Genomic DNA, 56438 nt, shown 5'->3' with positions numbered 1-56438 from the left:
AAGCTTAACGGCGGAGCGCCCTTTGCCATCGAGGAACAGCGACGGCGGGCGCCGCCAAATCACATGGCTCCGATCCAGATCGCCATGGAAACAAGGAAGGCACTCATGCAAACCAGCGAGACGACATCCTGAACCAGATCGGTCATAGCTCTCTCCTGTTATTGATATGTTCGCAATTTGTTCTAATTTTGTTTCGATGTCAACGCACCTCAAAGCCCCGGATGCGAATTCGTGAGGAGTCGGTTTCGCAGGGTTAAGAAAAGGTTGATGGAGATTTCTTGGCGCGATTCGAGGCGCGTCGAGATTCGGATCAGGCCGAACCGAGGATGGTAGGTTCCGAGAACCGGAACAGAGCGTACTTAACGTACGTGAGTACCGGAAGCGCAGGAACCTGCCGTCCGCAGGCCGGCCTCGTCCGAATATCGGCGTGCCTTAAAGCGGCACCACCTTGCCGTCGGCCAGCGTAACCCGCCGGTCCATGCGCGATGCCAGTTCATGATTGTGGGTGGCGATCAGTGCGGCGAGCCCCGATTGCCTCACCAGCGCCTCCAGCGCCTCGAAGACGTAGGAGGCGGTGACCGGGTCGAGGTTTCCGGTCGGCTCGTCGGCGAGCAGCACCAGCGGCGCGTTGGCGACCGCGCGCGCGATGGCGACGCGCTGCTGTTCGCCGCCGGACAGCTCGGATGGCCGGTGGGACGCCCGCTTGCCGATCTGCATGTAGTCGAGCAGCTGCGCCGCGCGTTCGGCCGCTTCCTTACGCGACAGCCCCTTGATGAGCTGCGGCATCATGATGTTTTCAAGCGCCGAAAACTCCGGCAGCAAATGGTGGAACTGATAGACGAAGCCGACGTCGTTGCGGCGGATCGAGGTGCGCTCGTCGTCGGACAGCCGGCCGCAGGCCCGGCCGGACAGGATCACGTCGCCGGCGTCGGGGCGTTCCAGCAGGCCAGCGGTGTGCAGCAGCGTCGACTTGCCGGTGCCGGACGGCGCCACCAGCGCCACCATCTCGCCGCGCCGCAGCGAGAAATCGGCGCCGTTCAGGATGGTGAGCTTGCGCGGCCCCTGGACATAGTGCCGCTCGACGCTCTTCAGCTCGATAATGACCTCGGCCACTACTCGTACCTCAAGGCTTCGACCGGATCGAGGCGGGCGGCCCGCCATGCGGGAAACACGGTTGCCAGGAAGGACAGCGCCAGCGCCATGATGATGACATAGGTCGTCTCGCGCGGATCCATCTTGGCCGGCAACTGGCTGAGGAAATAGAGCTCCGGATTGAACAGCACCTTGCCGGTCATCCAGGAGAAGAACTGGCGGATCGATTCGATGTTGGTGCAGATGACGACGCCGAGCAGCACGCCGGCGAGCGTGCCGGTGACGCCGATCGCGGCTCCCGTCATCAGGAAGATGCGCAGGATGGCGCCGCGTGAGGCGCCCATGGTGCGCAGGATGGCGATGTCGTGCCCCTTGTCCTTCACCAACATGATCAGCCCGGAAATGATGTTGAGCGCCGCCACCAGCACGATCAGCGTCAGGATCATGAACATGACGTTGCGCTCGACCTGAAGCGCGGAAAAGAAGGTTTCGTTGCGCTGGCGCCAGTCGACCATGTCGATCGGCCGCTGCGCCGCCGCCTCCACCTTCGGCTTCAGCGCGTCGACATCGTCGGGATTGTCGACATAGATCTCGATCGTCTGCGCCCGGCCGTCCATGTTGAAATAGAGCTGCGCTTCGGAGAACGGCATATAGACGATGGAGGTGTCATATTCCGACATGCCGACTTCGAAGATCGCCGATATCTTGTAGCCCTTCATGCGCGGCGTCGTGCCGATCGGCGTCACGTCGCCATCCGGCGAGATGAGCGTGATGGTATCGCCCAGCGTCAGGCCGAGATTCTCGGCCATGCGCTTGCCGATGGCCACGCCCTCGCCGGTATCGAAATCGGCGAGCGAACCTTGCTTGATGTTGCTGGCCACGATGGCGATCTTGCCGAGATCTTCGCGCCGGATGCCGCGCACCAGCGCGCCGGTGCCGCCACCGACATTGCCTTGCGCCAGCACCTGGCCATCGATCAGTGGAATGGCGTATTTGACGCCCGGTACACCGTTGATGCGGGCGGCAACCTGGGCATAGTCCTCGAGTGGCGAATCCAGTGGCTGCACGATCAGATGGCCGTTGACGCCAAGGATGCGCGTCAAGAGCTCGGCGCGAAACCCGTTCATCACGGCCATGACAACGATCAGCGTCGCCACCCCCAGCATGATGCCGAGGAAGGAGATCGAGGCGATCACCGAGATCACCGTCTCCTTGCGTCGCGAACGCAAATAGCGCCACGCGACCGTGCGTTCGAAGATGGAAAACGGGCCGGCGCCCGCCGATCTCGCAGCCGCCGCCTCACTCATGCGGCGGCACCGAAGCGTTTCGCCGCGTCGGCGATCGGCAGCGTCACGCGCTCGCCGGTTTTGCGGTTCTTGATCTCGACGTCGCCGGCGGCCACGCCGCGCGGGCCGACGATCACCTGCCAGGGCAGGCCGATCAGGTCGGCGGTGGCGAACTTGCCGCCCGGCCGCTGGTCGGTGTCGTCGTAGAGCACGTCCTTGCCGGCGGCGGTGAAGGCGGCGTTGAGCTCGTCGCAGACGCGGTCGCAGTCGGCGTCGCCCGCCTTCATGTTGATCAGGCCGATATCGAACGGCGCCACGGCATCGGGCCAGATGATGCCGTTCTCGTCGTGGCTGGCCTCGATGATCGCCGCCACCAGCCGCGACGGGCCGATGCCGTAGGAGCCGCCCGAGGCGAAATGATCCTTGCCGTCGGGCCCGGTCACCTTGGCGCCCATGGGCTTGGAATATTTTTCGCCGAAGTGGAAGATGTGTCCGACCTCGATGCCGCGCGCCGACACCTGGTCGGCTGACGGAACCTTCTCCCAGGCCGCTTCGTCATGCATCTCGTCGGTGGCGGCGTAAGGCGTCGTCCAAATCTTGACGATATCGGCGATCTCCCCGTCATCGGCGAAATCGGTGTTGGCGCCGGGCACGGCGAGCGACAGGTAATCGCGATGGCAGAAGACCTGGCTTTCGCCGGTGTCGGCCAGGATGATGAATTCGTGGCTGAGATCGCCGCCGATCGGCCCGGTGTCGGCCCGCATCGGGATGGCCTGCAGCCCCATGCGCGTGAAGGTCCTGAGGTAGGAGACGAACATCCTGTTATAGGCGGCCCGCGCTCCCTCGAAGTCGAGATCGAAGGAATAGGCGTCCTTCATCAGGAATTCGCGCGAACGCATGACGCCGAAGCGCGGACGCACCTCGTCACGGAACTTCCACTGGATATGGTAGAGGTTGAGCGGCAGGTCCTTGTAGGACTTGACGTAGGCGCGAAAAATCTCGGTGACCATTTCCTCGTTGGTCGGACCGTAGAGCATGTCGCGGTCCTGCCGGTCCTTGATGCGCAGCATCTCCTTGCCGTAGTCGTTGTAACGACCGCTCTCGCGCCAAAGATCGGCCGACTGGATGGTCGGCATCAGGATCTCCAGCGCGCCGGCGCGGTTCTGCTCCTCGCGGATGATCTTGCAGACCTTGTCCAGCACCCGCTTGCCCAATGGCAGCCAGGAAAAACTGCCCTGCCCCTGCTGGCGAATCATGCCGGCGCGCAGCATCAGCCGATGCGAAACGATTTCGGCCTCGCGCGGATTTTCTTTGAGAATAGGCAGGAAATAGCGCGACAAACGCATGGACTGGTCCGTGAATGAGAATGGCCACGCCAGAATCGACGCGGCGCAGGCTTGCTTGCCCCGGCTTCATAGCGATTTCATGACGGAATGGAAACCCGGACATGCCGGCACATCGGCCGCTTCCGGCCCGGAATCCCTCGCTTCGGATATGCCGGCGCCGACAATGGAACCCACCGAACCTCTTAGGGTTGAGGCGCCAATTCTTTGCGCGCGTCAATCGTGAACATGGCGCGAAGGCTTGCTGTTCGTTTCAAAAGCAAAGCCTGCCGCACTATTGTGCAGTGCAGCACGAGAATGCCCGTTTCAAGGCAAAATTCTTCGTGACATTTTCATTTCGGTTGGGCTAATGTGCCCCGATAACCGAGAGGGCAGAAAAAAATCTGCCTTCCTACGCGGTCAAAGTCTTGGGAGGATGCGATCTAGGCGCGGTTACTCGCTGCCGCCGGAAACCGGAAACAGATCGGACGCGTTTAATTGCAAGGCCTCGTGCCTTGCATTTTTTTTGTGCAATCATCTGGTTAGCACCGTGATTTGCCGGGCTACATGACCTTGCGTCAGCAGCTCATGGCCGCCAGACCGGGCGGCGTCCCGATGCCCATCCGCGGCTTCGATCTCGTCGAAGCACCTTTGCCGGGCTACCTACTTGGCCGGGGTCTGGCCAAAATCCGGCACGATGTGCGGGATGTCATTGAGGCTGTATCCCAGCCCATGCGTCAGGCCATAGAAAATGCCCATCAGAACAGCCGTCGCGATGGTGGTGCGGATCACGGCGCGCAACATATGTGGCCCGCGCGGCGCGCTCGGAACCGTGCCCAGCGTCACCTCGTGATCGTCGTCCTGCGTCCTGACGCTGAACGGCAGGACGGCAAACAGCACCACCCACCAGGTCGCGAAAAACAGCGCCGTGAACGAGACCCAGCTCATGATTGCTCCAGTTCGATCAGCGTGCCGAAGAAATCCTTCGGATGCAGGAACAGTACCGGCTTGCCATGCGCCCCTGGCTTTGGATTGCCGTCGCCCAGCACGCGGGCACCGGCGGCCTTGAGTTGGTCGCGCGCTGCCAGGATGTCGTCGACCTCGTAGCAGAGATGATGCATGCCGCCGGACGGGTTCTTCGCCAGGAACGCCGCGATCGGCGAGTTCTCGCCCAGCGGCTCCAGCAATTCGATCTTGGTGTTGCCGACATTGACGAACACCACGGTGACGCCATGCTCCGGCAACGCCTGCGGCTCGGTCACTTCGGCGCCGAGCGTGTCGCGGTAAGCGGCAATGGCTGCAGCCAGATCCGGCACCGCAAGCGCGACATGGTTCAGCCGTCCGAGCATTGGTTCACTCCGGGGGGTAGTGAGTAGTGAGTGGTACCAAACAGCGGACATGACTATTCATTATTCACTACTCACTACCTGGTCACAAACACCGTCACCAGCGGCTTCTTGCCCCAGGCTTCGTTGGCCGCGCCACGCACCGCGCGCCGTACAGCCTCCTGCACCAGGTCGAGGTCCTTGCGGCGCTGGCGCGGGATCGAATCGACCGCGCCGACGGCCGCGTCGATCATCAAATCCTCGAGCGTCTCGCCGCTGGCATCCGCCTCGGCGACGCCGATGGCGACCAGGTCGGGATCGCCGGCCAGCTCATACTTGTCGTCGAGCACGACATTGACCGCGACATGACCGGCAAAGGACAGTTTGCGCCGGTCGCGAATGCCCATCGCCTGATCGGTGCCGATCAGGTTGCCGTCCTTGTAGACGCGGCCGAACGGCACCTGGTCGATGATGGTGGCGGGACCAGGCGCGAGCCGCAGCATGTCGCCGTCGCGCACCTGCGCCACCTGGCCGATGCCGGAGGTCGACATCAGCGAGCCCTGCGCCACCAGATGCGCCGCCTCGCCATGCACGGGAACGCCGATTTGCGGGCGCACCCATTCGTACATTTTGCGCAATTCGCTGCGCCGGGGGTGGCCGGAGACGTGCACCAGCGCATCGCCGTCCTCGATGATCTTGATGCCGAGATCGATGAGGCGGTTCTTGATTTCGAGGATCGCCTTCTCGTTGCCGGGAATGGTGCGCGAGGAAAACACCACCGTGTCGCCCGCCGTCAGCGACACCGATTTCATCTCGTCGCGCGACAGCTTGGCAAGGGCCGCCAGCGGCTCCCCCTGGCTGCCGGTGCAGATAATGACCAGGTTTTCGCGCGGGATGAAGCCGAAATCCTCCTCGGCGATGAACTCCGGCAGCCCGTCCATGTAGCCAAGCTCGTCGGCCACATCGATGACCCGCTTCAGCGACCGACCGAGCACGAGACACTGGCGGCCGGCATCGCGCGCCGCCCGGGCGATCGAAACGATGCGCCCGACATTGGAGGAGAATGTGGTGACGGCGACGCGGCCCTTGGCGGCCTGGATGACGCCTTTCAGGCCCTCGCCCACCGCCACTTCCGAAGGCGATTCGCCTTCGCGCAGCGCATTGGTCGAATCGCAGATCAGCGCCAGCACGCCCTTGTCGCCATAGGCGCGAAACCGCGCTTCGTCGGTCTTGGGTCCGATCGTCGGTTCCGGATCGATCTTCCAGTCGCCGGTGTGGATGACGGTGCCCGCCGGCGACGTGATTGCCAGCGACATCGGTTCTGGAATCGAGTGTGCCACCGGAATGGCTTCGATCTCGAAGGGACCGACGGTGAACTTTTCGCCGGCCCGGTAGATCGTCACCGGGATTTTCGGCGCGCCCTGCTCGCCTTGCCGCTTGGCGTCCAGCAGGCCAGCGCTGAACGGCGTCATCCAGACTGGCGCCTTCAGCTTCGGCCAGATGTCGAGCAGCGCGCCGTAATGGTCCTCATGCGCGTGGGTGATGATGATGCCGCGCAAATTGGCGAGGTTCTCCTCGATGAAGCGCGTGTCGGGCAGGATCAGGTCGACGCCCGGATGCGCCGCGTCGGGAAAGGTGACGCCGACATCGATGACGATCCACTCGCGCGCGCTCGGTGGGCCGTAGCCGTAGAGGGCGAAGTTCATGCCGATCTCGCCGACGCCGCCGAGCGGCACGAAGACGAGTTCGGCGTTGTCCGCTTTCGCCATTATTTTTCCCTTCCTGGCCCTCGGGCCAAGCCGTTAAAGCAATTCCAGCAAACGTATCTAACGGCTTTCAGGCCGGAATTGCTCAAAAACAAAACTATATCCGCGCGGACGCGACCGCGCCGAAATGCACATCGCCGGCGGCGACCGTCAGGACAGAACCCTCATCGTCGCGGATCACGAAACAGCAGTCCTCGTCAATGGTCTCGAACACGCCACGCACCACATTACCGTCAATTCTGACAGCAACCTCGCCGCCAAGGCCCGCGGCACGGGCCAGCCAGCGCTTCCTGATGGCGGCAAGGCCACGCCCTTCATCCCAAAGACGGGCATTCTCGCTCCAGGCGTCGGATAGCGCCAGGAACAGCGTTTCGGCATCGCAAGCCGCGCCCAGCGCGTGGAGCGATGTCGCGGGATAGGGCAGATCTTGCGGGTGCGCCACGACATTGACGCCGATGCCGACCGCCACCGCGAAGCGGCCACCGTCGAGCATGGCCGACTCCAGCAGGATACCAGCGAGTTTCGCCCCTGACGCCAGCACATCGTTCGGCCATTTCAGCTCGAAGCGGTTCTGTCCCTGGCTCGCGCCGTCCAGTCCTATCGCGATGCGGCCCTTCGGCACCACCGCGTCGAGCGCGTCGGCCAGCGCCAGTCCAGCGACGAAACCGAGCGTCGCGGCGAGGCGCAGCTCGCCGCCGGTGAGCACGAGCAGCGTCGCCGCCAGATTGCCTTGCGGCGTTGCCCAGGCTCGGCCGCGCCGGCCTCGCCCGCTTTCCTGCTTCTTGGAAACGACCCAGAGCTTGCCGGGATCGCCGGCGCGGGCATGGTCCAGCGCCAGCGCGTTGGTGGAGCCGACACTGTCATGCGCCTCGAGCCGGAACCCTTCCGACGCCGAGGTTGGAGCCAGCCGAAATTCCATCCCGTCAGAAAAATGTCTTGGCGGCGGCTTCGGCATAGGTGCCGATCGGCCCGCCGATCAGCACGTAGAACAGCACGAAGGCGCCGCTGACGCCGAGCACGAGGCGCAATTCGCTGGCCATCGGCACGAAACCGCCGACCGGCTCGTCGAACCACATGATCTTGATGATGCGCAGATAATAGTAGGCGCCCACCACCGAGGCCAGCACGCCGATGATCGCCAGCGCGTAGAGATGGGCGTTGATGGCGGCGAGGAAGACGTACCACTTCCCCCAGAAGCCGGCGAGCGGCGGAATGCCGGCCAGCGAGAACATCAGGATGGTCAGGATCGTCGCCATGACCGGGTTGGTCGACGAAAGGCCGGCGAGATCGCTGATCTGCTCGACATTGCCTTCCTTGCGCCGCATGGCGAGGATGAAGGCGAAGGTGCCGAGCGTCATCACCAGGTAGATCAGCATGTAGATGGCAACACCGCGCACGCCGGCCTGGCTGTTGGCGGCAAGGCCGACCAGGGCATAGCCCATATGGCCGATCGAGGAATAGGCCATCAGCCGCTTGATGTTGGTCTGGCCGATCGCGGCGAAGGCGCCGAGCGCCATCGAGGCGATCGAGATGAAGACGATGATCTGCTGCCAGTCGGAAGCGATCGGCTTGAACGCACCCATGGTGACGCGCACGATCAGCGCCATCGCCGCCATCTTCGGTGCCGCGGCCAGGAAAGCCGTCACCGGGGTTGGCGCGCCCTCATAGACGTCTGGCGTCCACATGTGGAACGGCACCGCCGAGATCTTGAAGGCAAGCCCGGCCAGCACGAAGACGAGGCCGAAGACGAGGCCAAGCTGGCGTTCGCCGCTGCCGAGCGCCGTGGCGATCTCCTGGAAGCCGGTGTTGCCGGTGTAACCATAGACCAGGCTGATGCCGTAGAGCAGCATGCCCGACGACAGCGCGCCGAGGACGAAATATTTCAGACCGGCTTCGGTCGAACGCAGATTGTCGCGGTTGATCGCGGCCAGCACATAGATCGCCAGCGACTGCAGTTCGAGGCCGAGATAGAGCCCGATCATGCCGTTGGCCGAGATCATCAGCATCATGCCCAGCGTGCAGAGCAGGATCAGCACCGGATATTCGAACTTGTCGAAACGCTCCGCCTTGGCAAAGCGCATCGACATCACCAGCGTCACCGCCGAGCCGACCAGCGCCAGCACCTTCATGAAGCGGGCGAAGGAATCCTGGACGAAGGCGTTGCCATAGGCGCTGCCCTGCCCCGTCGAAAAGATCAGCCAGGCGCCCGCTATCACCAGCACGGCGACGGCAAGGCCGGTCACCGTATTGGCGGTGTTGGAACGCGAATAGGCCCCGACCATCAGCAGCGCGAGCGCGCCGATGGCAAGGATCAGCTCGGGCGTCGAGAGCGACAGGCTGGAGAGAAGGTCCGGCGTCATGATTCGCAAAACCCCTGGGTCAGTTCGCCGCCGCGGTCTGCGCGGCGCCGATGGATGCGGTGACATTGGTGACGAGCGACTTGACCGACTGGGCCGTCGCGTCGAAGACGGGGGCGGGATAGACGCCGAAGAAGATGACCAGGATGACCAGCGGATAGATGATCGCCTTCTCGCGGGTCGAGAGGTCGAGCAGCCCCTTCAGGCTGTCCTTGGTCAGCGCGCCGAAGATCACCCGGCGGTAGAGCCAGAGCGCGTAGGCGGCCGACAGGATGACGCCGGTGGCGGCGAAGAACGCCACCCAGGTGTTGACCCGGAAGACGCCCAGCATGGTCAGGAATTCGCCGACGAAGCCCGACGTGCCCGGCAGGCCGACATTGGCCATGGTGAAGATCAGGAACACGGTGGCGTATTTCGGCATGTTGTTGACGAGGCCGCCATAGGCCGCGATCTCACGCGTGTGCATGCGGTCATAGATGACGCCGACGCACAGGAACAGCGCGCCCGAGACCAGGCCGTGGCTGAGCATCTGGAAGATCGCGCCCTGCACGCCTTCCTGGTTCATGGCGAAGATGCCCATGGTGACGAAGCCCATATGGGCGACCGACGAATAGGCGATCAGCTTCTTCATGTCCTCCTGCATCAGCGCCACCAGCGAAGTGTAGATGATGGCGACGACCGAGAGCGTGAACACCAGCGGCGCGAACATTTCGGAGGCCAGCGGGAACATCGGCAGGGAGAAGCGCAGGAAGCCGTACCCGCCCATCTTCAAAAGGATGCCGGCCAGGATGACGGAACCGGCCGTCGGCGCCTCGACGTGCGCGTCGGGCAGCCAGGTGTGCACCGGCCACATCGGCATCTTCACCGCGAAGGAAGCGAAGAAGGCAAGCCATAGCCAGGTCTGCATGTTGGCCGGGAAATTGTGCGTCAGAAGCGTCGGGATGTCGGTCGTGCCTGCCTGGAAGAACATCGCCATGATGGCGAGCAGCATCAGCACCGAACCGGCGAGCGTATAGAGGAAGAACTTGAACGAGGCGTAGACTCGCCGCTTGCCGCCCCAGACGCCGATGATGATGAACATCGGGATCAGGCCGGCTTCGAAGAAGACGTAGAACAGCACGATGTCGAGCGCGCAGAACACGCCGATCATCAGCGTTTCCAAGAGCAGGAAGGCGATCATATAGGCCTTGACGCGCTTCTCGATCGCTTCCCACGAGGCCAGGATGCAGAGCGGCATCAGGAAGGTCGTCAGGATGACGAACAGCATGGAAATGCCGTCGACGCCCATATGGTAGGAAATGCCGGAGTCGAGCCAGGCGGTCTTCTCGACGAACTGGAAGCCTGCCTGCGAATTGTCGAAGCCGGTCCAGATGAACAGCGATACCACGAAGGTGAAAGCCGTGGTTATGAACGCGATCGCGCGGATGTTGCGGCGCGCGTTTTCGCTGTCATCCCTGATGAACAGGATCAACAGCGCACCAACCAGCGGCAGGAAGGTGACCAGCGAGAGGATTGGCCAGGCGGTCATCAGAGCATCATCCAGGTGACGAGTGCGGCAACGCCGATCAGCATGGCGAAGGCGTAGTGGTAGAGATAGCCGGTCTGCAGCTTGACGACGCGGTTGGTGACATCGACGACGCGTGCCGAAATGCCGTCAGGTCCGAGCCCGTCGATGATGGTCCCGTCGCCGGTCTTCCACAGGAAGTGGCCGAGTGCCTTTGCCGGGCGCACGAACAAGAAGTCGTAGAGCTCGTCGAAATACCACTTGTTGAGCAGGAAGGCGTAGAGCCCGCGATGCTGCGCGGCGAGATTGGCCGGCATTTCCGGCGAGCGGATATAGAACTTCCATGCCAGCGCCAGGCCGATCAGCATGGCGATGAAGGGCGACAACTCCACCCACAGCGGCAGTTCATGGATTTCATGCAGGATATGGTTGTCCGGAAGCGTGAACAGCGACGCCTTCCAGAACTCGGCATAGCCTTCGCCGATGAAGGAATTGTGGAAGATGATGCCGGCAAACAGCGCACCGGCCGCCAGAATGAACAGCGGCACCAGCATCACCGGCGGAGATTCATGGACGTGATGCATCACCTCGTGGCTCGCACGCGGCTTGCCATGGAAGGTCATGAAGATCAGCCGCCAGGAATAGAAGGAGGTGAAGCCGGCGGCGATGACCAACAGCACGAAGGCCAGGCCCGCGACGGAATTGTGCCCGGCAAAGGCCGTCTCGATGATGGCGTCCTTGGAGAAGAATCCGGCGGTACCGATGACGGTCACCGGAATGCCGACGCCGGTCAGCGCCAGCGTGCCGATCACCATCATCCAGTAGGTGGTCGGGATCAGCTTCCTCAGACCGCCCATCTTGCGCATGTCCTGCTCGTCGGAGACGGCATGGATGACCGAGCCCGAGCCGAGGAACAGCAGCGCCTTGAAGAAGGCATGCGTGAACAGGTGGAAGATCGCCGCGCCATAGGCGCCGACGCCGAGCGCCACGAACATGTAGCCGAGCTGCGAACAGGTCGAATAGGCGATGACGCGCTTGATGTCGTTCTGGACGAGACCGACGGTCGCGGCGAAGAAAGCGGTGAAGGCGCCGATGAAGGTCACCACCGTCAGCGCCGAATGCGACAGCTCGAACAGCGGCGACAGCCGCGCCAGCATGAACACGCCGGCCGTCACCATGGTGGCGGCATGGATGAGCGCCGACACCGGTGTCGGGCCTTCCATGGCGTCGGGCAGCCAGGTGTGTAGCGGCACCTGCGCCGACTTGCCCATGGCGCCCATGAACAGCAGCAGGCACACGACGGTCATCGCCGCCTGTTTGTCCAGCGCATGGCCGAGGAAGGTGAGCACGGCGGCACCCTGCGGCGCGCCTTCAGCCGGAATGAACGTCGCCGCATTGGCGAAGATGGTGCCGAGATTGACCGAGCCGAACAGCACGAAGACGCCGAAAATGCCAAGCGCGAAGCCGAAATCGCCGACGCGGTTGACGACGAAGGCCTTGATGGCCGCGGCATTGGCCGAGGGCTTCTTGTACCAGAAACCGATCAGCAGGTAGGACGCGAGGCCCACCCCTTCCCAGCCGAAGAACATCTGCACCAGGTTGTCGGCCGTCACCAGCATCAGCATGGCGAAGGTGAACAGCGACAGATAGGCGAAGAAGCGCGGCCGGTTCGGATCGTGGTGCATGTAGCCGATCGAATAGATATGCACCAGCGCCGACACGGTGTTGACCACCACCAGCATCACCACCGTCAGCGTGTCGATCCTGAGCGCCCAGGAGACGTCCAGCCCGCCGGACTGAATCCAGTGCAGCACCGGCACGGTGAACACTTCGCCATGGCCGAAGCCGACGCTGAAGAAGGCGACCCAAGACAGCACCGCCGAGATCACCAGGAAGCCCGAGGTGATGTATTCGGATGCCTTGGCGCCGAGCGCGTTGCCGAACAGGCCTACGATCAGGAAGCCGAGCAGCGGAAGGAAGACGATCGCTTGATACATAGTCGCCCCGTCAACCCTTCATCATGTTCACGTCTTCGACCGCGATCGAGCCGCGGTTGCGGAAGAAGACGACGAGAATGGCAAGTCCGATCGCGGCTTCAGCCGCAGCGACCGTCAGCACGAACAGCGCGAACACCTGGCCGACCAGATCGCCGAGCGCCGCCGAGAAGGCGACGAAATTGATGTTGACCGCCAGCAGGATCAGCTCGACCGACATCAGGATGACGATGACGTTCTTGCGGTTCAGGAAGATGCCGAACACGCCGAGCGTGAACAGGATCGCCGATACGGTCAGATAATGTGCGATGCCGACGACCATCTCAGACTCCTTCGCCCGACTTGACCTTGCGGATTTCCATGCCGGTCGCCGGCGTGCGGCCGACCTGGGCTGCGATCGACTGCCGCTTGACCCCTTCCTTGTGGCGCAGCGTCAAGACGATGGCGCCGATCATGGCGACCAGCAGGATGAGGCCCGAAATCTGGAAGTAGTAGAGGTAGTCGGTATAGAGGATGTCGCCGAGCGCGGCCGTGTTAGAACGCGCGGCGAGGTCCGGAATTGGCTTTGCGACCGTCGAGGCGAGTTTTGGCGCGAAGGTGTAGCCGCCGAGCACGATGATCAGCTCCGCCGCCAGGATCAGCCCGACCAGCGCGCCGATCGGCGCGTATTGCAGGGCGCCGCTCTTCAGCTCGGCGAAATCGACGTCGAGCATCATGACGACGAACAGGAACAGCACCATCACCGCGCCGACATAGACGACGAGCAGGATCATCGCCAGGAACTCGGCGCCGGTCAGCATGAACAGGCCGGCGGCGTTGAAGAAGGTCAGGATCAGGAACAGCACCGAATGCACGGGGTTGCGCGACGAAATGACCATGAACGCCGATGCCACCGCGACAAAGGCGAAGAGGTAGAAAAAGGCCGCCTCTAGTCCACTCAGCATTGGGGATCCCCCGGGTTCCTGTCCAAACAGGACGCTCGTCCTGTTTGTTGTCTTTGGCTTCGTCCCGCCTCCGGTAGCGAAGCCGCGTTGTCCTTAGACGTGCGACGTCGCGCCGTCCACTTTCTTGTTCCTTCTCCCCGTTCACGGGGAGAAGGTGGCCCGAAGGGCCGGATGAGGGGCAGCGCGGAGATTTGCAGCCTTGGCGCCGCCCTCATCTGCCTGCCGGCATCTTCTCCCCGTGAATGGGGAGAAGCACGCTAATCACCGATAAGGCGAGTCCAGCGAGATGTTGCGCGCCAGTTCGCGCTCCCACCGGTCGCCATTCGCCAACAGCTTGTCCTTGTCGTAGTAGAGTTCCTCGCGCGTCTCCGTCGCGAACTCGAAATTCGGCCCCTCGACAATGGCGTCGACCGGGCAGGCTTCCTGGCAGAAGCCGCAATAGATGCACTTCACCATGTCGATGTCGTAGCGCACCGTGCGGCGCGTGCCGTCATTGCGGCGCGGCCCGGCCTCGATGGTGATGGCCTGCGCCGGGCAGATCGCCTCGCACAATTTGCAGGCAATGCAGCGTTCCTCGCCATTGGGATAGCGGCGCAGCGCATGCTCGCCCCGGAAGCGCGGGCTGGTCGGCCCCTTCTCATGCGGATAGTTGATCGTCTCCTTCGGCGCGAAGAACTGGCGCATCGACAGGAAGAAGGCGCTGACGAAATCCTGCAGCAGCAGCGATTTTGCGGCCTGGGACAGAGCGGACATCACGCAAACCCCGTGATCTTGAGGAAGGCCGCGGTGGCGACGACCATGAACAGCGAGATCGGCAGGAACACTTTCCAGCCCAGCCGCATCAGCTGGTCGTAGCGGTAGCGCGGCACGAAGGCCTTCACCATCGAGATGCCGAAGAACACGAAGCAGACCTTCAGCACGAACCAGATGACGCCCGGCACCCAAGTGAAGGGCGCGAAGTCGAAGGGCGGCAGCCAGCCGCCGAGGAACAGGATGGTGGCCAGCGCGCACATCAGGACGATGGCGACATACTCGCCCAGGAAGAACAGCAGGAACGGCGTCGAGGAATATTCGACCATGTGGCCGGCGACCAGCTCCGATTCGGCTTCCACCAGATCGAAGGGCGGCCGGTTCGTCTCGGCCAGCGCCGAGATGAAGAAGATGATGAACATCGGGAACAGCGCCAGCCAGTTCCAGTCGAGGAAGGTGTTGGGCAGGCCAAGCCGTGTGCCAATTCCGTCATGCTGCGACAGCACGATATCGCTGAGGTTGAGCGAGCCGGCGGTCAGCAGAACGGTGACGATGACGAAGCCGATCGAGACCTCGTAGGACACCATCTGCGCTGCCGAACGCAGCGCGCCGAGGAACGGATATTTCGAATTGGACGCCCAGCCGCCCATGATCACGCCATAGACCTCGAGCGAGGAGATCGCGAAGACATAGAGGATGCCGACATTGACGTTGGCGATCGCCCAGCCCTCATTGACCGGAATGACCGCCCAGGCCGAGATCGCCAGCACCGCCGAAACCAGCGGCGCCAGGAGGAACACGCCCTTGTTGGCGCCGGACGGGATGACCGGTTCCTTGAAGACGAATTTCAGCAGGTCGGCAAAGGCCTGCAGCGTACCCCAGGGGCCGACGACATTCGGGCCGCGGCGCAGCTGCACCGCCGCCCAGATCTTGCGGTCGGCGTAGAGAATGTAGGCGACGAAGACCAAAAGGATAACGATCAGCACGACCGATTTCAGGAGGATCAACAGCGCCGGCAGCACGTAGAAGGCAAAGAAGGTGTCCATGCTTATTCCGCCGCCTGCTTGAAGCCGCTCTTGGCCAATGCCGAGCATTCAGCCATCACGGCCGACGCGCGCGCGATCGGATTGGTCAGGTAGAAATCCGTGACCGGCGAGGTGAACGTGCCCTTGTTCAGCCGCCCGCCGAGCTTCGCCACATTGGCGATGTCCTCGGCATTGCCGGCCGCGACCTGGTCGATGCGGGCCAGATGCGGGTATTCGCCATAAAGCTTGGCACGCAGCTGCGGCAGCGAGTCGAACGGCAGCTTCTTGCCCAGCACATCCGATAGGGCTCTCAAGATCGCCCAATCCTCGCGCGCATCGCCCGGCGCGAAGCCGGCGCGGTTGGTCTGCTGCACACGCCCCTCGGTGTTGACGTAGGTGCCGGACTTCTCCGTATAGGCGGCCGCCGGCAGGATGACATTGGCGCGGTGCGCGCCGGCGTCGCCATGCGTGCCGACATAGACGACGAAGGCGCCGCCGGTCTTCGACATATCGATCTCGTCGGCGCCGAGCAGGAACAGCACATCCGTCTCGCCAAGCATGCCGGCTACGGCCTTGCCGCCCTCGCCCGGCACGAAGCCGAGGTCGAGGCCGCCGACGCGCGCCGCCGCATTGTGCAGCACGGCAAAGCCGTTCCAGTCGGCGCGGGCAGCATTCACGGCAGCGGCGAGCCTGGCCGCCTGGCCGAGCACCGCCGCGCCATCGGCGCGCGCCAGCGCACCCTGGCCGACGATGATCAGGGGATGCGTCGCCTTCTTCAGCGTCTGGAAGAACTTGCCGTTGCCGTCCGCCAGATCCTTCAGCGAATCCGGTCCGGCGCCCAGCTGTTCATAGTCATAGCGTGTGTCGCCGATATCGCCGACGACGCCGACCGGGAGATTGCCGAGACGCCAGCGCTTGCGGATGCGGGCATTGAGCACCGAGGCCTCGTAGCGCGGATTGGCACCGATGATCAGCACCGCGTCGGCCTGTTCGATGCCTTCGATGGTCGGGTTGAAGATATAGCTGGCGCGTCCGAGCGCCGGATCGAGTGCGGCGCCATCCTGGCGGCAATCGGTGTTCTTCGAGCCCAGCGAAGCCATAAGGAGCTTCAGAGCGTAGATTTCCTCGACCGCCGCCAGATCGCCTGATATCGCGCCAATCTTGTCGGGAGCTGCCGCCGAAACCGCGCCCTTGATCGCCGCGAAGGCCTCGGCCCAGCTTGCCGGAACCAGCTTGCCGTCCTTGCGTACATAGGGGCGGTCGAGGCGCTGCGTGCGCAGGCCGTCCCAGATGAAGCGGGTCTTGTCGGAAATCCACTCCTCGTTCACCTGCTCGTTGACGCGCGGCAGGATGCGCATCACTTCGCGGCCACGGCTGTCGACGCGGATCGCCGAGCCGACGGCGTCCATGACGTCGATGGATTCGGTCTTGGTCAGTTCCCACGGCCGCGCCTGGAAGGCGAAAGGCTTGGAGGTCAGCGCGCCGACCGGGCAGAGATCGATGACATTGCCCTGCAGCTCCGAGGTCATCGCCTGTTCGAGATAGGTGGTGATCTCCGCATCCTCGCCACGGCCGATCAGGCCAAGTTCGGAAATGCCGGCAACCTCGGTGGTGAAGCGGACGCAGCGCGTGCAGTGGATGCAGCGGTTCATCACCGTCTTGACCAGCGGGCCGATATACTTGTCTTCGACCGCGCGCTTGTTCTCGTGATAGCGCGAGGAATCGACGCCGAAGGCCATCGCCTGGTCCTGCAGGTCGCACTCGCCGCCCTGGTCGCATATCGGGCAATCCAGCGGATGGTTGATCAGCAGGAATTCCATCACGCCTTCCCGGGCCTTCTTGACCATCGGCGTGTTGGTGAAGATTTCCGGCGGCTCGCCATTGGGGCCGGGGCGCAGGTCGCGCACGCCCATGGCGCAGGAGGCCTGAGGCTTGGGCGGCCCGCCCTTCACCTCGATCAGGCACATGCGGCAATTGCCGGCGATCGACAGCCGCTCATGGAAGCAGAAGCGCGGCACTTCCGCGCCAGCGTCCTCCGCCGCCTGCAGCAGCGTGTAGTGGTCGGGTACAGTGATTTCTTTCCCGTCGACCTTGAGCTTTGCCATTCGTCTCAAACCCCTGCGGATTTCCCGCAATCTCATTTTCCGGGCGCGGCAGACGCAGCGCCCGACATTTCATTCACTTCTTCGCGGCCAGCGCCGTGGCCTGGCCTGTCCAGTCGTCGCGGCCGATGCGGCCGTTGAACGACAGATAATCGTCGACCCAGGCGATCTCCTGCGGCGACCATGCGGCGATCTGGGCGTAAGTCCAGACACCCAGGCCGTTCAGCACCTTCTCCAGCTTCGGGCCGATGCCCGATATCGCCTTCAGGTCCGAAGGCTTCGCCGGCCTGTCCATGGCCTTGGGCTGGCGGAAATCCTCGGGCATCAGCACGTCGGGCACATCGCCCGTCGCCGGACGCGCGGCGGCCGCTGGCGCCGTGGTGGCGGCTTCCCTGGCGGCAATGTCGGTGACTTCCTGGGCAAAGGACTGCGCCTCGGCGATCAGGGTCTTGGCCGTCGCCCGCGCCCGGGTGGACGAAGAGTTCGCATCCTCGAATTGCTCGATCCTGGCCTCGAAATCCTCGATCAGCGGCTGCATGAGGCGCTGCGACGCCTCGGCGGCTCCCGAAAGCGCGCCCATCCAGACGCCGAACGCATGATTGGCGAGCCCGATGCCAAGCGCCGACATCGCCGCCGCACCCGCGACAGGATGCACGAAAAGGTTGACGGCGCTGGCCATCTCCTTCGGCATCATCCTGGTCAGGTCCTGGTTCATCTTCTCGATCTGGTCCAAATTAGGCATCAATGGGTAGGGTGTCGAATACGGCGCCATAGGGTTCTCCTGGTCGTTTCTTCGTTCGCCCCGCCCCGTTTTCTTCCCGCCTTCAAAGTTTCTTCTTATTCAGCCGCCACCATCACCGGTTCGGCCCGGTGCGCGTTGCGCGAAAACTCGTCGATGCGCCGCTCCACCTCGCCGCGGAAATGCCGCATCAGGCCCTGGATCGGCCAGGCGGCCGCGTCGCCCAGCGCGCAGATCGTATGGCCCTCGACCTGCTTGGTGACGTCGAGCAGCATGTCGATCTCGCGCTTCTGCGCCTCGCCGCGCACCAACCGCTCCATCACCCGCCACATCCAGCCTGTGCCCTCGCGGCACGGCGTGCACTGGCCGCAGCTCTCGTGCTTGTAGAAGTAGGACAACCGCGCGATCGCCTTTACGACGTCGGTCGACTTGTCCATGACGATGACCGCCGCCGTGCCGAGGCCGGACTTGAGGTCGCGCAGCGCGTCGAAGTCCATCGGCGTGTCGATGATCTGCTCGGCCGGCACCAGCGGCACCGAGGCGCCGCCCGGAATGACCGCCAGAAGATTGTCCCAGCCGCCGCGAATGCCGCCGCAATGCGTCTCGATCAGTTCACGGAACGGGATCGACATCGCCTCTTCTACGGTGCACGGATTGTTGACGTGGCCGGAGATGCAGAACAGCTTGGTGCCGACATTGTTGGGCCGGCCGAAGGACGAGAACCAGGCAGCCCCCCGTCGCAGAATGGTCGGCGCCACGGCGATCGATTCGACATTGTTGACCGTGGTCGGGCAGCCATAGAGGCCGACATTGGCCGGGAATGGCGGCTTAAGCCGGGGCTGGCCCTTCTTGCCTTCGAGGCTTTCCAGCAGCGCCGTTTCCTCGCCGCAGATATAGGCGCCGGCGCCGTGATGCATGTAGATTTCGAAATCGTAGCCCGATGTGTTGTTCTTGCCGATCAGCTTGGCCTCGTAAGCCTCCTCGATCGCCCGCTGCAACGCCTCGCGCTCGCGGATGAACTCGCCGCGCACATAGATGTAGGCGGCAATCGCGCCCATGGCGAAGCCGGCCAGAAACGCGCCTTCGACCAGCGTGTGCGGATCGTTGCGCAGGATATCGCGGTCCTTGCAGGTGCCGGGCTCGGATTCGTCGGCGTTGATGACGAGATAGCTCGGCCGGCCGTCGCTCTGCTTGGGCATGAACGACCATTTGAGGCCGGTCGGGAAGCCGGCGCCGCCGCGTCCGCGCAAGCCGGACGCCTTCATCTCGTTGACGATCCAGTCACGGCCCTTGGCAATGAGCCCCGGCGTGTTGTCCCAGGCGCCGCGCGCCATGGCGCCGGCCAGCGACTTGTCGAAGAGGCCGTAGATGTTGGTGAAGATGCGGTCTTTGTCCTGAAGCATTTTTCGTCCCTCAGACCGGCTTCTTGGTCGGCTTGGCGGCAGGCTGCTTGGTCTCCGGCGCCTTGAAGGCGCTGCCCGGTTCGGCCCGGTTCTTCGGTCCACTGCGTTGCTTTGGAGTCGCCTCGACCTCAGGAGCGGCCTTGTTGGCGTTGGCGGCCGAGTGGAGTGGTGCCGCAACGCTGGCAGCGCTCTCGGTGACCGGCGCGACCTTGGCCGGCGACGGCGTCTTCAACGTCGGGTTGGTCTCCGGCGCTGCGGTCTTTGGCCTGCTGGATTTTGACGGAGCGACCGGACCGGGCGCGGCTGGCGCGGCGGGGGCCGCCGGTGCCGGCACTGGCGCGGCGATGATCGCGTCTGGCGCCGCCTTGGCGGCCCTGGCCGCTTCCCGGGCTTCCCGATCGCGGGTCGATTTGAGGATCGCCTTTTCACTCTTCAGCGTGGTGAGGCCGGAGGCCGGCTCCGAGCCGGTGCGGCCGTTCTGCGGCCCCGGCGCCACCGAAGCGCCCTTGCCGGCATCGTAGAGATCGATGATTTCGGCCAGCCGTTCCGGCGTCAGATCCTCGAACGTATCCTTGAACACCATGACCATCGGCGCGTTGACGCAGGCGCCGAGGCACTCGACCTCCTCCCACGACAAGGTGCCCTTGTCGTTGGTGTGGAACTGGTCGTGGTGGATTTTCGAGCGGCACACATCCATCAGCGCTTCCGAGCCGCGCAGCATGCAGGGCGTGGTGCCGCAGACCTGGATATGCGCGCGGGTGCCGACGGGATTGAGCTGGTACTGCGTGTAGAAGGTCGCGACCTCGAGACCGCGAATACGCGGCATGCCGAGCATGTCCGAAATCGTCTCGATCGCCGCCTTGGTGACCCAGCCTTCCTGCTCCTGCGCTATCATCAGCAGCGGAATGATCGCCGACTGCTCGCGCCCCTTCGGATATTTCTTGATCCACTGCTTGGCCGCCGCCGCATTCGCCTTGTTGAAGGCGAAGGACGCTGGCTGGACGCTGGCTTCTGCGAGACGGCGGACTGACATTTAGCGATCGACCTCACCAAACACGATGTCGAGGGAGCCAAGAACGGCGGTGACGTCGGCCAGCATGTGGCCGCGGCACAGGAAATCCATGGCTTGCAGATGCGCGAAACCCGGCGCGCGCAGCTTGCAGCGGTACGGCTTGTTGGTGCCGTCGGAGACGAGATAGACGCCGAACTCGCCCTTCGGCGCCTCGACCGCCGCATAGACCTCGCCGGCCGGCACGCGATAGCCCTCGGTGTAGAGCTTGAAATGGTGGATCAGCGCTTCCATCGAGCGCTTCATCGCCTGGCGTTTGGGCGGCACCACCTTGCCGTCGAGGTTCGACACCGGGCCGGTGCTTTCCTTGCCGAGCAGGAGATCGACGCACTGGCGCATGATCCTGGCCGACTGGCGCATTTCTTCCATGCGAACGAGGTAACGGTCGTAGCAGTCGCCGTTCTTGCCGATCGGGATGTCGAAATCCATCTCCGAATAGCATTCATAGGGCTGCGACTTGCGCAGGTCCCATGGCGAACCCGAGCCGCGCACCATGACGCCCGAAAAGCCCCAGGCCCAAGCATCTTCCAGCGAAACGATGCCGATATCGACATTGCGCTGCTTGAAGATGCGGTTGCCGGTGAGCAGCTTGTCGAGATCGTCGATCGACTTCAGGAATGGATCGATCCACTTGCCGATATCCTCGACCAGCTGGCGCGGCAGATCCTGGTGGACGCCGCCGGGGCGGAAATAGGCGGCGTGCATGCGCGAGCCGGAGGCGCGCTCATAGAACACCATCAGCTTTTCGCGCTCGACGAAGCCCCACAGCGGCGGCGTCAGCGCGCCGACGTCCATTGCCTGCGTCGTCACATTGAGAATGTGCGACATGATGCGGCCGATCTCGCAATAGAGCACGCGGATCAGCTGGCCGCGCCTCGGCACCTCGATGCCGAGCAGGCGCTCGGCCGCCAAGGCAAAGGCGTGCTCCTGGTTCATCGGCGCGCAATAGTCGAGCCGGTCGAGGTAAGGCACCGCCTGCAGATAGGTTTTTGCCTCGATCAGCTTTTCCGTACCGCGATGCAAGAGCCCGATATGCGGATCGACCCGATCGACCACTTCGCCGTCCAACTCCAGAACCAGCCTCAGAACACCATGCGCGGCAGGGTGCTGAGGTCCGAAATTGATGTTAAAGTTGCGAACGGAGGTTTCAGCCATTACTGCTTTGCCTTCTCATCCCCTGGCAGCACGTAATCCGTGCCTTCCCATGGGGACAGAAAATCGAAATTGCGGAATTCCTGCTTCAGTTCCACAGGCTCGTAGATGACGCGCTTGGCTTCGTCGTCGTAACGCACTTCGACGAAACCGGTGAGCGGGAAATCCTTGCGCAGCGGATGGCCTTCGAAACCGTAGTCGGTCAGCAGGCGGCGCAGGTCCGGATGGCCCGAGAACAGCACGCCATAGAGATCGTAAGTTTCGCGCTCGAACCAATCGGCGCCGGGATAGACGCCGGTGATCGAAGGCACCATCGTCTCCTCGTCGGCCTGCACCTTGATGCGAATGCGAACATTCTGCTTCGGCGAAAGCAGGTGATAGACGACGTCGAAGCGCTTGGCCCGCGACGGATAGTCGGCACCGCAGACATCGATGATCGAGATGAACTGGCAGCGCGCATCGTCGCGCAGGAAGGCCATCACCTCGATCAGGTTTTCCGGCTCGACGTGAACGGTAAGCTCGCCATAAGCGAGCACAGCGTCACTGAAGCGCCCAGGCAGCTTCTCGCCGAGATAGGTCGACAGTTCGCTAAGGGATGCGGCCATGGATTTACCGTTCGATCGTGCCGGTGCGGCGAATCTTCTTCTGCAGGAGAAGAATGCCGTAGAGCAGGGCTTCGGCACTCGGCGGGCAGCCGGGCACGTAGATGTCCACCGGCACGACCCGGTCGCAGCCGCGCACCACCGAATAGGAATAGTGATAGTAGCCGCCGCCATTGGCGCACGAACCCATCGAGATGACGTAGCGCGGCTCCGGCATCTGGTCGTAGACCTTGCGCAGCGCCGGCGCCATCTTGTTGGTCAGCGTGCCGGCGACGATCATGATGTCGGACTGGCGCGGAGACGCGCGCGGCGCGACACCGAACCGCTCTGAATCGTAACGCGGCATCGAGGTGTGGATCATCTCGACCGCGCAGCACGCCAGACCGAAGGTCATGAACATGAGCGAGCCGCTGCGCGCCCAGGTGATCAGCGCCTCGGTCGAGGTGACCAGAAAACCCTTGTCGGCAAGCTCATTGTTGATTTCGAGGAAGAAGGGATCGTCCTCCCCCACCGGCCTGCCGGTGTTGGGATCGATAATACCTTTGGGCTTCGGCGCGACGAGGGTGCCTGAACTGTCGTTCAATCCCATTCCAGCGCTCCTTTTTTCCATTCATAGGCAAAGCCGATGGTCAGCACTGCCAAAAAAACCATCATTGACCAGAAACCGAGCATGCCGATCTTCGAGAAGGACACTGCCCAGGGGAAGAGGAAGGCGACTTCCAGGTCGAATATAATGAACAGGATCGACACCAGGTAGAAGCGGATGTCGAATTTCATGCGGGCGTCGTCGAACGAGTTGAAACCGCACTCGTAGGCGGAAAGCTTTTCGGGATCCGGGTTGCGGTAGGCCACCAGGAACGGCGCGACCAGCAGCGCCAGGCCGACGACCAGTGCCACGCCGATAAACAGGACGATGGGCAGGTACGAACTGAGAAGTGCGTTCATGCAGCGGCTTTCCGTTGGCGCCAATCCACTTTGACTACAGCACCGAACCTTAATGCGGAAGCGTGACAGATTAACCGCTGAACCGTTTTAAGGGGGCCTATGCTGCAACGCGGCGAGGGTTAGCGCAGCACTTCCAGCGAAGCAAGTCAAACCTTGTTCAAAACAACGAGCTGGACGGCATTCCGGGAGAAACTGGTCTCATACGCTCCTGTTTGATTTCCTTCGCTTTTTACTCCACTTTTCTCTCCTGACAGGATTGCCACCAAAACCCTGCTAGCATGGGCTGGAATCACCCCATCACATCTTTGTCAAAGCACCCTCAGAGTGACGCCTGCATGAAGGAAAAGATCTCGCTTGCCACCGCCCGGCGCATCGCGCTCGCCGCGCAGGGGTTTCTCGACCCCCGCCCCGCCGGCACGCCCGACCGCCGCCATTTCGCCCGCGTTCTGTCCCGCACCGGCCTGCTGCAGATCGATTCCGTCAGTGCGGTGGTGCGCGCACATTACATGCCGCTCTATTCGCGTCTTGGCCCCTATCCCCTCGCCTTGCTCGACAACGCCGCCGTGACGCGCAAGCGCACCGTGTTCGAATACTGGGCGCACGAGGCCTCCTTCCTGCCGGTCGAGACCTACCCACTGATGCGCTGGCGCATGCGGCGCGCCGAGCAAGGCGACGAAATGTATCTGGGGCTGGCCAAATGGGGCCGCGAGCACGCCGCCTATATAGAAGAGATCTACCGCGAGGTCGTCGAGCGCGGGCCGATCGCCGCTTCGGCGCTCGAAGGCCAGAAAGGCTCCGGCGGCTGGTGGGGCTGGAGCCACGCCAAGCACGCCTTCGAATGGCTGTTCTGGGCCGGCCGCATCACCACGGCGCACCGACGCGGTTTCGAGCGCTTCTATGACCTGCCGGAACGCGTGCTGCCGCAGGCGATCCTCGACCTGCCGGTGCCGGCGGCCGAGGACGCGCACCGCGAATTGCTGCGCATCTCCGCCCGCGCCCATGGCGTGGCGACATCGGGCGACCTGCGCGACTATTTCCGCCTGTCGCCGGCCGATATGAAAGGCCGGCTGGAGGAACTGGTCGAACTCGGCGACTTGCTGCCGGTCCGTGTCGAGGGCTGGGACAAGCCGGCTTACCTTCACAAGGACGCCCGTATGCCGCGCAAGATCGAGGCCCGCGCCCTGCTGGCGCCGTTCGATCCGGTCGTCTTCGAGCGCTCGCGCTCGGAACGGCTGTTCGATTTCCACTACCGCATCGAAATCTACACGCCGGCTGACAAGCGCCAATATGGCTACTATGTCCTGCCCTTCCTGCTTGGCGACAGGATCGTGGCGCGCGTCGACCTCAAGGCTGACCGGCCGGCCAGTGTCCTGCGCGTCCACGCGGCTTATGCCGAGCCCGGCGCACCGCCAGAGACGGCGGCTCAGCTCTTCGAGGAATTGAAGCAGATGCAGGGCTGGCTAGGCCTCGAACGCATGGAGGTGACGCCTGCCGGCGATCTGGGCCCGGCGCTGGCCGACATCACGGTGTCGTAAGCTCGCGTTGACACCGCTGCCCGCAAGAGCCTAAATCCGATCCAGACGGTCTCCTCTCAGCAAAGGGAGGAGCCAAGAGGGAATGCGGTGCGGGCTGAAAACCCAAATCCGCGGCTGTCCCCGCAACTGTAAGCGAAGAGCCAAGGCCGAAAGCCACTGGGATTGTCCCGGGAAGGCGGCTACCCAAGGCGATGACCCGCGAGCCAGGAGACCTGCCGTCTGGAATGCAAGAATCCGATCGCCCGGCGGGTTTTCCGGGCAAGGAGCCTGATTTGGATCGCGACAGCAGTTTTTCGGCTGAAACAACAGACGTTTTGTCCGGCGAGGGTGATTCCCTGGCCGGCGTGACCGTCATCGTCTGCGCCTCGTGCCGCGACGAGACCGGCTCCGACGCCAATCCCCGGGCCGGCGAAATTTTGGCGGAAGACACGCGCCAGGCCGCCTCGGGCGAGAACATCCGCATCCGCACGGTCGAATGCCTCGGCAATTGCAAGCGCCGGCTGAGCGCCGCGATCCTGCGCGACGGCTGCTGGAGCTATGTGTTCGGCGACCTGACCACAACCAGCGGCGCCGATCTCGTCACCGGCGCCAAGCTCTTCGCCACCTCGACCGACGGCCTCATTCCCTGGCGGGGCCGGCCCGATAGCCTCAAGCGTGGCCTCGTTGCCCGCATCCCTCCTCTCGACATGCTGAAGGACTTGACATGACCGCTCCAAATTCGGCCGGCAATCTCTCCCGCGTTCCCTGCACCGTCGTTACCGGCTTCCTCGGCGCCGGCAAGACGACACTGGTTCGCCATCTCCTGGAAAATGCCGGCGGCAAGCGCATTGCCATCATCGTCAACGAGTTCGGCGACATCGGCATCGATGGCGAAATCCTCAAAGGGTGCGGCATCGACACCTGCCCCGAGGAAAACATCGTCGAACTGGCCAATGGCTGCATCTGCTGCACCGTCGCCGACGATTTCGTGCCGGCGCTCGACCAGATCCTGTCGCTGACGCCGAAGGTCGACCACATCCTGATCGAAACCTCCGGTCTCGCTCTCCCCAAGCCTCTGGTTCAGGCTTTCCAGTGGCCTACGGTGAAGAGCCGGGTGACCGTCGACGGCGTCATCGCCGTGGTCGACGGTCCCGCACTTGCCGAGGGCCGCGTCGCCAACGACATGGACGCCCTGCAGGCGCAGCGCGCCGGGGATGACAGCCTCGACCATGACGATCCGGTCGAGGAAGTGTTCGAGGACCAGATCGCCTGCGCCGACCTGATCATCCTGTCGAAGAGCGACCTGATGGATGCCGCCGGTTCGGCCCGCGCCAACGCCATCGTCAACGAGCATTCCGCCCGCGCCGTGAAGATCGTGCCGACGTCTCATGGCAAGGTCGATCCCTCGGTGCTGCTCGGGCTTGGTCTTGCCGTCGAGGACGACATCGAGAACCGCAAGTCGCATCATGACGGCGCGTTCGATCATGAGCACGATGATTTCGACACCTTCATCGTCGACATCCCCTCGATCGCCAATCCGGACGAACTGGCCAAGCGCGTCACAGAGGCCGCCGAACAGGAAAACGTCCTCCGTGTGAAGGGTTTCGTCGAGGTCGGCGGCAAGCCGATGCGGCTCCTGCTGCAGGCCGTCGGCCCGCGCGTCAATCATTACTATGACCGTGCCTGGACGGCTGATGACGACCGCCGCTCGCGCCTCGTCGTCATCGGCCTCAAGGGGCTGAACCGTCCGGCGATCGAACGTATCCTCGCCGGCTGATTTCAGACACGGACCGCGATGCACATCCTCACCACGACCTCCGCCTCGCTCGACGACCTCGCCGAGCCTGTCGATCTCCGGCAGACGCCGGCGGATATCGTGGCCCTGTCCTTCACCGACAGCGATCTCGCCGGACTGGCGGCGGCATGGAAGGCGCAAGCCGATCGCCTGCCCTCGATGCGGCTCGCGTCACTGCGCGACCTGCGCCATCCCATGTCCGTCGACCTGTGGATCGACAGTGTGGCCCGCCACGCCAGGATCATCCTGGTGCGCATCCTCGGCGGCTACGACTGGTGGCGTTATGGTTGCGACCAGCTCGCCGCGATTGCCCGCGAACGCGGCATCAAACTGGCGCTGCTTCCCGGTGAAAGCCACGACGAGGATCTCAGGTTGATCGAATCCTCGACGCTGCCGCGCGCCGACCTCGACAGCCTTCTCGGCTATTTCCGCGAAGGCGGCCCGGCCAATATGAGCGCGCTGGTGCACAGGCTGGCAGGCCTGGCTGGACAGGACACGTCGGTCGCCAGTCCGGTCAGTGTGCCGAAGGCCGGTTACTATCAGTCTGGATTGGGGGTCGTGGAGAAGCCGGACCTTTCAATGGTCGGCGCTCCCGTCGTCCCAATTCTTTTCTACCGATCGATGCTGCTTGCAGCCGATGTCGCACCCATAGACGCTCTTTTTGAAGCTTTGGAGCAACGCGGCATGCTCCCGATTCCCATCTTCGTCTCCAGCCTGAAAGACCCGGTGTCCCTGGCCTTTGTCGAAAATGCCCTCGCCTCGCTGAAACCCGCCGCCATCATCACCGCGACCGCTTTCGCCTCCGGTGCCGAGCCCGGCGTCGAAACCCTGTTCGACCGCGCTGGCGTGCCCGTCTTCCAGGTCATCGTCGCCACCACGCGCCGCGATGTCTGGGAAAACAACCAGCGCGGCCTGGCGCCCGCCGACCTCGCCATGCATGTCGTGCTGCCCGAACTCGACGGCCGCATCCTTGCCGGTGCCATTTCCTTCAAGGGCGAGAGCGATGTCGATCCCGCACTTGGCCATCGCGCGCTGGCCAACCGGCCGGAGCCGGATCGCGTGGCGCAGGTGGCGGGGCGTGTGGCGGCTTTCATACGCCTTCAGGAGACGCCCCGTGCCGAGCGCAAGCTCGCCATCCTCATTCCCGATTATCCCAGCGCTCCTGGCCGCACCGGCTATGCCGTTGGCCTCGATGTGCCGTCGAGTGTGTTGGCCATGCTGCACGACTTGAGCGAACAGGGCTATGTGGTTGGAGAGATTCCGCAAACGCCGCGTGAATTGCTGGATGCGCTGGAGCGGAGCCAAGGCGGGCTGGGGCTGGAGGATTATTTGGCCTTCTCTACGGAGTTGCCGATAGTGGCAATTGCTCCAGTAGAAGCCGCTTGGGGAAAGGCCGATGACGAGACAGGATTGCGCGAGGCGCCCCCCTCTGTCCTGCCGGACATCTCCCCCTCAAGGGGGGAGATTGAGCTGTCATCGCCGATTTCGCCAATCCCAAACGTTGAAAGTGGAGCGCCGCCAGCGAAGCTGCTGATCTCCCCCCTTGAGGGGGAGATGTCCGGCAGGACAGAGGGGGGCGCCTCGCGCAGACCTTCGCTATCAAGCAAAAAACACTTCCCCTTCCGCGCCGCCACCTTCGGCAACATCACTGTCGCCCTCGCCCCTGATCGCGGCCGTTCCGCCGACCGCCGCGCCGACTATCACGACCCGACGCTCCCTCCACGCCACGCGCTGATCGCCTTTGGCGTGTGGCTGCGCAGATCGCTCGGCGTCCATGCCTTAATCCATGTCGGCGCCCACGGCACGCTGGAATGGCTGCCGGGCAAGACCGTCGCGCTTTCGCAAAACTGCTTCCCCGAAATCGTCACCGGCTCCCTGCCGGTCATCTATCCCTTCATCGTCTCCAACCCCGGCGAGGCAGCACAGGCCAAGCGCCGCATCGCCGCCGTCACCCTTGGCCATCTGCCACCGCCGCTGACAGGCGCGGGGTTGGACGAAAACCAGCACAAGCTCGAACGCCTGGTCGATGAATACGCCCAGGCCGACGGCCTCGACCGCCGCCGCCGCGACCGTCTCGCCAGGCTGATCGTCGACACCGCGCAAAAGACGGGCCTCGCTTCCGAAGCCGGCGTCGCGAAAACCGACGCACCCGACGAAGCGCTGCGCCGCATCGATGCCTGGCTCTGCGATCTCAAGGATTTCGCCATCAAGGATGGACTGCATATCTACGGCCGCGTGCCCGGGGACGAACCCGACGCCATACGCCGCCAAAGCGCGGAAGCCGAGAAGTCGGCACTGCTCGCCGCGCTCGATGGCCGTCACGTCAAGGCCGGCCCGGCCGGCGCTCCCGCACGGGGCCGCTCGGACGTGCTTCCAACCGGCCGCAATCTGTTCACCTCGGACCCGCGCACCATGCCGACGCCGACCGCCTACGACCTGGGCAAAGCGGCGGCGGAAGAAGTGGTGCGGGCCTACCTGCAATCGCATGGCGACTGGCCGCGTTCGCTGGTCATCGATCTCTGGGGCTCGGCCTCGCTGCGCACCGGCGGCGAGGAGATCGCGCAAGGCCTGGCGCTGATGGGCTGCCGGCCGCAATGGGACACTGCCACGGGGCGCATCACTGGCATCGAGGTGTTGCCGCCGGCCACGCTCGGCCGTGCGCGCGTCGATGTCACCTGGCGCATCTCAGGCCTGTTCCGCGACATGTTCCCGACCCAGATCGCCCTGATCGACGCCGCCGCCAACGCCGTCGCCGCACGCGACGAGGACGATTCGGAAAACCCGCTCGCGGCAAAAACCCGTGCCGACGGCAAGGTCAGCCCGCGCATCTTCGGCACCTCGCCCGGCACGTACGGCGCCGGCGTCGAGGATTTGCTGTCGGGCGGCGACTGGGGTGCGCGCGAAGAGATCGGCCGCGCCTATCTCGACGCCACCTCGCATGCCTATGGCGGCGCCGGCGGCGAAGGCGTCTCGGCGCCCGGAGCGTTTGAAGGCCGCATCGCCGAAGCCGACCTTCTCGTCCACACCGGCGACGATCCCGGCCGCGACATTCTCGAGGGCTCGGCCGACGTCGCCTTCATCGGCGGCTTTTCGGCCGCCCTGGCCGCACTCGGCAGGAACGCCGACGTCATCGTGCTCGACACCACCGATCCGCAAAAACCGAAGCCGCGCTCGGTCGGCGAGGCTGTCTCGCGGGTGGTGCGCGCCCGCGCCGTCAACGCCCGCTTCATCTCAGGCCAAATGCGCCACGGCCCGCGCGGCGCCTCCGAATTCGCCGAAACGGTCGACCGGCTGGTCGGCTTCGCCGAAACCACCCATGCCATTCCGGGCGCGCTGATCGAGGCCGTGCACGATGCCTATCTCGGCGATCCTGAGGTCCGCGCCTTCATCTTGCGCGAAAATCCCGCCGCCGCCAAAGTCATCGCCGAGCGTTTTCTCTCGGCGCGCCGGCGTGGCCTCTGGCATCCCTTGCGCAATTCCATCGACGACGATCTCGCCGCGCTGATTGCCGAAGCCAACGCGCTCGGGGTGGCGGCATGAACGCCTTCTCGCGCCGTGGTGCCTGCCCTGCTCTGTCGGCGCCGATGCAGACAGGCGACGGCCTGCTGGTGCGGCTCAATCCGGTGGATGGTGGCCCATCTTCTGGAGGGTTGTCGCCGAAGCTGTTGATCGGGATCGCCGAATCCGCCTTGCGGCACGGCAACGGCATCATGGAAGTGACGGCGCGCGGCAGCCTGCAGATACGCGGGCTGACGACGGAAAGCGCTGCCTTGCTGGCGGCGGAGATCGATGCATTGGGAATCGCGGTGCGCACCGGCGTGCCGGTCGAGACCGGCCCGCTGGCAGGCATTGACCCTCAGGAGATCGCCGACCCGCGACCGCTGGCTGAGCGAATCAGGGTGGCCATCGATGAAGCCGGGTTGACACAGCGGCTGGGGCCGAAGGTTTCGGTGATCGTCGACGGCGGCGGACAACTGACGCTGGACGCGGTGACGGCGGACATGCGGCTTGTTGCGGTGAGCACCGATGCGGGAATCCGGTGGCGGGTGTCGGTTGCCGGTGACGGGCGGAATGCAAGGCTGCTCGCGGTTGCTGATGAAGGTGTGGCTCGTGATATAGCCGTCGCGGCTCTAAGGATGATCGCCGAGAAAGGCCGCGAGGCTCACGCAAGGGATTTGTCGGAGAGGCAGTTGGTGTCCCTGGCGGGTTGGCTATGCCTGACAAATTTGCGCGAGGCGCCCCCCTCTGTCCTGCCGGACATCTCCCCCTCTAGGGGGGAGATCGGCAGCTTCGACGCCGGATTTTCTTTAGCGACACCGGAAATTGGCGAAACCGTCGGCGACCACGTAATCTCCCCCCTTGAGGGGGAGATGTCCGGCAGGACAGAGGGGGGCGCCTCGCGCAAACCTATCGGCCTTTTCCCCTTGGCCGGCGACGTCTCCAATCTCGGCATCGGCCTCCCCTATGGCAGCATGCCAGCGGACAAAATCATCGCCGTCGCAAAAAGCGCCCTCTCCGTAGGCACCACCGAAATCCGCCTCGCCCCGGGCCGCGCCATGCTCTTCCTTGGCCAGCCATCAGCCGCCAACCAACCCCTGCAAGACACAGCCACCGCCCTCGGCTTCGTGACCTCCCCCGCCGATCCGCGCACCCGCATCGCGGCCTGTCCCGGCACGCCGGCCTGCGCCTCCGGCCGCATCGCCACCCGTGACATCGCCGAGACGATCGCCGCTGAAAACACTGATATCCTTCACTTCACCCTGCACATTTCCGGCTGCGCCAAGGGCTGCGCGCATCCCGGTCCGGCGGCGCTGACCATCGTCGGCGGCGAAAACGGAGCCGGACTTGTCGTGAACGCGACGGCGAAGGCCCTTCCTGCCGGCTACAGGCCGGGCTATGACGCCGCGCGCGGCTTCGGTCGCGTCGCGGCAATGATCCGCAGCGCACGACATCAAGGCGAAACCGCCGCCGCTTGCCTGACAAGGCTGGGCACGGCCGGCATCGCCGAGACCTATCAACAGGAATGAGCATGGCCGCCTACGACTACATCCATGACGGCAACGCGATCTACGAGCGCTCCTTCGCCATCATCCGCGCCGAGGCCGATCTCTCGCGCTTCTCGGAGGCCGAGGCCGATGTCGCCATCCGCATGATCCATGCCTGCGGCCAGGTCGAAGCCGCCAGGAATTTTGTCTTCTCCCCCGATTTCGTCGTCGCCGCGCGCAAAGCGCTTGCCGACGGCGCGCCGATCTTCTGCGACGCGGAAATGGTCTCCCATGGCGTCACCCGCGCCCGCCTGCCGGCCGGCAATGAGGTGATCTGCACCTTGCGCGACCAGCGCACGCACGACATCGCGAGCGAGATCGGCAACACCCGCTCCGCCGCCGCGATCGACCTGTGGGGCGAGCGCATGGCCGGTTCGGTCGTCGCGATCGGCAATGCGCCGACCGCGCTCTTCTACCTCCTGGAGAAGCTGCGCGATGGCGCGCCCAAGCCGGCGGCCATCATCGGCATGCCGGTCGGTTTTGTCGGCGCCGCCGAATCCAAGGATGCGCTGGCCGAGAATTCCTACGGCGTGCCCTACGCCATCGTGCGCGGCAGGCTCGGCGGCAGCGCCATGACCGCCGCCGCGCTCAATTCGCTGGCGAGGCCCGGCCTGTGAACGCGCTTCCCAAAGGCCGCCTCGTCGGTGTCGGTACCGGTCCCGGCGATCCAGAATTGTTGACGCTGAAGGCCGCGCGCGTCCTAGCCGAGGCCGATGTCGTGGCCTATTTCGCCAAGCGCGGCAACAACAGCAACGCGCGCGCCATCGTCGAGGCGCGCTTCCGGCCCGACATGCTGGAACTGCCGCTGCTCTATCCCGTGACTACCGAGATCGACAAGGATCACGACGACTACCGCTCGCAGATCGCGGGTTTCTACGAGGAGTCGGCCAAGAGAGTCGCCGAGCACCTCGACGCCGGCAAAATGGTGGCCGTCCTGTCCGAGGGCGATCCACTGTTCTACGGCTCCTACATGCATCTGCATGTGCGCCTCTCCCATCGCTTTCCGACCGAGGTCATCCCCGGTATCACCGCCATGTCCGGCTGCTGGTCGCAGACCGGGGTGCCGATCGTCCAGGGCGACGACGTGCTGACCGTTCTGCCGGGCACGATGAGCGAGTTCGAGCTGACCCGGCGCCTCGCCGACACCGATGCCGCCGTCATCATGAAGGTCGGCCGCAATCTGCCCAAGATCAGGCGCGCGCTGGAGGCGACCGGCAAGCTGACGCGCGCCGTCTATGTCGAACGCGGCACCATGGCCGGCAGCGTTTCGATGCGGCTCGCCGACAAGCCGGATGACAAGGCGCCCTATTTCGCCATCGTGCTGGTCGCCGGCTGGTCCGGCAAGCCGGGAGCGCAGGCATGAGCGGCCGTCTTACCGTCATCGGCCTCGGCCCCGGCAATGCCGACCAGGTCACGCCGCAAGCCAGCCGCGCTGTCGCCGAGGCGAAATTCTTCTACGGCTACAAGCCTTATCTCGACCGGCTTGACCTGCGCCCCGACCAGACCCGCGTCGCCTCCGACAACCGCGAGGAGCTCGCCCGCTCCAAGGACGCCTTGGTCAAGGCCGCCGAGGGCCACGATGTCGCCGTGGTGTCCGGCGGCGATCCCGGCGTCTTCGCCATGGCCGCCGCCGTCTGCGAGGCGATCGAGGCCGGTCCGGCCGAATGGCGCGCGGTCGATGTCACCGTCGTGCCGGGAGTCACCGCCATGCTGGCGGTCGCCGCCCGCATCGGCGCGCCGCTCGGCCACGACTTCTGCGCCATTTCGCTGTCCGACAATCTGAAGCCCTGGGATCTGATCGAGCTGCGTCTGCTGGCGGCGGCCGGCGCCGGCTTCGTTATCGCGCTCTACAACCCGATCAGCAAGGCGCGTCCCTGGCAGCTTGGCCGCGCCTTCGAATGCCTGTCCGCCATCCTGCCCGGCACGACGCCGGTGATCTTTGGCCGCGCCGCCGGCCGCCCGGACGAGCGCATCGAGGTGTTCCTGCTGGCCGACGTCGACGCCGAAAAGGCCGACATGGCGACCTGCATCATCATCGGTTCGCCGGAAACCCGCATCATCAAGCGCGGCGACAAGCCGGCGCTGGTCTACACGCCGCGCTCGGCGTCGGGCTCCACAAAATGACACACCATCGCGGCCAACGCTTCGACGGTTTCAGCCGAAGGCACCTCCGGCAAATCAGGCCTGCGCACCATGACAACCTCGATGCCGAGCGCCCTCGCCGCGGCAATCTTGCCGTATGTCGCCGCGCCGCCGCTGTTCTTCGACACCACGACGTCTATGTGATGCTTTTCGAGCAACATGCGCTCATCGGTCTCACCAAACGGTCCGCGCGCCAGCAGATAGTCGGCGTCGGGCACACCCAGCTTCGGCTCGACCGGATCGACGCTGCGGATGAGATAATGGTGCTGGGGCGCTGCCTCGAAGGCGGCGACCTCCTGGCGGCCAAGCGCCAGAAACACACGGCGCGGCACATCGCCAAGCGCCCGCGCCGCGTCGGCGACACTGTCAACCTCGAGCCAGCCGTCGCCTTCAACGGCGTCCCACCCCGGGCGCCGCAAGGCAAGGATCGGCACGCTGGTTTTGCGCGCGGCAATTGCCGCATTGGCGGAGATTCGCGCCGCGTAGGGATGCGTGGCATCGATCAGCAGCCCCGTGTCCGTTTCACGGAGATAAGCGGCCAGGCCATCGGCGCCGCCAAATCCTCCACTTCGCACGGGCACGCCTTGCGCCACGGGGCTTTCGGTGCGGCCGGCCAGCGAAAGCGTGACGAGGAAGTCCTCCACCAGTTTTCCCGCCAATTGGCGGGCTTCTGTTGTGCCGCCGAGGATCAGAATCTTCTTCATGGGCACCATGTCAAACGTCGTCGGCGCTGCCCCTCACCCTTACCCTCTCCCCGTGAAGAACGGGGAGAGGGAGGCGTCAGCGCCGGAGCTTCTCCCTTCTCCCCGTCACTATACGGGAAGGTGAGGAGTGGTCTGCGTAGCAGACGAAAAGTCAATTGCTTGACTTTACGAACGACGAACGCCTCAGGCGGATGAGGGGCGGCGCGACATGTCAAAAAATCAGCCAACGCCAAAATGGCTCACGATCGTCGGCATCGGCGAGGATGGTTTAGCGGGTCTCGGCGACGAGGCCAAGCGGCGGATCGCCGACGCCGAGTTCATCTTCGGCGGCAAGCGGCATCTGGCGCTGGTTGCTTCCTTCGCCAAGGGCAAGCCGCGCCCCTGGCCGATTCCGTTCGACGCCGGGATGGCCGATGTCCTGGCGCTGGCCGGCAGGAACGTCTGCGTGCTCGCTTCCGGGGATCCGTTCTTCCACGGGGTCGGCGCCACCCTCGCCCGCAAGGTCCAGCCACGGGAAATGCATGTCATGCCGGCGCCGTCGGCCATTTCGCTGGCCGCCGCGCGGCTCGGCTGGGCGCTGCAGGATATCGAGACCATCTCGCTGCATGGCCACCCGATCGACCTGATTCGCCCGCTGCTGCAGCCCAACGCGCGCATTCTGGCGCTAACATCGGATGGCGACGCACCAGCTGCAATTGCCCGCCTGCTCACCGCACTCGACTTCGGCGCGTCGCGACTGACGGTGCTGGAGGCGCTGGGCGGGCCGAAGGAAACATTGCGCGCAGCGCGTGCCGATGCCTTCGATCTGGAAAACATCAACCCGCTCAATGTGCTGGCCATCGAGCTTGATTCAAATCCGCAGGCGCGCATCCTGCCTTTGACGTCAGGGCGCGCCGACCATCTATTCGAACATGACGGTCAGATCACCAAACGCGAAATCCGCGCCGTCACTCTGTCGGCGCTGGCGCCGAGGCGCGGCGAATTGCTGTGGGATATCGGCGCCGGCTCAGGCTCCATCGGCATCGAATGGATGCTCGCCCACTCTTCGCTGCGCACCATCGCCATCGAGGCCGACACGGCCCGCGCCGCCCGCATCGGCCACAACGCCCTTGCCTGCGGTGTTCCTGGACTGGTCGTTATCGAAGGCACCGCCCCCAAGGCATTGGCCGGGCTGGAGACGCCGGATGCGATCTTCATCGGCGGCGGCGGCAGCGACGCCGGCGTCTTGAACGCCGCCATCAAGGCGCTGCGCAGCGGCGGCCGTCTTGTCGCCAATGCGGTGACGCTGGAGATGGAAGCCCTGCTTCTCGCCCAGCACACCAAGCGCGGCGGCGATCTTATCCGGATAAACATCTCCCGCGCCTCGCCGGTCGGCTCGATGCAGGCGTGGCGGCCGGCCATGCCGGTCACGCAATGGAGCTGGGTGAAACCATGATGGTCGCGGGGATCGGCAGCCGAAAGGGCGTGAGCGTCGAGGATGTGCTCGCGGCGATCGAAACCGCGCTCGAAGCGCATGGGCTGGCAATGACGGCTCTTTCTTCCCTGGCCACCGCGGCGCTCAAGAAGGATGAAGACGCGATCGCCGCCGCCGGCCGCGCGCTGAACCTGCCCGTCATCATCGTCGATGACGAAGCTCTCAAGGCAGCCTCGCCACAAACGCTCAGCAGCTCCAGCCTCTCGTGGGACCTGGCCGGCACACCATCGGTTTCCGAAGCCGCCGCCCTTGCCGTTGCCGGCAAAGGCGCCAGCCTGCTTGGTCCGCGCACGGTGCTCGGCGCGGTCACCTGCGCCATCGCCATCAGCGGAGACGCGTCATGACTGTCCATTTCATCGGCGCTGGTCCAGGTGCCGCCGACCTCATCACGCTGCGTGGCGCCAGGCTCCTGGCAAGCTGCCCGGTCTGCCTCCATGCCGGCTCCATCGTCGCGCCCGAATTGCTGCAACACTGCGCCCCGGGCACCAAACTCATCGACACGGCGCCGATGTCGCTCGACGAGATCGAGGCTGCCTATCTCGATGCCCACAAGGCCGGCCATGACGTTGCCCGTCTGCATTCCGGCGACCTGTCGGTGTGGAGCGCTGTCGCCGAGCAGATCCGCCGGCTGGAAAAGCATGGCATCCCCTACACGCTGACGCCGGGCGTGCCTTCCTTCGCCGCCGCAGCCGCCGCGCTTCGCCGCGAGCTGACCATTCCCGAAGTCGCGCAGAGCCTGGTGCTGACCCGCGTCTCCGGCCGCGCTTCGAAAATGCCGCCTGGCGAAACGCTGGCCGGTTTCGGCCGCACCGGCGCCACGCTGGCCATTCATCTGGCAATCCACGCCATCGACCGCGTCGTCGCCGAACTGACGCCGCATTATGGCGGCGATTGCCCGGTCGCCATCGTCTTTCGCGCCTCCTGGCCTGATGAGCGCGTGCTCACCGGCACGTTGGAGACCATCGAGGCACAGCTCGCCGCCGATCCGATGGAGCGTACGGCGCTCATTTTTGTCGGCCGTTCGCTGGCGGCGGAAGGCTTTGGCGAGAGTTCATTGTACGACGCCCATTATCAGCGGCGTTTTCGCGGACGGGACGGATTGTGAGCGGCAGCACTGGAAATAACGGCGAAAACGCCACGCTCGAACAGGCGCTCGCGCGGCTGAACTTCAAGCCGCGTCCGCTTGAGCCGGGCCATGTCTGGCTGGCCGGCGCCGGCCCCGGCGATCCCGGCTGCCTGACCCTGGAGGTGCTGGCGGCACTGGCCGAAGCGGACGCACTGGTCTACGACGCGCTGGTTTCGCCAGATGTGGTCGCGGTTGCCGGAAACGCCGAGCTTTTCTTTGCGGGAAAACGCGGCGGCCAGCCCTCGATGAAGCAGGACGATATCACCGCTCTGCTGGTGCGGCTGGCGCGTGACGGCCGGCGTGTCGTACGCCTGAAAGGCGGCGATCCCTATATTTTCGGCCGTGGCGGCGAAGAGGCGCTGGCGCTGGCGCGCGAAAATATCCCATTTCGTGTGCTGCCCGGCCTGACCTCGGGCCTCAGCGCGCTGGCCGCCACCGGCATCCCGGCCACCATGCGCGGCATCAACAAGGCTGTCATCCTGGCGACCGGCCACGCCGCCGGCACCGATGACGACATCGATTGGGCGGCGATCGCCCGCACCGGCCAGCCGGTCGTCGTCTATATGGGCATGGCCAACCTGCCTGTCATAGCGGCCGCCCTGCTCGATGGCGGCCTCGCGCCATCGACGCCGGCGGCGGTGATCGTCGCCGCGACGACGCCGCGGGAACGGACCGTCGTCGCCACGCTCGCCACCATTGCCGAGGCAGCGGCGGCGGCCGGGCTCGCCTCGCCGGCATTGATCGTCGTCGGCGGCATCGTCGCCATGCGCGCGGCACTGGCGGGCGGAGCATGACGGCGCGCGCGATCATCATCGGTGCGCCACGCTCCGGCTCGGGCAAGACCAGCGTCACCATCGGCATTCTGCGCGCGCTGACCCGGCGCGGCCTGAAGGTGCGCGGCGCCAAATCCGGCCCCGACTATATCGACCCCGGCTTCCACACCGCCGCCACAGGTCTGTCCGGCGTCAACCTCGACAGCTGGGCGATGTCGCCTTCCCTGCTCAACGCGCTGGCCGCGCAAGCCACCGACGATACCGACTTCGTTATCCTCGAAAGCGCCATGGGCCTGTTCGACGGCATCCCGGCCGCGCCGGGGCGAACCGGGTCGGCGGCCGACCTCGCCCGACTCTACGGCCTGCCGGTGCTGCTGGTGCTCGACGTGTCGGGCCAATCGACCACGGCCGCGGCCGTCGCCAAGGGCTTTGCCACTTACGACCCGGATGTGCGCATGGCCGGTGTCGTGCTCAACCGCCTGGGCAGCGAGCGCCACCGTCGGCTCTCCGGCGACGCCATCGAGGCGATCGGACTGCCCGTCGTCGGCGCCATCCTGCGCGACCCGACGCTCAATTTGCCCGAGCGCCATCTCGGCCTCGTCCAGGCCGGCGAATATGATGATCTGATGGCGCATCTCGACCGGCTGGCCGACATGGCGGAGAAGTCGCTCGACCTCGACGCGGTCATGGCGCTGGCAACACCCTTCATCCCGGCAATTGGCGACTTCGACGACGCGCTGCGGCCGCCCGGCCAGCGCATCGCGCTGGCCGAGGATGCAGCCTTCACTTTCCTCTATCCGCATGTTGCGGCGTCCTGGCGCAAGGCCGGCGCGGAAATCGTGCCGTTCTCGCCGCTCGCCGACGAAGCGCCCGACGAGGAGTGCGATGTCTGCTGGCTGCCGGGCGGCTATCCTGAGCTGCATGCCGGCAAACTTGCCGCCGCCACGAATTTCCATGCCGGCATGACGCGGTTCGCCGCGACAAAACCCGTCCATGGCGAGTGCGGTGGCTTCATGGTGCTCGGTGAAGCACTGGAGGACGCCGAAGGCACGACGCACAAAATGCTTGGCCTGCTCGGTCATTCCACCAGCTTCGCCAAACGCAAGATGAATCTCGGCTACCGTGAGGCGCGGCTGCGCGCCGATTGCCCGCTGGGCGCTCAGGGCGCGCTGATCCGGGGCCACGAGTTCCACTATGCGCAGATGACGGCGACCGGCAATGACGAGCCGCTGGCCGACCTCGCCGATGGCCAGGGCAATCCGCTCGGCGCTTCCGGTTACCGGCGCGGCCATGTCAGCGGCACCTTCTTCCACGCGATTGCACGGGCCTAAACCATGAAGCTCCCAAGAATCGCGCTGTCGCCTCGGCAAATCCTCGATGACATCGCCCTCTGCCTGGTCTTCTTCACCCGCCTGCCGCTGCCCGTCTTCGATTTTCGCGGCCGCAACCTCGCCGCCGCGATCTGGGCCGCACCCATTGCCGGCCTCGTCGTCGGCCTGATCGGCGCGATCGTCTTTGCCACGGCGGAGCGGTTTGGCCTTGCCATGGGACCGGCGGCCGCCCTTGCCCTTGTGGCAACCGTGCTCGCCACGGGCTGCCTGCACGAGGATGGACTGTCTGACGTCGCCGATGGCTTCGGCGGCGGCAAGTCGCGCGGACGCAAGCTCGAGATCATGCGCGACAGCCGCATCGGTGCCTATGGCGCCATGGCGCTGTCCCTGTCGCTGCTGCTCCGCTGGAGCGCGCTGTCGCAAGTGGTCGAACCCACGCAGGCTCTGTTTGCTCTCGTGGCCGCGCATGCGGCTTCGCGCGGCGTGCTCGGCGCCTTCATGCATCTTCTGCCCCCGGCGCGATCCGACGGTCTGTCGGCCGGCGCCGGCACGGTATCGCTCGAAACGGCCATAGCCGGCGGCGTGCTCGGCGCGATCCCGCTTCTCTTGCTTGGCCCCGGCGGCGCCATCGCCGCGCTGATCCTGCTCGGCCTGCTGTTTGCCGCCTTCCATGCCCTTTGCCTCAACCAGATCGACGGCCAGACCGGCGATACGGTTGGCGCCTTGCAGCAGGTGAGCGAAATCGCGGTGCTTCTCGTCGCTTCCGTTGCGCTTTCCTGATCCGTTCGCCTTGATTCCTTTTCGGAGACCTTGCCCCCATGCCCTTCAATTCCCTCGATGAACTGCGCGCCGCCTGCCTCGACCTGCCCGCAGGCAGCGATACGGCTGCCAATGCGGTCGCCCGCCGCCAGGACACGCTGACCAAGCCGCAAGGCAGCCTCGGCAAACTCGAATCGATCGCCGCGTGGCTGGCGCGCTGGCAGGGCCGCGACATGCCCAGGCTCGACCGGGTGAAAGTCTTCGTCTTCGCCGGCAATCACGGCGTCACCGCGCAAGGCGTGTCGGCCTACCCTTCGGAAGTCACCGTGCAGATGGTGGCGAATTTTGCTGGCGGCGGTGCCGCCATCAACCAACTCGCCCGCATCGCCGGCGCCGAACTCGACGTCATCCCGCTCGATCTCGACCAACCCACGGGCGACTTCACGCAGACATCGGCGATGGACGAGAAAGTCTTTCTCGCCGCCGTCTCGGCCGGCTATGACGCCGTGACTGATGATCTCGACCTCGTTTGTTTCGGCGAAATGGGCATCGGCAACACCACGCCGGCCGCCGCCATTTCGGCTGCCTTGTTCGGCGGTGGCGCCGAAAAATGGACCGGGCGCGGCACCGGCGTCGATGATGCCGGCCTGAAACGCAAGGTGGTCGCCATCGAGGCCGGCCTCAAGCGCCATGCCGCCGTCCTTGCCGATCCGCTGGCGGTCGCCGCCAGCCTCGGCGGACGCGAACTCGCCGCCATCTTTGGCGCCACGCTCGCCGCACGGCATCTCGGCATACCCGTGCTGCTCGACGGCTTCGTCTGCACCGCAGCCGCCGCCCCCCTGGCGAAACTGCACCCGACCGGCCTTGCCCACACCATCGCCGCGCACGTCTCGGCCGAATCGGGCCATCGCGGCCTGCTCGAAGCGCTCGCCCTGCCGCCGCTGCTCGATCTCGGCATGCGGCTCGGCGAAGGCTCCGGCGCTTGCCTCGCCGTCAACATCGTGCGCTCGGCGCTGGAATGCCATGCGAAGATGGCGAGCTTTGCCGAGGCAGGCGTTTCGGAGAAATAAGCGCTCGCAGGGGCGTGGTGAGCCCCGGGCCATTCACACAACAAAAAAGCCTCGCCGAAGCGAGGCCTTGCAAGAGATACGGTCCGAAATCAGAATTTGTAGCTAAGTCCAACACGGACATCGTTGGTAGAAAGATCAACTCTGGCAGCCTGCGTCGTGAAGATGAACGGCGTAGATTGCGATTGACGGCCATAGTCGGAGTAGCGGTATTCGACGCGCGCAATCAAATTGTCGGTCACGGCATATTCAAGTCCGGCACCTGCCGTCCAACCAACCATGGTATCGCTGATCTCGCTTGGAGGAGAACCTAGAAAAGGGGAAAGACTGGTTCCGGCGGAATATTTACCGATCGCCAGACCGCCGGTTACAAATGGCAAGAAACGATCGAATGCGTAGCCTGCACGCAGGCGTGCCGATCCGAACCATTTCAAATCACTGCTTGCGAAGGCAGGGGGAGGAAACCCAGAAAACGTATTGTCCGCCTTGGCGCTGGCGAAATTGGCATCCGCTTCAACGCCTATGACATAGTTACCATCGAACTGGTAGTTATAGCCAACGTATGCGCCCCCAAAGGCGCCTTTAGGATTGAGTGAGGCGCTAGTGTAGGGGGGGCCAGCCGGAGACCCCGCGCTGTCGTAAGTTGAACTTCCCCAAACGTACCCCGCCTCCGCACCTACATAGACGCCGGTCCAGTCATAAGCCACAGGCTCGGTCGGTTGGGGGGAGAGGTCCGCCGCCAAAGCGGGGGTGGCAATCACCAACGAGGCAAGAAGGGCAAGTTTGAGTGCGCGCATCCTGATCCCCGGGAGCAAAGCGATGAGTCAGGCTTAGCTTGGTTTTCCAACAAACCATGTAACCCGTCTGCCACAAATTGAGAAAATTGTTCTTCTTGGTCCGGCTTGCGCCCCCATGCCCAACGGCAGCGCTGACACGGTCGCGAACCGGTTCCGATTAGCTTGTAGCAGTCGGCGGCCAATCCAGGCTCGTGCCACCATCGACGCATACCAAAGACGCGTCAACGCGTCTCTGGTACCAAGGTCTTCCACCAATTTTCTTGAAAATTTGGTGGGTGCGCACAGGATTGAACTGTGGACCCGCTGATTAAGAGTCAGCTGCTCTACCAACTGAGCTACGCACCCACTCGGCCGGCAAAAACCGGCGTTGGCGGGCATATAGCCGCCGATGCCGGTCCTGTCCAGCCCTGCTGGAATCATTTCCCGACAAATCGCATCAAGCCTTGTCGTGCCGGCAAAAAATGCAGCGGCGATCAGACGAAAAGCTTGCCTTCCGCCACCTTGATCGCATTGCCGCCAATGCGCGCGGAGGCCAGTTTTCCGCCTTGCACGGTCAGTTCGAGGCGGATGCGCGATGGCCGGCCCATCTCCAGCCCCTGCTCTATCCACAATTGCGAAATCCCGTCCGTCGGCGCGTCGAAATGCATGATGGCGCCGGCGAAGGCCGCCGCCGCCGAACCGGTCGCCGGATCTTCATAGGACGGCGTGCCGGGCACGATCATGCGGACATGAAACGCGCTTTCGTGGTTCACCGTATCGCGGCAATAGACGTAAGGGCTGGCGAAGGCCCATTCGCTCTTGCGCGGCGCCAGTTCCGACCACGCCTGGTTGTCCAGCCGGATCCGGGCCGCCGCCTCCAGATTGGCGACCGGAATGGTCACATAGGGCACGCCGGCCGACCAGAACGCGACACGGTGATTCTCGAAGCCGATCTCGTGCGGCGCCAGGCCGAGTGCCGCGCCGATCGACACCGGATCGGCTTGGAGCTCAAGCGGTTCCGGCAATTTCGCCAGGTCGAATTCAGCGAAGGTGGCGCCATCGTGCTGGCTTACGGCGCAGCGCACCGGACCGATGTTTTCTTCCAGCACGAAGATACCGGCGCCGCCCTCGCCGGCCAGTTCCGCCAGCGCGATCGCCGAGCCGACGGTCGGATGCCCGGCGAACGGCATTTCGTAATCCGGCGTGAAGATGCGGATGCGGTTTTTATGCTTGGGATTGTCCGGCGGCAGCACGAAGACCGATTCGGACAGGTTGAACTCGCGTGCGATGGATTGCATCGCGGCGGTGTCCAGACCTTTGCAATCCAACACCACGGCCAGCGGATTGCCGGCCAGTCGCTCGGTCGTAAACACATCGTAAAGCAAGTAATTCCGGGTTTGCATTCCTGCCTCAATCCCAACATGGGCGAAATTTAATTTGATATTCGAACCATCAAGCCTGATCTGTGCACAGATAGGGACATTGCGCATCATAGGGGTCTGGCGTGGACCAGATTGTCAATCCGCCAAAGACGGAATCGGATTCCGCCATCGAGACGGCGCTCGGTCTCGACCAGACCGGCCGGCGCAAGACGCGTCGGCGCGGCTGGCTCTATGCGTTGCTGACCCTCATCGTGCTTGCCGCCGGCCTCGGCCTGTATCAGTGGTATGCGGGCACGCCGGCCAGGATTGAGTACACGACGGTACCGGCCGCCAGGGCCGACCTCACCGTCCAGGTGTCGGCGACGGGCACGCTGCAGCCCCTGACCCAGGTCGACATATCGAGCGAACTGTCCGGCATCATCCGCTCGGTCTCCGCCGAGGAGAACCAGCAGGTCAAGAAGGGCGACGTGCTGGCCACACTCGATACGGTGAAACTCGAGGTCCAGATCGAACGCGCCGAGGCATCCGCCAAGGGCGCCGCTGCCAATGTCGAAGACGCCACGGTGACGCTGGCCGAGAACGAGAGCGCGCTGCTACGCGCGGCGGCCTTGACAAAACGCGGCATGGCCACCGACCAGTCGCTCGAGGCGGCAACCGCCACGCGCGACCGCTCCAAGGCGGCGCTCGACAGTGCGCGGGCCAATCTCGCCATCGCCCAGGCCGACCTCAAGGCGCAGCGGACCGACCTTGCCAAGAGCACGATCTACGCGCCGATCGATGGCATCGTGCTGACGCGCTCCGTCGACCCCGGCCAGACGGTCGCCTCCTCGCTGCAGGCGCCGGTTCTGTTCGTCATTGCCGCCGATCTCAGGAACATGGAGCTGGTGGCGGCGGTCGACGAAGCCGATATCGGCGCGGTCAAGTCGGGCCAGCATGCCCGCTTCACCGTCGACGCTTTCCCTGACCGGCCCTTCGATGCCGAGATCCGCGACATTTCCTATGCCTCGGTCACGACGGATGGCGTCGTCACCTACAATGCGCGGCTCGAGGTCGACAACAACGAGCTTCTGCTGCGGCCCGGCATGACTGCCACCGTTTCGGTGGTCACGCGGGAGGCCAAGGGCGTGCTCACCGTGCCCTCTTCCGCGTTCCGCTATCGCCCGGCGCAGCAGGCGGCGCGCGGCTGGAGTTTCAGCGACCTGTTCACCGGCCGCATGGGGCGCGGCAACCGCCAGCGCCAGCCCGCGAAGGCGCCGACCGATGGTTCCCGCACGCTCTATGTGCTGGAGAACGGGCGGCCGCGTCCCGTCAACGTCAAGATCGGCTCCACCGACGGCGAGCTGACCGAGATCACCTCCGGCCTGGACGAAGGCGCGCAGGTGATCACGGCCTCGCAGTCGCGGAGCTGACGCCATGGCCGCCGGTGCAGCCCTCATCACCTTCGACAAGGTCTGGAAGAGCTACGGCCAGGGCGAAGCCAAGGTGCATGCGCTGGCCGGCGTCGACCTTGCTATCCGGCGCGGCGAATTCGTCGCCATCATGGGTCCGTCGGGCTCCGGCAAGTCGACGGCCATGAACATCATCGGTTGCCTCGACACGCCGACCGCCGGAACCTATTCCTTTATGGGCGTCGATGCCGGCCGGCTCGACCGCAACCGCCGCGCCATGCTGCGCAATCTCTATGTCGGCTTCGTCTTCCAGGGCTACAATCTCCTGGCCCGCACCACGGCGGCCGAAAATGTCGAACTGCCGCTGATCTATCGCGGCGTTCCCGCCCGCGAGCGGCGCGACCTTGCCATGCAGGCGCTGGCCGAGGTCGGCCTCGTCGGCCGCGAGCACCACACGCCGGCTGAACTGTCGGGCGGCCAGCAGCAGCGCGTGGCGATCGCACGCGCCATCGTCACCAGGCCGACCCTGCTCGTCGCCGATGAGCCGACCGGCAATCTCGACACCGCGCGCACGCACGAGATCATGGAGCTGCTGACCCGGCTGAACAGAGAGCTTGGCCTGACCATCACCATGGTCACGCACGAGGCCGATGTCGCCGAATACGCCGAGCGCACCATCCGCTTCCTCGACGGCCATGTCGCCTCCGATTCCATGAACGTGGAAGTGGCATAGACTATGATCTGGGAAACCGTCCGCCTCTCGCTGCGCTCGATCCGCCGCAACGTGCTGCGCTCGTTCCTGACGCTGCTCGGCATCGTCATCGGCGTCGCCGCCGTCATTGCCATGCTCACCATCGGCTCCGGCACCACGCAGAAGGTTAAGGCCGACATCTCCAAGCTCGGCAGCAATCTGCTGGTCGTGCGCGCCGGACGGCCGGCCGGTCCCGGCGGCCCGGGCGGGCTCGACCAGGCGGTGCGGCCGCTCGCCGAAAAGGACCTGGCGGCGCTGGTCGCGCATCTCACCGGCGCGCGCGCCATCTCGCCGGCCGCGCAGAAGCAGGTCCGCGTCATTTTCGGCACCGAGAGCCTGACCTCGGGCGTCACCGGCACCGACAGCGCTTATCTCGACGCGCGCGACTGGAAGCTGGTGTCCGGCCGCCCGTTCAGCGATTCCGAGACCCGCTCGGGCACCGGCGTGTGCCTGATCGGCGAGACGGTGCGCCAGCAGTTCTTCGGCGCCGGCGATCCCGAGGGCGAAATCATCCGCGTCAACCGCACCTCCTGCAGGATCATCGGCCTGCTCGAACCGAAGGGCTATACCGGTTTCGGCCAGGACCAGGACAATGTCGTGCTGATGCCGCTCGCCGCCTATCAGCGCCGCATTGCCGGCAACCGCGACATCGACAACATCTACATCGCCGCCGACGACCGCACGCCGACCACCGAATTGCAGCCGCGTGTCGAAGACATCCTGCGCGATGCCAGGCGCATCACCCCCGATCGCGAGAGCGATTTCGGCATCCGCGACATGACCCAGATCGCCGACGCCATGGCCAGCGCCACCACCACCATGACCGGCATGCTGGGCGCGGTCGCCGGCGTCAGCCTGCTGGTCGGCGGCATCGGCATCATGAACATCATGCTGGTCTCGGTCACCGAGCGCACGCGCGAGATCGGCATCAGGCTCGCCATCGGCGCGCATGAAAAGCACATCCTCATCCAGTTCCTGGTCGAGGCGACCGTGCTGTCGCTGCTCGGCGGCATCATCGGCATCCTGCTCGGCCTGGGGCTGGCCGGCCTCGCCTCGGCGACGCTGACCATACCGTTCGCGCCGAGCCCGGCCGTGATCCTGCTCGCGGTCGGCTTTTCCGCGCTGATCGGCATGGTGTTCGGCTTCTTCCCGGCGCTACGCGGCGCCAGGCTCGACCCGATCGACGCGTTGCGGCACGAATAGAGAGCTGCGCGCAGCGGCTTTCCCCAACCTTGAACGCCTGCCCGCATCGGCAACACTGTCGCCCTGCGACCGGCGATGCTAAGGCAAGACATCTCCGGGCGAGGAACAATGCATGAGCAAGAAGGCGCGAGTGATCCTGGTGATGGTGATCGTCGAGGCCGCGCTCGCCGGCATCTGGCTATGGCTCGCCCGCTACGGCATGGCCAATCCCGATCGTGTCACAGCGGATTTCCAGGCGGTCGTCGGCCAGACCATGGGAATGGCCATGGGCGGCCTGCTGGGCATTGGCCTCATCCTGTTCCTTGCCGCCGCGCGCAATGACCGCAAGGGCAAGATCTCATAGGGGCATGGCAGCTAAAGCGCGGCGTCCCACGGATTGACGGTACTCAACCCGGCGGCCGCGAACGGACTTGTATCGCGGGTGGCGACCGTGAAACCGTGTGCCGCGGCCGTGGCGGCGATGTAGCCGTCCGCGTTGCCGATCGCCTTGCCCGCTGCCCTCGCCCGCACCATGAGCTTGGCGTAAGCCTGCGAAGCGTCGAAGTCGAGAGGCAGGATGCGGTCCGCAAACAGCGGCAGCGCGTCCCGCTCCAGACGGTCATGCAGGATCGTGCGCCGCCTGCCGACGGGCATCGCCGCGATACCGAAACGCAGTTCGGCCAAGGTGACGGTCGAGAGATACAGGGTTTCGAGCGCCTGGGCGTCGAGCCACGCGATGACGCGGGGATCTGGCGCAGGTTTCCACGGTTCGGAAATGACATTGGTATCGATGAGGATCATTCGAACCGCACCGGCTCGCCCGGTGTTTTGTCGCGGAGCTGCTGCAAGTCATCGACATCTTCTTGCGTCAATCCGGCCTCGCGGCCGATGGCTGCAAGCAGCGAGCCGAGTTCGACCCGATTGGCTGGCCGCACGGCCGTCTCCAGGATCTCACGCATCTCGGCTTCAGTGCTGCGGCCGTGCCGCGCTGCCCGCACCTTCAGGGCGCGGAGGGTTTCCTCCGGCAAATTGCGGATAGTGACGGCGCTCAATGATAGCAATCCACTTAAAGTGACATCGGTGATAGCATTTTATCAATTTTGATATCAAACCGCAATCTCTCGGCGCTTCTCCGTAAGGCGCGCGCAAGGGGACTACAATTTAGACCCCGTTCGCGAAATGCCACTCGACCAGCGGCTTCATGTGTGGCGCCAGCCCCTCCGGCAGGTCGCCGGCATGGCGGATGATCACCGGCCCCTCGATCTCCGGGTCGGCTTCGGTGGCGACGAAGGCCGAGATCCGGCGCGCGATCTCGTCGGCCGGCTCGTCGACATGATAGCGGCGGAAGATGACGGTGCCGCTTGCCGTCGACAGGGCGTGCCAGCGCACACCGCGCCTGGCATCCGACAGGTCGAGGCCGGTTTCCTCGCGCACCTCGCGGATCATGTTGAAATCGACATCGACCAGCCCGTCGCGGAAATCGATCGGTTCGAACGAGCCGGCGGCGAAATAGACGCTGCCGGCACCCACTGTGTGTCGTCCCATGCGGATCGCCACCAGAGCGTTGTCCCCGGCCACCAGCATGGCGTGGCCATAGGCGTGCTCGGCGCCGGAATTCTCGCGCCGCTTGCGCCACAGCATGAAGGTCGAGTAGTTGACGGCATGGCAGCGGCCGATGAGGCGGCGGTCGCGATAGGCAAGTTCCGAAAGCAGCACCACAATGCCGTCGAACAGCGCCGGTTTGGCGGCGATCTCGCTCTGCCAGTTCGCGGCAATCGCCTCGGCATTCTCCAGTGCGAACGGGTGCGGGCCGGGGTCGAGACGGACGTCGATAGCGTCGACGGGCAGGATGACATTGCGCGGAAGATCAAAGCTCATGTCGGCTCCGCCCATCAGGCCCCATAATGCCCATCAGGCCATGTCCAGCGTGATCGCCACCGGGCAATGATCCGAGGCCTTGGGCCGGTCCCAGCCGGCGCGCGGGAAGCGCTCGACTTCCTGGCCGGCGGGAAAGATCGTGCGCCAGGGCTGGCCGTTGCGGATGATGTCGGGAACCGCCGTGGTGTTCTTCGCCGCCAGTCCCTTCGAGAGCAGGATGTAGTCGAGCTGGCACAGATGCCGCTCTTCCGGTCCGCGTGTGTGATAGAAGGTCCAGCGGTTCATCTCCGGCCGCCGCTCGACGACGTTTTCGCAAAAACCGCCCGCCGTCAGCACATTGATGCAGGACAGGTTCTCGTCGACCACCTCGAAACGGTAACCGTCGACCTCGTCGCCGGCGATCTTCACGCGCTGGCGGTAATCGTTCATGTCGCCGCAGATCGCCCAGCGCTTGTCGGCCGCGTGCTCGGCACCGAAACGCTCCTCGATGATGCGCCGCACGGCCTGCGCCTCGGCGACGCGCACCGGCATTGTCGCTTCGCGTCCGTCGAGCCCGTTGCGGGGCGAACCCATCGACTTGAAGTGCACGAGATAAAGCGTCATCGGCGCGCCGCCCACCTTAATGTCGACCTCCAGGCAGTCGCGCCGGAAGATGCGTTCATTGGCCTGGTTGCCGAGGGCCGCCAGCTCCGGCGTATGCAAGCCGAACTGCTCGTAGGTGACATAGGCATGGCTGGTCATGCGCACGAATTCGATCGGCTGTCCCTGCGCGGTTTCGTTGCGCATCATCACGGCGACATCGATGCCGCGCGAATCATTGCCCGACGTGGTGTATTTCTGCCGGTAGCCCTGCCCCACCATCTTGAACAGGTAGCCGTACTCGAACGCCTTCAGGGCCTCGATATTGTCGACCTCCTGCATGCAGATGATGTCGGCGCGGGTGGCGGCGATGGCCAGCGCCGTCAGTTGGCGCGTGTCGTCGGACTGGGCGATGGCGCGCGCCTGTTCCAGCATCCTGTATTCGGCCTCGCTCTGGATATCGAACAGCGCCAGCGTCCGGTCCTCGTTGAGTTGGTTGCGATAGCCGGAAAAATCGAACCTGTTCATCAGGTTTTCGACATTGAAGGTGGCAAGGCGCAGCGACATGCGCTGACCTTTGCCTGCAAGAGCGCCAGAAGACAAGATCGCAGAACCACAAGCAGGGATCGATTGGTCCTGGCGGGTTCGCGCCATGGTTGACGGAACCTTTCCGTTCATCCGCCGTTCAGACGCAAAGGTCCACAGTATGCCCATTCCAGGGTAGGCGTGGGGCCTGTAACTCTTGGAGAGTGCAATGAATTCGCTCTTTTCTTCCACTATCAAATCCGGGCTTCTGGCGCTCGGTATCGTCTCCGGCATCACGGCGCCATCCGCCGCTGGTCCGATCCTGCAGCCGGATGTGTCGATCCCGGCCAGTACCGTCGCGCCGACCATAACCCCGGTCCGCGACAGCTGGGCCGGCGGCAACAACAATGGCGGCGATTGGAGATGGCGCCGGTCCGGCAACTGGAACGGCCGCCACTGGAATGGCGGGGACAACTGGAACGGCCGTCGCCACTGGAACGGTGGCGGCAACTGGAGCCGTGGCGATGACTGGCGCTGGCGCCATGGCCGCCATCACTATCGTGGCGGACGCTACTACGATGATGGCGCCGCCGCGGTGCTCGGTCTTGGCCTGGGGCTCGGCCTCGGCAGCATGTACAACAACGGCTACTATAACGACGGCTACTATGCGCCGGCGCCGCGCCGTCACTACCGCGCCGGTCGGCTGTCGAACGCGCACGTGCAATGGTGCTACAACCGCTACCGGTCGTACCGCGCCTACGACAACACGTTCCAGCCCTATAACGGCCCGCGCCAGCAGTGCTATTCGCCCTATAGCTGAGCTGCCCGCGGCTGATGCCGGAAATGAAAACGGCGCCACGTGGCGCCGTTTTCTATTAATCGCGAAACGTGGATCGGCTCAGTTCTTGGCCTTGTCGACCAGCTTGTTCTTGGAGATCCCCCGCGCGCCCACAGGGCGAAGCCCGAGGACGCGCAAAGCAAGAAACGTGGATCGGCTCAGTTCTTGGCCTTGTCGACCAGCTTGTTCTTGGAGATCCACGGCATCATGGCGCGCAGCTTGGCGCCGACTTCCTCGATCTGGTGGCTGTCATTGTTGCGGCGGATGCCCTTGAAGCGCGACATGCCGGCGCGGTATTCCTGCATCCACTCCGAGGTGAATTTTCCCGTCTGGATGTCCTTCAGCACGCGCTTCATCTCGGCCTTGGTCTCGGCGGTGATGATGCGCGGACCCGAGACATACTCGCCCCACTCGGCGGTGTTCGAGATCGAGTAGTTCATGTTGGCGATGCCGCCTTCATAGATCAGGTCGACGATCAGCTTCACTTCATGCAGGCACTCGAAATAGGCCATTTCCGGCGCGTAGCCGGCTTCCACCAGGGTCTCGAAGCCGGCGCGGATCAGTTCGACCAGGCCGCCGCACAGCACGACCTGCTCGCCGAACAGGTCGGTCTCGCATTCCTCGCGGAAATTGGTCTCGATGATGCCCGAACGACCGCCGCCGACGCCGCAGGCGTAGGAGAGAGCGAGGTCGAGCGCATTGCCCGAGGCGTCCTGGTTGACGGCGACCAGGCACGGCACGCCGCCGCCCTTCTGGTATTCGCCGCGAACCGTGTGGCCCGGGCCCTTCGGCGCGATCATGACGACGTCGACGGTCGACTTCGGCTCGATCAGGCCGAAATGAACGTTGAGACCATGCGCGAAGGCAATCGCGGCGCCGTCACGGATGTTCGGCGCGATTTCATTCTTGTAGATGTCGGCCTGCAATTCGTCCGGCGTCGCCATCATCATCAGGTCGGCCCATTTGGCGGCGTCGGCGACGCTCATCACCTTGAGCCCGTCGGCCTCGACCTTCTTGGCGGTCGCCGAGCCGGCCTTGAGGCCGATGGCAATCTCCTTGGCGCCGGAATCCTTGAGGTTGAGCGCATGCGCCCTTCCCTGGCTGCCGTAGCCGATGATGGCGACCTTCTTGCCCTTGATCAGATTGAGATCGGCATCACGATCGTAATAAACGCGCATTTTACTTCCTTCCCGTTTTTTAGATCAGAGGCCTTGCGGCCCGGTTTTTGCTCCGAAAAGAGCGAGAAACTGCTGCGTCGCGCGGGTGGCATCGCCGCCGATCGCCGCCTCAGTCAATTCCAGCCTGTCGCCGAGCAGCAGACGTATCTGCACATCGCGGCCAACCAGCCCGAAAAAGGTACGGAACGCCGTCTCGGCATCCCCGAATTCAAGCAGCCCGGCCTGCCGGCCGGCTTCAAGCACCGGCTTCAGCCGCTTGGCCAGTGCAAAGCGCCCATTCTCCAGCACGACGGCGCCGAGATTGTCCTTGCCTGAACCCGCATGGCTTACCGCCACCCGGTTGAGCGCGATCGAGGTGTCGCTGGAGATCACCTTGAGCCAGTCGGAGGCAAAGCGCTCCAGGCTTGCCGTCAGCGAGGCAAGGTCGAGCCCCCTGCCGTCGACCGAAGCCACCCGCACCTTCGACGCCTGCCACTGCACCGTTGCCGTCAACAGCCCGTCACGGCCGCCGAACCATTTGTAGAGCGTTTCCTTGGAACAGCTCGCCCGGCGCGCCACGGCGGTCATGGTCAGATTGTCGCCCTCCTCGACCAGCAGCCGCAGCGCCGCATCCAGAACGGCCTGCTGCCGCTCCGTCAACGCCTCGCTGTTGTCGATGTCGGCCACGCCGTGCAACACGCTCTTCCCTCGGCAGACAAAAGCAGGTCGGCTAAGTCGCCGGCCGTACCGTACGTTACGGTTCGGCTTATTGCGCAATCCAATGATCGGCGCAAGGGCGGAGAAGAAAAATATCTGCTGGCGTCCCGCGCAGCCGCGCAATGCGAATGCTCAGTCCCCGGCAGGCGGATGACGCAGCCGGCCAAGCAGGGCCGACACCATGCTCAGTTCGTCGGGCGAGAGCTTGGCGCCAATCAGTTCGGCGATTGACCGTCCGTAGACCGCCCACATCCGGCGGCGCGTCTCACGTCCCTTGGCGGTGATGCGGATGGTCTGGCCGCGGCCGTCATCAGCCACCGGGAGTTTCTCGACCAGCCCGTCGGCTTCGAGCCGGGCCAACAGCCGCGAGATGTTGTATTGCGCAAACAAGGTGCGCTCGATCAACTGAAACGGCCGCAAACCGCCCTCGCCGGCCTCGGCGAGTTCGTGCAGCACGTCGTACCAGGCGAGCGGCGGCAGACCGCCCTCTTTCAGCGCCTCCTCGGCACGTTCCACCAGTTGGCGCGACACCCGCATCAGGCGGGCCCAGGCCTTGATGGCATCAGGCGCAGGCATGGCTCTCTCTGTCATGACGGCACCATAAGAGATAGATGCAAATGCATCAAGCTTGACGATCGATGCGCATGCATCTACATAGATGCAACTGCATCAATTTATCGAGGAGCAATCCGATGAACCATACCGACACCCTCATTCTCGTCAGCCACCCTCTCTGCCCCTTCGTCCAGCGTGCGGCGATTTCGCTGACCGAGAAAGGCGTGCCGTTCGAGCGCGTCGACATCGACCTCGCCGACAAACCGAACTGGTTCAAGGCGATCTCGCCGCTGGGCAAGGTGCCGCTGCTGCGCGTCCGGCGAAATGGCGACGAGACGGTGATCTTCGAATCCGCGGTCATCCTCGAATTGCTCGAGGAGACACAGGCCAACCCCCTCCACCCCGCCGATGCCTATGCCAGGGCCCGGCACCGTGCCTGGATCGAGTATGGCTCGGCCATCCTCAACGCCATCGGCCGGTTCTATTCAGCGCCGAGCGAGGCCGGCTTCCTCGCCGAGGCCAGCGCGCTGTCGGCGATGTTCGACCGCCTCGAGGCTGAACTCGCCGACGATGCGCCGCGCAGTGGGCCGTGGTTCGCCGGCGACCGCTTTTCGTTCGTTGATGCGGTCTTCGGACCCGTTTTCAAATATCTCGACGCCTTCGACCGGATCGGCGATTTCGGCATCCTGGACGGCAAGCCGCGCGTCCAGGCCTGGCGCAGAGCGTTAGGCGACCGTCCCTCGATCCGGCAAGCCGTGGCGCCGGACTATCCGCAGCGCCTGCATGCGTTCCTGCGCGCCAAGGGCTCTTTTCTATCGAGCCTCATCCGGCAAGCCGATCCGGCCACCGCGCCTCGGCAAGCCCTGCCCGCCTGAAAGGATCGATCGCGGTGCCCGCCACCATCGAGGCAAGGAATTGCGGCGCCGGCGGGATTTTTGCGATGGTCGCCACCAGCCTGTCGCGAATGAAAGGCAGCGCCACGGAATCCGACTGGTAGAAGGGCGTGAACGCCAGCGACAGCGCCTGGAAGGTCCGCACATGCCAGCGCCGCGCCTTGGCATAGGCTTCCAACGCGGCTTCCACGACGTCCGTTCGCGCCAGCGCATGGCTGAGCGCGGCGGCGTCGAGCAGCGCCATGTTGGCGCCCTGGCCGAGCTGCGGACTGGTGGAGTGCGCGGCATCGCCGATCACGGCCAACCGCCGGCCGACCGGAAGCTTCATCGTGTGGTGGCCATAGCGGGCCAGCGAGAGCTGGTCGAAACTGTCGATCTGGCTGGTAAACGCCTCGGCCCGCGGCCACAGCCGCACCACCCTTGCCTTCCAGGCGTCGAGGCCCTGGCCACGCACCGCGTCGACATCATCAGGCTTCAGGCTCCAGAAGAAGGCCGCCATCTTCTGCGCACCCGGTTCCGGCCGGCCGATCGGCAGCACGCCGATCATCACGCTGGCCTTGTCATAGCGCTGCAAAAGCGCGTGCTCGTCAAAACCCTCGCCGCGCCACTTGAGCGACGCCCAGAACGCGCCATAGGGGAGCGGCCTTGGCTCGCCGGGATTGCCGACGCTCCGCCGCAATTTCGAGCGCGCGCCGCTGGCGTCGACGACCAGATCGAACGGCCCTGCCCTTCGCCCATCGCCACGGATCAGCGTTGCCCGTTCACCAGCCTCCAGCGTCTCGATCTCGACTCCGGTCTCGATGGCGATCGCCTCGCGCTGCGCCGCACGAAAAAGCACACCGAACAGGGCCGCCCGATGCACAGCCAGACCGAACCGGCCGCCGCGCTGAGCGTCGTAGCGGACATCGAGCACGGTGCGGCCGCTCGAAGCATCGGCGCCATGCAGCCGGTCGATCCTGCTGCCCAGCGCCATGATGTCGTCGAGCAGGCCGAGATCGGCGAGCACCGTCAGCCCGGTCGGCTGCAGGATCAGCCCCGATCCGACCGGCTTCGGCTCCGCGAAGCGCTCGAAAATGGTGACGCGGTGACCGGCCCGCTTGAGATAGAGCGCCATGGCCAGTCCCGCCGGGCCGGCGCCTGCAATTGCGATATCGTAGGAAATGCCGTTCCCCCAAGCCGAATTGGCCGGACAATCCTTCAGCCGCCTGACGAAATCAAGTCGCGACGGAGCGCTAGCCGCCTGGGTTCAAGCCTGCGGCGTCGAAACCAGCCCGCGCCTCGCGCACAGCGTCGTGGTTGTTTTCAGCCCACTGCAACAGATGCTGCAAAGCGTCGAACATCGAGCGTCCAAGCTCGGTCAGGCTGTATTCGACGCTGGGCGGCTTGGTCGGGAACACTTCGCGGTGCACATAGCCGTCGCGCTGCAGATCATAGAGCGTCTGGGTCAGCATGCGCTGCGAGATATCGGGAACCAGCCGCCGCAGCTCGCCGAAGCGATAGGGCTGCTCAGCCAGGGCCGCCGTCAGCAGCGAACTCCATTTGCCATTGAGTCCCTGGATGACGTCGCGGACCGGGCAATCGGCAATGTTTCCTCCGTCGGTCATCGCTTTGTAGACTTCGAGTCTGGACCTCAGTTTTACGAGCGAGCTGTCCATGGCTGGTTCCCTGCGTGTGCCTACCTCCCGAAAAACTGCCTTCTTTACGGCAGTGGGTCAATTCCTATTTTAGTGCTGGTCTCTTTTTGAGACTATCACCCGAACCGCCCTTCCGGCGCAATGTCAGGATTCCCATGACCGCAACTCTTCTTGTCACCGGCGCGTCCGGCCAGCTCGGCCGCAGCGTCATCAACCATCTGCTGCACACATTCGAGATACCGGCGGCCCGGATCATCGCCACGACGCGCACGCCCGCCAATCTTGCCGACCTGTCGGCGCGCGGCGTCACTGTTCGCCAGGCCGACTTCGACGATCGGGCCTCGCTTGCCAAAGCCTTCGCCGGGGCCGACCGGGCCCTCATCATTTCGACTAACGAACTGGCGATCCAGGGAAAGCGGCGCGAGCAGCAGCTTGCCGCCGTCGCGGCGGCCAGGGAGGCTGGCGTCGGCCACCTGCTTTACACTTCGCTGCCCAACACCGAGCCCGGCTCCGCCGTGCTTTTTGCTCCCGACCACTACGACACAGAGCAAGCCATCAAGGCCAGCGGCATCCCCTACACGATCTTCCGCAACGGCTGGTACGACGAGAATCTGTTCATGGCCATGCCGCAAATCCTCGCCTCGGGTCATTGGTACACATCGGCGGGCGATGGTGCCATTTCCTACGGCGCGCGTGACGATTACGCCGCAGCCATAGCTGCTGGGCTCGCCTCGGACGCCAGCGAGAGCAAGACTTACACGCTGACTGGGCCCAAGGCCTATACATCGGCCGAGGTCGCGGCACTCGTCACCGAGGTCACCGGCAAGCCGATCCAGGTCGTCCAGCTTTCCGATGAAGCACTGACCGAAGGCATGAAGGCAGCCGGGCTTCCCGAGCCGATCGCCAGGCTTCTGGTGTCCTTCGACGCCGCCACACGCGCTGGCGACCTCGGCATGGTGACGGACTCGGTCGCGACACTTTCAGGTCGGAAGTCGACACCGCTGAAGCAGTTCCTGGAAGCCAACAAAGCCGCCCTGGCTGGTTGAGATCGGCGCGGCGGGGGGGGGGGGGGGGGG

55 protein-coding genes, 1 tRNA gene, 1 pseudogene and 1 riboswitch are annotated in these 56438 nt (G+C 64.6%); of the genes and pseudogenes, 22 read left to right on the top strand and 35 right to left on the bottom strand.

All coding sequences use genetic code 11. The features are described 5' to 3' along the window. Positions 1 to 432: 432 nt before the first annotated feature. From LB569_RS28010 to LB569_RS27905, 22 genes and pseudogenes are all read right to left on the bottom strand, one after another. Positions 433 to 1161, bottom strand: a complete 729-nt coding sequence (locus tag LB569_RS28010; protein WP_224540163.1) for an ABC transporter ATP-binding protein — start codon at positions 1159 to 1161, stop codon at positions 433 to 435. Continuing rightward, a complete protein-coding gene (locus LB569_RS28005; RefSeq protein WP_224694904.1) occupies positions 1113 to 2399 on the bottom strand; it encodes a lipoprotein-releasing ABC transporter permease subunit in 1287 nt (428 codons plus the stop codon). The genes LB569_RS28010 and LB569_RS28005 overlap by 49 nt, the downstream gene beginning before the upstream one ends. Next, the gene (gene proS / locus LB569_RS28000) at positions 2396 to 3724 is read right to left on the bottom strand and encodes a proline--tRNA ligase (RefSeq protein ID WP_224694903.1); all 1329 of its coding nucleotides are present in this window, start codon (positions 3722 to 3724) and stop codon (positions 2396 to 2398) included. Before proS ends, LB569_RS28005 begins: the two co-directional genes overlap by 4 nt. A 639-nt stretch (positions 3725 to 4363) precedes the next feature. Then, positions 4364 to 4648, bottom strand: coding sequence for a DUF1467 family protein (locus tag LB569_RS27995; RefSeq protein WP_224694902.1), 285 nt, complete (start codon positions 4646 to 4648; stop codon positions 4364 to 4366). After that, on the bottom strand, positions 4645 to 5049 hold the full coding sequence (gene mce / locus LB569_RS27990; protein WP_140701768.1) for a methylmalonyl-CoA epimerase: 405 nt from the start codon (positions 5047 to 5049) through the stop codon (positions 4645 to 4647). Before mce ends, LB569_RS27995 begins: the two co-directional genes overlap by 4 nt. 74 nt (positions 5050 to 5123) lie before the next feature. Then, on the bottom strand, positions 5124 to 6794 hold the full coding sequence (locus LB569_RS27985; protein ID WP_224694901.1) for a ribonuclease J: 1671 nt from the start codon (positions 6792 to 6794) through the stop codon (positions 5124 to 5126). 94 nt (positions 6795 to 6888) lie between these two features. Then, positions 6889 to 7710: a biotin--[acetyl-CoA-carboxylase] ligase gene (locus LB569_RS27980; protein WP_224694900.1), complete on the bottom strand. Its 822-nt coding sequence runs from the start codon at positions 7708 to 7710 to the stop codon at positions 6889 to 6891. 4 nt (positions 7711 to 7714) lie between these two features. Then, the gene (gene nuoN / locus LB569_RS27975; protein ID WP_224540152.1) at positions 7715 to 9151 is read right to left on the bottom strand and encodes an NADH-quinone oxidoreductase subunit NuoN; all 1437 of its coding nucleotides are present in this window, start codon (positions 9149 to 9151) and stop codon (positions 7715 to 7717) included. A 19-nt stretch (positions 9152 to 9170) separates the two neighbouring features. Continuing rightward, a complete protein-coding gene (locus LB569_RS27970) occupies positions 9171 to 10676 on the bottom strand; it encodes an NADH-quinone oxidoreductase subunit M (RefSeq protein ID WP_140701772.1) in 1506 nt (501 codons plus the stop codon). Next, positions 10676 to 12649, bottom strand: coding sequence for an NADH-quinone oxidoreductase subunit L (gene nuoL, locus LB569_RS27965; RefSeq protein WP_224694899.1), 1974 nt, complete (start codon positions 12647 to 12649; stop codon positions 10676 to 10678). Before nuoL ends, LB569_RS27970 begins: the two co-directional genes overlap by 1 nt. 10 nt (positions 12650 to 12659) lie before the next feature. Next, a complete protein-coding gene (nuoK, locus tag LB569_RS27960; protein ID WP_019858930.1) occupies positions 12660 to 12968 on the bottom strand; it encodes an NADH-quinone oxidoreductase subunit NuoK in 309 nt (102 codons plus the stop codon). 1 nt (position 12969) lies between these two features. Next, positions 12970 to 13590, bottom strand: a complete 621-nt coding sequence (locus tag LB569_RS27955) for an NADH-quinone oxidoreductase subunit J (protein ID WP_224540148.1) — start codon at positions 13588 to 13590, stop codon at positions 12970 to 12972. Positions 13591 to 13851: 261 nt separating this feature from the next. Then, entirely contained in the window at positions 13852 to 14343 is a 492-nt protein-coding gene (nuoI, locus tag LB569_RS27950; RefSeq protein WP_023812382.1) for an NADH-quinone oxidoreductase subunit NuoI, read from the bottom strand. Continuing rightward, positions 14343 to 15386: an NADH-quinone oxidoreductase subunit NuoH gene (nuoH, locus tag LB569_RS27945; protein ID WP_224694898.1), complete on the bottom strand. Its 1044-nt coding sequence runs from the start codon at positions 15384 to 15386 to the stop codon at positions 14343 to 14345. The genes nuoI and nuoH overlap by 1 nt, the downstream gene beginning before the upstream one ends. A 2-nt stretch (positions 15387 to 15388) precedes the next feature. Then, positions 15389 to 17470: an NADH-quinone oxidoreductase subunit NuoG gene (gene nuoG, locus LB569_RS27940; RefSeq protein ID WP_224694897.1), complete on the bottom strand. Its 2082-nt coding sequence runs from the start codon at positions 17468 to 17470 to the stop codon at positions 15389 to 15391. Between the two features lie 73 nt (positions 17471 to 17543). After that, on the bottom strand, positions 17544 to 18239 hold the full coding sequence (locus LB569_RS27935) for an NADH-ubiquinone dehydrogenase (RefSeq protein WP_224694896.1): 696 nt from the start codon (positions 18237 to 18239) through the stop codon (positions 17544 to 17546). Positions 18240 to 18304: 65 nt separating this feature from the next. Then, on the bottom strand, positions 18305 to 19609 hold the full coding sequence (gene nuoF / locus LB569_RS27930; protein WP_140701779.1) for an NADH-quinone oxidoreductase subunit NuoF: 1305 nt from the start codon (positions 19607 to 19609) through the stop codon (positions 18305 to 18307). 22 nt (positions 19610 to 19631) lie between these two features. After that, a pseudogene (gene nuoE / locus LB569_RS27925) lies at positions 19632 to 20642 on the bottom strand (NADH-quinone oxidoreductase subunit NuoE); the annotation flags it as partial. Beyond that, on the bottom strand, positions 20643 to 21833 hold the full coding sequence (locus tag LB569_RS27920) for an NADH-quinone oxidoreductase subunit D (RefSeq protein ID WP_224540138.1): 1191 nt from the start codon (positions 21831 to 21833) through the stop codon (positions 20643 to 20645). It abuts the pseudogene before it with no gap. After that, a complete protein-coding gene (locus LB569_RS27915; protein WP_224694895.1) occupies positions 21833 to 22435 on the bottom strand; it encodes an NADH-quinone oxidoreductase subunit C in 603 nt (200 codons plus the stop codon). Before LB569_RS27915 ends, LB569_RS27920 begins: the two co-directional genes overlap by 1 nt. Before the next feature lie 4 nt (positions 22436 to 22439). Further along, positions 22440 to 23021 (bottom strand): NuoB/complex I 20 kDa subunit family protein, encoded by a 582-nt coding sequence (locus LB569_RS27910; protein ID WP_015317338.1) that lies wholly within the window; start codon positions 23019 to 23021, stop codon positions 22440 to 22442. After that, positions 23012 to 23377, bottom strand: a complete 366-nt coding sequence (locus LB569_RS27905) for an NADH-quinone oxidoreductase subunit A (RefSeq protein ID WP_006335683.1) — start codon at positions 23375 to 23377, stop codon at positions 23012 to 23014. The genes LB569_RS27910 and LB569_RS27905 overlap by 10 nt, the downstream gene beginning before the upstream one ends. A 335-nt stretch (positions 23378 to 23712) precedes the next feature. Between LB569_RS27905 and LB569_RS27900 the strand changes: the two genes are divergently transcribed. The 8 genes from LB569_RS27900 (at position 23713) to LB569_RS27865 (ending at position 33855) form a co-directional block, all read left to right on the top strand. Next, positions 23713 to 24912 (top strand): winged helix-turn-helix domain-containing protein, encoded by a 1200-nt coding sequence (locus LB569_RS27900; RefSeq protein WP_140701783.1) that lies wholly within the window; start codon positions 23713 to 23715, stop codon positions 24910 to 24912. Positions 24913 to 24941: 29 nt separating this feature from the next. Further along, positions 24942 to 25147: riboswitch (cobalamin riboswitch) on the top strand. Positions 25148 to 25184: 37 nt separating this feature from the next. After that, complete coding sequence (locus LB569_RS27895; RefSeq protein WP_224694894.1) at positions 25185 to 25619, top strand: DUF1636 family protein; 435 nt, start codon at positions 25185 to 25187, stop codon at positions 25617 to 25619. Next, positions 25616 to 26668, top strand: coding sequence for a cobalamin biosynthesis protein CobW (gene cobW, locus LB569_RS27890; protein ID WP_224694893.1), 1053 nt, complete (start codon positions 25616 to 25618; stop codon positions 26666 to 26668). The genes LB569_RS27895 and cobW overlap by 4 nt, the downstream gene beginning before the upstream one ends. A gap of 18 nt (positions 26669 to 26686) precedes the next feature. Further along, entirely contained in the window at positions 26687 to 30226 is a 3540-nt protein-coding gene (locus LB569_RS27885; RefSeq protein WP_224694892.1) for a cobaltochelatase subunit CobN, read from the top strand. After that, positions 30223 to 31713, top strand: a complete 1491-nt coding sequence (cobG, locus tag LB569_RS27880; RefSeq protein ID WP_224694891.1) for a precorrin-3B synthase — start codon at positions 30223 to 30225, stop codon at positions 31711 to 31713. Before LB569_RS27885 ends, cobG begins: the two co-directional genes overlap by 4 nt. Before the next feature lie 2 nt (positions 31714 to 31715). Beyond that, entirely contained in the window at positions 31716 to 32348 is a 633-nt protein-coding gene (locus LB569_RS27875; protein WP_140701788.1) for a precorrin-8X methylmutase, read from the top strand. Continuing rightward, on the top strand, positions 32345 to 33094 hold the full coding sequence (locus LB569_RS27870; RefSeq protein WP_140701789.1) for a precorrin-2 C(20)-methyltransferase: 750 nt from the start codon (positions 32345 to 32347) through the stop codon (positions 33092 to 33094). The genes LB569_RS27875 and LB569_RS27870 overlap by 4 nt, the downstream gene beginning before the upstream one ends. Next, positions 33091 to 33855: a precorrin-3B C(17)-methyltransferase gene (locus LB569_RS27865; protein WP_224694890.1), complete on the top strand. Its 765-nt coding sequence runs from the start codon at positions 33091 to 33093 to the stop codon at positions 33853 to 33855. Before LB569_RS27870 ends, LB569_RS27865 begins: the two co-directional genes overlap by 4 nt. Here LB569_RS27865 and LB569_RS27860 read toward each other — a convergent pair. Next, positions 33819 to 34577: a cobalt-precorrin-6A reductase gene (locus LB569_RS27860; RefSeq protein ID WP_224694889.1), complete on the bottom strand. Its 759-nt coding sequence runs from the start codon at positions 34575 to 34577 to the stop codon at positions 33819 to 33821. The two genes, LB569_RS27865 and LB569_RS27860, sit on opposite strands and share 37 nt — an antisense overlap. Positions 34578 to 34785: 208 nt before the next feature. On the opposite strand from LB569_RS27860, the gene cbiE reads away from it, so the two are divergent. Genes cbiE through cobT form a run of 7 tightly spaced genes read left to right on the top strand, consistent with a single transcriptional unit; the run spans position 34786 to position 41110 of the window. Then, complete coding sequence (cbiE, locus tag LB569_RS27855) at positions 34786 to 36012, top strand: precorrin-6y C5,15-methyltransferase (decarboxylating) subunit CbiE (protein WP_224694888.1); 1227 nt, start codon at positions 34786 to 34788, stop codon at positions 36010 to 36012. Then, positions 36009 to 36395, top strand: a complete 387-nt coding sequence (locus LB569_RS27850) for a cobalamin biosynthesis protein (RefSeq protein WP_224694916.1) — start codon at positions 36009 to 36011, stop codon at positions 36393 to 36395. Before cbiE ends, LB569_RS27850 begins: the two co-directional genes overlap by 4 nt. Next, on the top strand, positions 36392 to 37156 hold the full coding sequence (gene cobM, locus LB569_RS27845; RefSeq protein WP_224694887.1) for a precorrin-4 C(11)-methyltransferase: 765 nt from the start codon (positions 36392 to 36394) through the stop codon (positions 37154 to 37156). Before LB569_RS27850 ends, cobM begins: the two co-directional genes overlap by 4 nt. After that, complete coding sequence (cobA, locus tag LB569_RS27840; protein WP_224694886.1) at positions 37153 to 37971, top strand: uroporphyrinogen-III C-methyltransferase; 819 nt, start codon at positions 37153 to 37155, stop codon at positions 37969 to 37971. The genes cobM and cobA overlap by 4 nt, the downstream gene beginning before the upstream one ends. Next, positions 37968 to 39281 (top strand): cobyrinate a,c-diamide synthase, encoded by a 1314-nt coding sequence (locus LB569_RS27835; RefSeq protein ID WP_224694885.1) that lies wholly within the window; start codon positions 37968 to 37970, stop codon positions 39279 to 39281. The genes cobA and LB569_RS27835 overlap by 4 nt, the downstream gene beginning before the upstream one ends. Positions 39282 to 39284: 3 nt before the next feature. After that, positions 39285 to 40061 (top strand): adenosylcobinamide-GDP ribazoletransferase, encoded by a 777-nt coding sequence (gene cobS, locus LB569_RS27830; RefSeq protein WP_224694884.1) that lies wholly within the window; start codon positions 39285 to 39287, stop codon positions 40059 to 40061. A gap of 38 nt (positions 40062 to 40099) precedes the next feature. Then, complete coding sequence (cobT, locus tag LB569_RS27825; protein WP_224694883.1) at positions 40100 to 41110, top strand: nicotinate-nucleotide--dimethylbenzimidazole phosphoribosyltransferase; 1011 nt, start codon at positions 40100 to 40102, stop codon at positions 41108 to 41110. Between the two features lie 89 nt (positions 41111 to 41199). Here the strand turns inward: cobT and LB569_RS27820 are convergent, their stop codons facing one another. The 3 genes from LB569_RS27820 to LB569_RS27810 all read right to left on the bottom strand — a co-directional run bounded on the left by LB569_RS27820 (position 41200) and on the right by LB569_RS27810 (position 43286). Beyond that, complete coding sequence (locus tag LB569_RS27820; protein WP_224694882.1) at positions 41200 to 41904, bottom strand: outer membrane protein; 705 nt, start codon at positions 41902 to 41904, stop codon at positions 41200 to 41202. A gap of 269 nt (positions 41905 to 42173) precedes the next feature. Further along, positions 42174 to 42249: transfer RNA gene (locus LB569_RS27815), tRNA-Lys, on the bottom strand. A 128-nt stretch (positions 42250 to 42377) separates the two neighbouring features. After that, positions 42378 to 43286 carry a PhzF family phenazine biosynthesis protein gene (locus LB569_RS27810; protein WP_224694881.1) on the bottom strand — a complete coding sequence of 303 codons (909 nt, stop codon included), beginning with the start codon at positions 43284 to 43286 and terminating at the stop codon, positions 42378 to 42380. A 101-nt stretch (positions 43287 to 43387) separates the two neighbouring features. Here LB569_RS27810 and LB569_RS27805 point away from each other — a divergent pair, with 101 nt between their 5' ends. The 4 genes from LB569_RS27805 (at position 43388) to LB569_RS27790 (ending at position 46950) form a co-directional block, all read left to right on the top strand. Beyond that, positions 43388 to 44674, top strand: coding sequence for an efflux RND transporter periplasmic adaptor subunit (locus LB569_RS27805; RefSeq protein WP_224694880.1), 1287 nt, complete (start codon positions 43388 to 43390; stop codon positions 44672 to 44674). A gap of 4 nt (positions 44675 to 44678) precedes the next feature. After that, positions 44679 to 45386 (top strand): ABC transporter ATP-binding protein, encoded by a 708-nt coding sequence (locus tag LB569_RS27800; RefSeq protein ID WP_140701800.1) that lies wholly within the window; start codon positions 44679 to 44681, stop codon positions 45384 to 45386. 3 nt (positions 45387 to 45389) lie between these two features. Next, complete coding sequence (locus LB569_RS27795) at positions 45390 to 46607, top strand: ABC transporter permease (RefSeq protein ID WP_140701801.1); 1218 nt, start codon at positions 45390 to 45392, stop codon at positions 46605 to 46607. Positions 46608 to 46719: 112 nt separating this feature from the next. Then, the gene (locus LB569_RS27790; RefSeq protein ID WP_224540098.1) at positions 46720 to 46950 is read left to right on the top strand and encodes a hypothetical protein; all 231 of its coding nucleotides are present in this window, start codon (positions 46720 to 46722) and stop codon (positions 46948 to 46950) included. 11 nt (positions 46951 to 46961) lie between these two features. Here the strand turns inward: LB569_RS27790 and LB569_RS27785 are convergent, their stop codons facing one another. The 4 genes from LB569_RS27785 to LB569_RS27770 all read right to left on the bottom strand — a co-directional run bounded on the left by LB569_RS27785 (position 46962) and on the right by LB569_RS27770 (position 49610). Beyond that, positions 46962 to 47387, bottom strand: a complete 426-nt coding sequence (locus LB569_RS27785) for a type II toxin-antitoxin system VapC family toxin (protein ID WP_224694879.1) — start codon at positions 47385 to 47387, stop codon at positions 46962 to 46964. Continuing rightward, on the bottom strand, positions 47384 to 47638 hold the full coding sequence (locus LB569_RS27780; RefSeq protein ID WP_224540095.1) for a FitA-like ribbon-helix-helix domain-containing protein: 255 nt from the start codon (positions 47636 to 47638) through the stop codon (positions 47384 to 47386). The genes LB569_RS27785 and LB569_RS27780 overlap by 4 nt, the downstream gene beginning before the upstream one ends. A gap of 109 nt (positions 47639 to 47747) precedes the next feature. Beyond that, a complete protein-coding gene (locus LB569_RS27775) occupies positions 47748 to 48464 on the bottom strand; it encodes a hypothetical protein (protein WP_224694878.1) in 717 nt (238 codons plus the stop codon). Positions 48465 to 48497: 33 nt separating this feature from the next. Beyond that, on the bottom strand, positions 48498 to 49610 hold the full coding sequence (locus LB569_RS27770; RefSeq protein WP_224694877.1) for an endonuclease/exonuclease/phosphatase family protein: 1113 nt from the start codon (positions 49608 to 49610) through the stop codon (positions 48498 to 48500). A 187-nt stretch (positions 49611 to 49797) separates the two neighbouring features. Between LB569_RS27770 and LB569_RS27765 the strand changes: the two genes are divergently transcribed. Beyond that, positions 49798 to 50388 carry a BA14K family protein gene (locus tag LB569_RS27765; RefSeq protein ID WP_224694876.1) on the top strand — a complete coding sequence of 197 codons (591 nt, stop codon included), beginning with the start codon at positions 49798 to 49800 and terminating at the stop codon, positions 50386 to 50388. Between the two features lie 176 nt (positions 50389 to 50564). On the opposite strand, the gene ilvC is transcribed toward LB569_RS27765, so the two are convergent. The 3 genes from ilvC to LB569_RS27750 form a co-directional block, all read right to left on the bottom strand. Then, positions 50565 to 51584 carry a ketol-acid reductoisomerase gene (ilvC, locus tag LB569_RS27760; RefSeq protein ID WP_013531065.1) on the bottom strand — a complete coding sequence of 340 codons (1020 nt, stop codon included), beginning with the start codon at positions 51582 to 51584 and terminating at the stop codon, positions 50565 to 50567. 24 nt (positions 51585 to 51608) lie between these two features. Then, positions 51609 to 52262: a TetR/AcrR family transcriptional regulator gene (locus tag LB569_RS27755; protein WP_224694875.1), complete on the bottom strand. Its 654-nt coding sequence runs from the start codon at positions 52260 to 52262 to the stop codon at positions 51609 to 51611. A gap of 150 nt (positions 52263 to 52412) precedes the next feature. Beyond that, complete coding sequence (locus LB569_RS27750) at positions 52413 to 52871, bottom strand: MarR family winged helix-turn-helix transcriptional regulator (RefSeq protein ID WP_224694874.1); 459 nt, start codon at positions 52869 to 52871, stop codon at positions 52413 to 52415. Between the two features lie 101 nt (positions 52872 to 52972). On the opposite strand from LB569_RS27750, the gene LB569_RS27745 reads away from it, so the two are divergent. Further along, a complete protein-coding gene (locus LB569_RS27745) occupies positions 52973 to 53710 on the top strand; it encodes a glutathione S-transferase family protein (RefSeq protein ID WP_140701808.1) in 738 nt (245 codons plus the stop codon). Here LB569_RS27745 and LB569_RS27740 read toward each other — a convergent pair. Next, on the bottom strand, positions 53658 to 54842 hold the full coding sequence (locus LB569_RS27740; protein WP_263579815.1) for an FAD-dependent oxidoreductase: 1185 nt from the start codon (positions 54840 to 54842) through the stop codon (positions 53658 to 53660). The two genes, LB569_RS27745 and LB569_RS27740, sit on opposite strands and share 53 nt — an antisense overlap. A 118-nt stretch (positions 54843 to 54960) precedes the next feature. Beyond that, positions 54961 to 55332, bottom strand: a complete 372-nt coding sequence (locus LB569_RS27735; RefSeq protein WP_411910228.1) for a winged helix-turn-helix transcriptional regulator — start codon at positions 55330 to 55332, stop codon at positions 54961 to 54963. 185 nt (positions 55333 to 55517) lie between these two features. On the opposite strand from LB569_RS27735, the gene LB569_RS27730 reads away from it, so the two are divergent. Next, complete coding sequence (locus LB569_RS27730) at positions 55518 to 56408, top strand: SDR family oxidoreductase (protein WP_224694872.1); 891 nt, start codon at positions 55518 to 55520, stop codon at positions 56406 to 56408. The last annotated feature ends 30 nt before the right edge of the window (positions 56409 to 56438 follow it).

It is taken from the genome of Mesorhizobium sp. BH1-1-4 (assembly GCF_020165665.1).
Lineage (GTDB): Bacteria > Pseudomonadota > Alphaproteobacteria > Rhizobiales > Rhizobiaceae > Mesorhizobium.
This window is presented reverse-complemented; position numbering and strand designations above follow the sequence as displayed.

Coding starts and splice junctions, on each gene's coding strand:
- LB569_RS28010 (WP_224540163.1), bottom strand. CDS start 1,161: ATGGCGGGCCGCCCGCCTCGATCCGGTCGAAGCCTTGAGGTACGAGTA.
- LB569_RS28005 (WP_224694904.1), bottom strand. CDS start 2,399: ATGAGTGAGGCGGCGGCTGCGAGATCGGCGGGCGCCGGCCCGTTTTCC.
- proS (WP_224694903.1), bottom strand. CDS start 3,724: ATGCGTTTGTCGCGCTATTTCCTGCCTATTCTCAAAGAAAATCCGCGC.
- LB569_RS27995 (WP_224694902.1), bottom strand. CDS start 4,648: ATGAGCTGGGTCTCGTTCACGGCGCTGTTTTTCGCGACCTGGTGGGTG.
- mce (WP_140701768.1), bottom strand. CDS start 5,049: ATGCTCGGACGGCTGAACCATGTCGCGCTTGCGGTGCCGGATCTGGCT.
- LB569_RS27985 (WP_224694901.1), bottom strand. CDS start 6,794: ATGGCGAAAGCGGACAACGCCGAACTCGTCTTCGTGCCGCTCGGCGGC.
- LB569_RS27980 (WP_224694900.1), bottom strand. CDS start 7,710: ATGGAATTTCGGCTGGCTCCAACCTCGGCGTCGGAAGGGTTCCGGCTC.
- nuoN (WP_224540152.1), bottom strand. CDS start 9,151: ATGACGCCGGACCTTCTCTCCAGCCTGTCGCTCTCGACGCCCGAGCTG.
- LB569_RS27970 (WP_140701772.1), bottom strand. CDS start 10,676: ATGACCGCCTGGCCAATCCTCTCGCTGGTCACCTTCCTGCCGCTGGTT.
- nuoL (WP_224694899.1), bottom strand. CDS start 12,649: ATGTATCAAGCGATCGTCTTCCTTCCGCTGCTCGGCTTCCTGATCGTA.
- nuoK (WP_019858930.1), bottom strand. CDS start 12,968: ATGGTCGTCGGCATCGCACATTATCTGACCGTATCGGCGATCCTGTTC.
- LB569_RS27955 (WP_224540148.1), bottom strand. CDS start 13,590: ATGCTGAGTGGACTAGAGGCGGCCTTTTTCTACCTCTTCGCCTTTGTC.
- nuoI (WP_023812382.1), bottom strand. CDS start 14,343: ATGTCCGCTCTGTCCCAGGCCGCAAAATCGCTGCTGCTGCAGGATTTC.
- nuoH (WP_224694898.1), bottom strand. CDS start 15,386: ATGGACACCTTCTTTGCCTTCTACGTGCTGCCGGCGCTGTTGATCCTC.
- nuoG (WP_224694897.1), bottom strand. CDS start 17,470: ATGGCAAAGCTCAAGGTCGACGGGAAAGAAATCACTGTACCCGACCAC.
- LB569_RS27935 (WP_224694896.1), bottom strand. CDS start 18,239: ATGGCGCCGTATTCGACACCCTACCCATTGATGCCTAATTTGGACCAG.
- nuoF (WP_140701779.1), bottom strand. CDS start 19,609: ATGCTTCAGGACAAAGACCGCATCTTCACCAACATCTACGGCCTCTTC.
- LB569_RS27920 (WP_224540138.1), bottom strand. CDS start 21,833: ATGGCTGAAACCTCCGTTCGCAACTTTAACATCAATTTCGGACCTCAG.
- LB569_RS27915 (WP_224694895.1), bottom strand. CDS start 22,435: ATGGCCGCATCCCTTAGCGAACTGTCGACCTATCTCGGCGAGAAGCTG.
- LB569_RS27910 (WP_015317338.1), bottom strand. CDS start 23,021: ATGGGATTGAACGACAGTTCAGGCACCCTCGTCGCGCCGAAGCCCAAA.
- LB569_RS27905 (WP_006335683.1), bottom strand. CDS start 23,377: ATGAACGCACTTCTCAGTTCGTACCTGCCCATCGTCCTGTTTATCGGC.
- LB569_RS27900 (WP_140701783.1), top strand. CDS start 23,713: ATGAAGGAAAAGATCTCGCTTGCCACCGCCCGGCGCATCGCGCTCGCC.
- cobW (WP_224694893.1), top strand. CDS start 25,616: ATGACCGCTCCAAATTCGGCCGGCAATCTCTCCCGCGTTCCCTGCACC.
- LB569_RS27885 (WP_224694892.1), top strand. CDS start 26,687: ATGCACATCCTCACCACGACCTCCGCCTCGCTCGACGACCTCGCCGAG.
- cobG (WP_224694891.1), top strand. CDS start 30,223: ATGAACGCCTTCTCGCGCCGTGGTGCCTGCCCTGCTCTGTCGGCGCCG.
- LB569_RS27875 (WP_140701788.1), top strand. CDS start 31,716: ATGGCCGCCTACGACTACATCCATGACGGCAACGCGATCTACGAGCGC.
- LB569_RS27865 (WP_224694890.1), top strand. CDS start 33,091: ATGAGCGGCCGTCTTACCGTCATCGGCCTCGGCCCCGGCAATGCCGAC.
- LB569_RS27860 (WP_224694889.1), bottom strand. CDS start 34,577: ATGAAGAAGATTCTGATCCTCGGCGGCACAACAGAAGCCCGCCAATTG.
- cbiE (WP_224694888.1), top strand. CDS start 34,786: ATGTCAAAAAATCAGCCAACGCCAAAATGGCTCACGATCGTCGGCATC.
- LB569_RS27850 (WP_224694916.1), top strand. CDS start 36,009: ATGATGGTCGCGGGGATCGGCAGCCGAAAGGGCGTGAGCGTCGAGGAT.
- cobM (WP_224694887.1), top strand. CDS start 36,392: ATGACTGTCCATTTCATCGGCGCTGGTCCAGGTGCCGCCGACCTCATC.
- LB569_RS27835 (WP_224694885.1), top strand. CDS start 37,968: ATGACGGCGCGCGCGATCATCATCGGTGCGCCACGCTCCGGCTCGGGC.
- cobS (WP_224694884.1), top strand. CDS start 39,285: ATGAAGCTCCCAAGAATCGCGCTGTCGCCTCGGCAAATCCTCGATGAC.
- cobT (WP_224694883.1), top strand. CDS start 40,100: ATGCCCTTCAATTCCCTCGATGAACTGCGCGCCGCCTGCCTCGACCTG.
- LB569_RS27820 (WP_224694882.1), bottom strand. CDS start 41,904: ATGCGCGCACTCAAACTTGCCCTTCTTGCCTCGTTGGTGATTGCCACC.
- LB569_RS27810 (WP_224694881.1), bottom strand. CDS start 43,286: ATGCAAACCCGGAATTACTTGCTTTACGATGTGTTTACGACCGAGCGA.
- LB569_RS27800 (WP_140701800.1), top strand. CDS start 44,679: ATGGCCGCCGGTGCAGCCCTCATCACCTTCGACAAGGTCTGGAAGAGC.
- LB569_RS27795 (WP_140701801.1), top strand. CDS start 45,390: ATGATCTGGGAAACCGTCCGCCTCTCGCTGCGCTCGATCCGCCGCAAC.
- LB569_RS27790 (WP_224540098.1), top strand. CDS start 46,720: ATGAGCAAGAAGGCGCGAGTGATCCTGGTGATGGTGATCGTCGAGGCC.
- LB569_RS27785 (WP_224694879.1), bottom strand. CDS start 47,387: ATGATCCTCATCGATACCAATGTCATTTCCGAACCGTGGAAACCTGCG.
- LB569_RS27775 (WP_224694878.1), bottom strand. CDS start 48,464: ATGAGCTTTGATCTTCCGCGCAATGTCATCCTGCCCGTCGACGCTATC.
- LB569_RS27770 (WP_224694877.1), bottom strand. CDS start 49,610: ATGTCGCTGCGCCTTGCCACCTTCAATGTCGAAAACCTGATGAACAGG.
- LB569_RS27765 (WP_224694876.1), top strand. CDS start 49,798: ATGAATTCGCTCTTTTCTTCCACTATCAAATCCGGGCTTCTGGCGCTC.
- ilvC (WP_013531065.1), bottom strand. CDS start 51,584: ATGCGCGTTTATTACGATCGTGATGCCGATCTCAATCTGATCAAGGGC.
- LB569_RS27750 (WP_224694874.1), bottom strand. CDS start 52,871: ATGACAGAGAGAGCCATGCCTGCGCCTGATGCCATCAAGGCCTGGGCC.
- LB569_RS27745 (WP_140701808.1), top strand. CDS start 52,973: ATGAACCATACCGACACCCTCATTCTCGTCAGCCACCCTCTCTGCCCC.
- LB569_RS27740 (WP_263579815.1), bottom strand. CDS start 54,842: ATGGCGCTCTATCTCAAGCGGGCCGGTCACCGCGTCACCATTTTCGAG.
- LB569_RS27735 (WP_411910228.1), bottom strand. CDS start 55,332: ATGACCGACGGAGGAAACATTGCCGATTGCCCGGTCCGCGACGTCATC.
- LB569_RS27730 (WP_224694872.1), top strand. CDS start 55,518: ATGACCGCAACTCTTCTTGTCACCGGCGCGTCCGGCCAGCTCGGCCGC.